Genomic DNA, 53,443 nt, shown 5'->3' on the forward strand with positions numbered 1-53,443 from the left:
CGTCGAGCGGCAGCCGCCCGATTTCAAGAACGATCCCTCCCTTGCCGCCGCATCGCTGCGGATCGGCGTCGAGAAGCCGGAAATCGAACTTCCCTACCCCGAAAAGGACATCGGACTGGAGCTATGACCATGACCTCATCACCACCGGCCTGGGACCAGGTGATCGCCACCAAGCACTGGCACGCCTGCGACCTCGACACCCATACGCTCGCGCAATGCAGCCAGCTCGCGCGGCGCGACGATGCGCTCGACTGGGGCGGCGAAACGCTCGCGATGGCTACGATATTCGGCCTGACCTACCTTGTAATGCTGCCGCTCACCCGCGCGCTGCGCACCGCGCGTGCGATCCGCGACACCGCGCGATGAGCCTCGACGATCGCCCGTACATGCGCGCGCGGCCGGGACCAGGGCGCACCGTCCGGCTCGATGCGCCGCCCGCCGGGGCGATCGATGCCGAAGCCGTCTCGCGCCCGACGCCGCACAGAGCGCCGCCAGGGCGGGCCATGCCCGACATGGGGCTCCGGTGGTCCTCGTCCCGGCAACGCCGTCTGGCGGTGCTCCTTGCGGCTCTGGCGGGGCTGTTCACCCTCGCCTGGGCGATCGGCTGTGCGCTCATCGGCGCCTCGCTCCGCACCGAAGGCGGCACCTTCACCCCTCCAGCCCACGAAAGGTCACCCCGACATGGGGATTAGCTATCCGTTCCGCTTCCGCCGCGAACCCAAACCCCCGCGTGCCGGCCTCACGCTCGCGACTCCGGATACGCTCAACCCGGCGATGCTGGATGCGGTGCGCGCCGGAAGCGGCGACCGGATCGCCGTTATCGGCGACGGCGCGGCGTTCACCGCGCTTGCCGACCAGACGCGCGATCTCCTTATCGATCCCGCGCACGGCAACTGGGACTTCTTCGCCGATCACCCGAGCGACCATGCGCGCTCGTCGGCGGTCGAGGCGTTCCTTCCCGCCGAGCCGCGCATCTGCGCAGGCTACACCGGTGCCTATCGCTACGTGCTGCTGCGCGCGATGGAACATGGCGGAAGAGAGCCCGGAGCCGGACTTGCCGCCGTCCGCGACCTGGTCCGCGCGCTGCCGCCCGAAGCCGTCGCCGAAGCGGCCGGACACGATCCAGCCAACGGCCATGCGCTGCGCTGGGGCATGACCGTGCTGGCCGGCGTCACCGCGCCGCTCCTCGTCATCGCCGATCACGACCCGCGTTTCCCGAGGGTATCGATCGCACGCTGGCTCGCCGGCCCCGCCTCGACGATCCTGTTCGTGCGACACGATCCCGATCGGCCGACCCGTGAGACCGACGCCGTCATCGCCTCGCTGCGCGATCACGCGATGCTCGGGCGGATCGAGGTCGCAACCACGATGGATCTGTCGCCCGCCCTCTCCGAAGCGGAGCGCGCCTGGTGATGACGGGAACCACGATGCGGATGGGGGGCCATGCCCCCAGCCGAACCGCTTCCACCATCCACGCGCGGCGAGGATGACATGAACGATCACGTTCTCCTGCATCGCGGCGATCTCGAGAGCGCACGGCTGTCGCGCGACCATGCCGATGCGATGCGACGCTTCGTCACCGACCTACGCCCGCTCGCCAGAGCGCTACGGTCGGCCGACGGCAGAGCCTACGACCCCTCCGGCGTGATCCCCGACGTGCGGGCAGCGGTCGAAGAGTGCATCGTCTGTCACGAACGGACGGCAAGCGATCTCGACGGTCGTGCGCTTGCCTATGAGCGCAACGCCGCGTCGCGGACTGCCTCGGCCCGAAAGATGAGTTCCGCCGAGCTGATCCTCGGTCTTGCCCACCGGATATTGCTGTGCGCGGGCGCTGCCGCACTGATGGTCCTCGCATGGCACGCTGTCGAGAAGGTTCGATCGCACCTTCTCGGCCCGACCATAACGACCCCTTCGATCGGCACTCCACGAACCCCGGAGGCTTCGTCATGAAAGTGGAGATCGAGATCGACCCGGACGAGATCGAGCTTGGCGACCTGTTCCGCGAACAGGCTGCCGGCCTTCGCGGCTCTCTCGTCGACCTTCGGCGGATGGTCGGAACGCTGGGATATTACGGACAGGCGGGTGCCGGGGCCACGATGACACTGGAGGCGATCCGGCAGTCTCTGACCGTGATCATCGAAGCGCAGGGCGACTTCGCGGACGGACTGGACGAGGCAGCCGCGCAGATCGACGAGCGGACCGAACGCATGATCGCCGAAAGCTGGCAGCCCCGGCCCGATCCGCTCCCGCCGGTCGTGATCGTCAACCCGCAGAACGAACCGACCGCCGCGGAAGGGCTGATCGGTCTCCTTCTTTGCTCAGGATGGGTCGTCGCGGCGCTGATGGGCCTTCACGACCTCAAGCAATGGCGCGCCAGCAGCGTCGTTCCGGCCACCACCGTCATGGAGAGCAATCATGGGGCTCGATGACCGCGACTATATGCGTGAGCGATATCGCCAGCGCCAGGGTCTGCCCGCGCAAGGTTTGCGGTGGAACGACCGCAAGACCCGCTGCGAACTCGACGTTCCGCTCGGCAGCGCGTCCTGGGTTTCGGGGTCGGCGAGGAAAGGCTCCTGGTTCGAGGCGAAGAACCGCGGCCACGATTACCAGCGCGGGCGCTGGCGACCGAAGCGATCGTCCGGCACGCTGCGCACCGCGATCGTCGCCGGCGTCGCTGTCGCGCTACTCGCGACCGGTATCGGCGCACGCGGCTGGATCGCGCAGCGCTACGAGGCGCTCGTCTATCCGCAGGGACGCGGCTTCCCCGCCTCCGGCACCGTCAGCGTGCCCGTCGGCCTCGACCTGAAGCGGGTCGTCGCGAAGCTGACCGCGCAGGGCGGTGCCGAGAACACGATCATCCAGATGATCGATGCGAAAACCGGCCGCAATGCCCTGTCGGTCTACATCCGCGCGCATGAACGCGTGACGGTGCCGGTGCCGATCGGGCGCTTCCGCCTGCGCCTCGTCCACGGTCGCGAATGGACGGATGCCAAAACCCTGTTCGGCAAGGGCACGATCCACGACGAGATCGAGGGCACGATGCGCTTCACCCGCAAGCTCGGCCACATCCTCGACCTCGGGCTCGGCCGCGACAGCAACCTCACCGTGCGCCGCATCGCCGCACGACCGGCGCCGCTCGCATGAAGCGGACCCGCGCTCTTCACCCCGGAGGCCGCGATGGGGCTCGCTGACCGGGACTATATGCGTGCCCGCGCTCGCAGCCGCGGCCACGCCCGCACCCAGGCATCGCGGCATGCGGCCGGTCGCGATCGCATCGTCGCGATCGCGCGCGTCGCGATCCCGGTCCTGTGCCTGCTCACATACCTCGTGCCGATGTACGGCGACATGAAGCGCGGTGGCTGGATGCCGGACTGGAAACCGGCGCTGCCGTTTCCCGAGTCCGGCAGCGTCACGGCCGCGCGCGATCTGTCACGCAAGCGCGTCAGCAGCCATCTCGCCGTCCAGACCAGCGATGCCAATGCCGTCGTCCAGCTCTTCGACCCGGACACGGGCGCGCATGCTCTCTCCATCTATGTCGCCGGCAACGACCGGGTCGAGGTCCCCGTCCCGCGAGGCATCTGGAGGGTGCGGCTCGTCGAGGGCAGCAAGTGGCACGGTCCCGCCGACTATTTCGGCCCGAACACGTCGTACGAGACGGTCGTCAACCTGATGACGTTCGACAAGGGCTGGCATCACCGCATCGATCTCAGGCGGCGTCCCGACGGCAACCTGCCGACGCGGCTCATGGTCTCCGGTCCGGAGCCGCTGAAATGACCCCGTTCAACGCGCGTCAGTCCTTTTCCCGTCGCCGGCACGCTCGCGCGTCGTCGCCCGCGACCAACGGCGCGAGGGTCGGATGAGCAACTGGAGTTTCGAGGAAATGGGCGAGTTCGGGTCGGTCGCCGACGCCAACCGCTGGGCCAAGCGGCAAGGCCTCGCCCCGCAGGACGTCCGTATCTCCGCCAAGGGGGACGGCGTGGAGCTGGAGGTCCGCAGGTCGGCCCTCGGCGATGGTGGCACCCGCCACGACGACCGGCGCGACGGACGTCGCAACGGTTTCTTCTGACAGCAAGGCAAGGAGTAACGACAATGAAGGCACGATCCATTTCATCGCTTCTGCTCGCCGGTTTCGCGTTCGCGATGCCGGCAGCAGCAAGCGCGGCGCCGGCCAGCCCGGTCCTGCTCGCGATGGCGAGCTTTGCCGGCGAGACCGCCGGAGCCGACGCCGCGCACCGCGCCGCGGAGAAGACCGCGCACTACCGCGCGCACGCCCACCACAAGGGCAAGTGCAAGGATTGCGCGGACTGCCGGGAGTGTGACGACTGCGACAAGGTGGCGAAGGCGACGCCGACCAACGAGGAACGCGCCGGCATCTGCGACCCGACCACCCATGCCAAGGGAGCGAAGGCCGGTGCGTAACGCTGCCCGTCTTTTCGCCGTGACGGCCGCACTCGCGGCCGTCACCCCTTCCACCCTCCTCGCGCAGAAACTGGGGCAGGGCGGCACCGGCGTCGACGAGACGACCGAGCTTCCGCAATGTCCCGTGCCGCTCGGCGTCGCGGCGCTGGTCGAGGAGAAGACCGCCAATCCGACCGACAGCCTCTCGCCGCAGCTGCAGGCGCTGATGCGGATGGCGGAGATGCAGAACGGCGGATCGACCGCGCGCGTCGATCCGCTGCCGCTGGTCAAGCTGATGATCGCGCGCTCGGGCTGCTTCCGGGTCGCCGATCGCGGCGATGCGTTCACCGCGCTGGAGCGCGAGCGCGCGATCCAGGGCAACACCGCACCGCGCGCCGTCACCAAGGCGGATTACCTCCTTCAGGTGCAGGTGGTCTATTCCGACAGCAAGGCGCGCGAGAGCGGAGGCGGCCTCGGCGGCATGTTCGGAGGGGCGGTCGGCCTCAAGTCCAAGACGATGGAAAGCCAGGTCCTCCTCACGCTCGTCGACGTGAACACCGGCATCCAGGAGGCGGTCGCCAGCGGTTCGGCGCGCAAGAAGGATATCGGCGTCGTGGGGGGCGGCTTGCTGCTCGGCCTCGGCGTCGGGGCACTGGGCGGCAGTTACGCCTCGACCGACATCGGCAAGATCACCACGCTGGCGACGCTCGATGCGTTCAGAAAGCTGATCGAGGACGCGCGGCCCCGGCTCGAAGCCAGGCTCGTGCCGGCCAAACCGCCCGCGATCGTCCCGCCCGCCTCCGTGCCCCTGCCGGCGCAGTCGGTGCAACCGACGCCTGGAGGAGTGCCGAAGAGATGATCCGTCGTTACTGCCGGGACAAATCCGAGGGGAAGCGGACAATGTGCGCCGGCATCTTGGAACAGGCTCTGCCCGATGGCAATGTCACGTTCCAGGCCGCTCACGACGACGAGATCGGCAACGACGCGTTGCTGCGTCTTTGCAAGGGCAGGGGGGTGTGGATTCCGGCGTCCCGGTACTGGCTATGCGCGCCGGAAATCGCCTCTACCGTCCGCGCCGCGTTGCCCGATGCGGTCAGGCTAGGCCGTCTCACATGAATATGATCAGCCTGCCCCGCCCGACCTGCCCTTATTGCGGCGAGGACATGCGACGCTGGCCGCTCGGCCAACATACCCTGACCTGTGACACCTGCCGACGGCCGATCGTACGCTACCTCAGTTCGCCGACACGACGGATCTTCCGGCTGCGACCACTCTACGCCGTGATCCATATCATCGGCTTGGCCATTCTGGTGATCGGCTTCGCGACTGTCTGGCTGGCCGGCTTCCCGCCACGCGCGATCATTCCGGTGATCGCTGTTCCAATGGTGATATTCGCCGCCTCGGGGATAGCCGATGGTTGGCTGTCGTGGCGGACCGGAATCGACCGCGCGGGACAGAAGTTGCGCAAGGGCGGGGGCGCCAAGGTCATTGGACTTGGGCGCGTCGCCTTCGGTGTCGCCGGTATCGTCGTCGCGACGATCGGGCTGCTGGCGTTTGATTCAATGAGCGGGCGGGACCCCACCGGCACCCGACCTGGTTCGGTTGGCGTGCACCGATGACGATCACACCGCCCGCGACGCCCCCATCCCCCCGACTTGCCACCATGTTCGGATCGCTGTTTACGGCGATCCCTTCGCTCGCCATCGCCGGGACGGCGTTTCTGTACTTCGCAGGCTATGTCTTCCTCGATACTTACCGGCGCTCGCTCGGACTAGCGTTCGGATCTGTCGAAACGTCGACCGCCGAAATCCTCGCGCAGGGCTATATCGTTCTCTGGTACGCCGTGATCGCGCGGTTCTGGTATATTCTCGTGACGGCGACGGTCCCTGCGCTTCTCACACTGCTGGCGATCCTCTCGGCCGGTGTGCTGCTCGTCATGGGGCGGAAGCGAGGCTGGCGTGGATGCGCGTGGACAATTGATGTCGTCCGGAAGGGTGTCTCACGGGTCGAGGCACTCCCGAACTATCTCCTTTTCGTCTCCGTGGCCGCAGTGGCGCTCGTCTCGGCGTGGCCCGCCGGAGCACTCGCTGCGCGCGTGGAATATCGCGCTTCGATCGAGAACGTGAGACGAGGCTGCTGCTTCCGCTACACCGGCAGAGACGCAATTACCGCCACCGGCTATGTCGTCGCGGCCGATCACGACCGACTGTTCGTACTGACCCGCGCCGGCACTGTCGCCGTACCGACCGAAGGTCTCACCATCGTTCCCCTCGATCGCAGACCGACCCTTGCCAGTTTAAGCAGCTGCGACAGGGACTTTGGCAGACCCGGCGCCATCCACGCTCAATCTCAACAGTCTGGCCACCAATGATTCCCTTCTGCCTGATCCTGGGTGACAGCACCGCGATCGGAACGGCGCAGGCATTGGCAGCGCAGGGCATACGCTGCGAGGTTCATGCGCGCGTGGGTGCTGGTTCGGCCGAGATCGAGCGGCGGGTGAGCGGCGCTTCGCCCGCGACCGTCGCCCTCATCGCGCTTGGATCGAACGATGCCGCCAGCCCGGCCCTCGCGACTAACCTTGTCGTCATCAGACGGAAAACCACCGCTGTTCGCGTGGCCTGGCTTGCCCCCTACGACCTACGCGCGGCATCCATCGTCACGTCGATCGCGGCACGGTTCGGCGACATGGTCATCCCGCTGCGGGCGCAACCGAGCCGGGATGGCATCCATCCGGTCAGCTATCGCCCCGTCGCCACGTCGCTGCGGTGGGGCGCGGCTGCTCCCGTCAGAGCCGCCGTAGCGCCTGCGCCGATCGCGCGCGCGACCGTGCTGATGATGAGTGGCCCACTCGCTCCGTGATCGCCGTCATCACTATGTCCGGCATATTGGTCGCCCGAACCAAACGGCTCGACTCACTCCCGCTGGAACAAATCCGGCTCATATGACAGGTTGAACGCCATGGACCATCGCATCACCCACACCTGCGGGCATGAGCAAACCCACTACATCGCCGGGTTCGCGTCGCAGCAGGAGCGCAAGGGCACCTGGCTGCGCACGACGGTCTGTGGTGCGTGCTACCGCAAGCAGCGCCAGGAAGAGAACGAGCGCGACGCCGCGGCCTCGCAACAAGCCGTTGCCCATCTGTCGCTGGTGCCGCTCAACGGCTCGGAACGACAGGTCAGCTGGGCAACCACCATTCGCGCGAAACGGATCGCCTTGCTGCGCAAGGACCAACCGCTCGATAGCGTCGAGACCGGCGCGGCGCTGCTCGGCATCGCGGACGCCAAATGGTGGATCGACAACCGCGACGCGACCGACGCGCAGTTACTCGCCTCGGTGGGAGCGGGTCAGAGGCCCGGCTGAACCGGCGTCGTCACCGCGTTCTTCAGCGGCGCGGGCTTCTTGCCGTCGGGCAGCGTCCTGCGCAGATGCTCATGGACGATCGCAGCCGAGAACGGCTTCGGGATGAACGTCGCCTTCTCCGGCATGTCACCCGGATCGGGACGGATATTGCCGCTGGCGATCACGATCTCGATCCAGGGCCGGTGCTGGGCGACATGACGCGCCAGCGCAAAGCCGTTGATCGATCCCGGCATCTCGACATCGGAGAACAGCAGGATTGTATTGTCGGCCTGCTCTTCCAGCAGCACGATCGCGGTATCCCCGTCCATCGCCTCATGGCAGCGAAAGCCGGCGTCCTCCAGGATCAGCGTCATGTCCATCAGGATGATCGGGACGTCATCGACCGCGAGCGCGAAAGGTACGGTCGACGTGTTCATCACCTCTACAACCGCCTGTATCCATAATCGCTCCCGCGACCGGCACGATGCTGCCGCCAAATCGTTGATGGCCTGACGGAAATTCGAGGGAGAACATCGAATGCGTAGCCTGGTTGCTGTGTTCACGGTCGGGATATTCGCGATCGCGACCCCTGCCGGCGCGCAGGACATGCCCGGCGCAGTCGATCTGGGCGCGCAAGCGCGCACCCAGGTTCAGTCAGCGACTGCTCGTGGCTATGCCGAACGGGGCGGGGCGGCGACCGCGCGAGGTCCGAACGGGGTGCCACTGTCCGCTCGCGCGAAAAGCTATTGCGACAGCTATTCCGCACGGTTGCGCCAGTACGGCGCGAAGGATGGGCGAGTGATGAAGCTGGCAGCGGCCTGCCGGCAGGCAGGCTATCGCTATTGATCTCACCGCGCGATCGGCACCTGATCGATCCGCGTGGTCCAGGACGGGCTCTTGAAAGCACGCTTGGTGTCGTAGCTCTTCTGGCCAAAGCCCTCGGAGGCAAGCCGCATCGTGTTGCGGCCGAACCGCCCGTTGAGCCCGTCGATCGCGGCGAGCAGGGCAGGGGATCGCGGATCGGGCACCGCGAACAGGTCGGCCTGGTGCGCGGTCATCGGCTCCAGCCCCTCGAGCATGACGCCGCACTTGGTGTAGACGCCGCCAGTTTCGTACATGACATCCGCCATGCGGCCCGCCATACCGCCGATCACGCGCGGATCATTGGTCGCCGGCGACAGCCGCGCTATGCGCGAGGCGGACGGCGCGTTGGGCTTGAACCGGCTTCCGTGGGCAAAGGCGATCAGGCGGGTGGCAGCGAGATCCTGCGCGCGGATCTTCTCGGCCGCGCGGACCGCGCGGCGCACCATCGCCTCGCGCAGCGCCGCGACCTCGCGCACCGGCTCACCGAAGCAGCGGGTCACCGCGGTCGCCTTGGACGGGGGCGGCTCCGGCTCGAAATCGGTGCATTCGACGCCGTTCAGCTCGCGCACGAGCCGCTCCAGCACCACCGTCCCCACGTCGCGCGCGACCTCCGGGGGGAGGGCGGCAAGATCGGCCGTCGTCCTGACGCCGAGCGGTCGCAGCCGCTCGGTCATCGCTCGCGCGATGCCCCAGACCTCCTCGACCGGCCATTGCGCGAACAGGCGCCGCCGCAGCTCGATGTCGTGCAGGTCGACCACGCCCTTCCAGACCTTCTCCGACGCCTTGGCGAGGGCGTTGGCAACCTTGCTCAGCGTCCGGGTCGGGCCAAGCCCGATGCGGATCGGCAGGCCCGTCGCACGCTTGACGGCCGCGATCACGCGGTGCGCGGCCGCCACGTCGCCCAGGCCGTTCGGGAGCACCGGCAGGCGAAAGAACGATTCGTCGATCGAGTACACTTCGACCGTGCAACTGTGCTCGGCGAGGACCTGATTGAAGCGACGATTCATGTCGGCATACAATTCGTAGGAACTGCTGCGGTATTGGATGCCATGCTCGCGGACGATATCACGAATCTTGAACATCGGCGCACCCATCTTGATGTGCAGCGCCTTGGCCTCCTCGGAGCGCGCGATGGCGCAGCCGTCCCCGTTACTCAGCACGATGAGCGGTTTATCGCGCAGCGACGGGTCGAATACCCTCTCCGACGAGCAATAGAAGTTGGAGACGTCAGCGATCGCCCACATGGCGGTCAGCCCTGCAGGTTGCGCACGGAGGCGCGGACGACGCCCCACACTTCGACACTCTCATCCGCGATCACCGCGTCGTAGCGCATCCGCGCGTTGCGGGCCTCGAGGACCGGCTTGCCGTCGCGCCAGACCAACTGGCGGATCACGAAGCCCCCGTCGACCACGGCGATGACGATGCGGCCGCTAACTATAGCGGCCTGCAATGATGCTCGACCAAACGCGCAATAGAGGGGAGTTTTCGGCGCAGATTAGTTGAGACGGATGGCGTTGCTCGACGCACATTGCGTGAGACGCAGCGCACGATCGGTGAGACGGACGCACAATGCTGATACGCTGACGCAGGATGCCGGTTTGGCGCCATCACAGCGGCAACCCTGCCGCCCTCATCTCGTCGGTGAGTTCACGGGTCCGCACCGGGTCGAGGCCACCATGCAGCAGCTTTCGGAGCTCGGCGAGCTTGGTGTAAACCAAATCGGGTCAACCTCCACCAAGGCCTTTTTCAGCGATCTTCAACTGCTGTGACATCAATTTGAAGCAAACGTGCTGTACACATCGCATGTTAAAGCCTGGAATTAATATCAAAGCTAATCGGAGCCTGCGGTGATGGAAAGGCGCAAGTCACCTCGGCTACTAGGCGTTTTGGCTATTGCCTTGGCGGCGCTTGGCGTTGTCAGTTCCCTGGTTCTTCGTCAATCTGGATCCTATAGCGATAAGCGCGGCGAGGTCCAGGTGGTCACCGGCTCCTCTGCATTGCCTTCCCTGACCCCCAGCGCTATCTCCTCACGCGTGGCCGATACCACAGAGGAGAAGAGTAGCGCATTCGATATTTCAGGCGATCCGGAACGGGTCCGGCGTTCCCTTCACAGCCAAAGCCGCGATCTCGCATGGGCACCGGGTACCGAAGGCAAGATCAGAGAAGTATTTGCCTCGGCTGGCGCTCCCACGCAAATTTCCGTAGATTGTCGATCAGCCGGATGCGAAATCAAGGGTGAGCTTTCGGGCCTTAGCAGCTCAAACTTGCCGCAAGTGTTAAATCGGATCGCTGGCGAACCAGTCAACAAAGCTTTGCGCGCAAGCGGCTTGACGCCAGACAAAAGTCCAACATACAGCATTATTTCAAACGACCCGGTGAGGGTATCGTTTAGCAGAGTCGTCTCGCGTGATATCGCTCAGGTGGAGCGATAAGAGATGCCGTTTCGCTTTATCATACGATCCGTGGCTCTCAAGGGATTGTTTGTATTTACCGGCTGCATTCAACTTTCTGCATGCTCAGCTGTAGCGCCGTACGTAGCGGCATCTCCACCTACCGATATCGTGATCCCGGAACATTTAAATGGCCGGCTGTCGTACCGCGGCAACTGTACCTACCTTATGGTTTCTGGATCAAAGCGGACGCTGATCTGGCCTCATGGTCATGTGTGGGACAGCACCGCGAAGGCAGTGAAGGCACCCGATGGCCGCCTCTTCAAAAGTGGAATGCAGGTTACGATCCGCGGCGGTGATGGGTCGATCGAGTTCCTGCAAGGCGATCCAGAGGCATATCAGCAGCTCCAAGCATGTGGAGGTCCGTACGTAACCAGTAGCTATGTTGAAGGAGAAGGGTGATGAAGAAGCGTGCTTTTCGGCTTGGCGCAGCCTGCGTCCTCGCCTCGGTCGCGATTTCGGCAGCGCATGCCGTATCGAACACGAAAACCATTCGACTTGCAACGTTTGACGAACCGTTCAACGATCCTGACGATGCGACTGCCAAACAGCTCTCGAAGACGGAGGGCCTTACTGTTGCAGAGGCGTCGCGACGTTTGCGGATCATGGGAGAGTTGGGGCGTCTGGCGCCCGCGCTCTCGGCACGTTTTCCCAAAGGCTTCGCTGGGGCCGAAGCGACTACGGGATCCGACTTCCGTGTTGCTATCTATGGTGTAGCTGCGGACCTCGAAGCGATCGGTAACGCCGCACGTCAGTTCGCCGGCAAAGGTGAACTCGCCAGCGTTCTCGATGTTCGCACTGCACCAGTATCAGAGTCTGAGATAGGGGCGCAGGCGCGGGGATATCTCTCATCGCTCGGCTCAAACGCTACGATCGCCACCAATGCGCGAACGGGGCAAATCAAATTATTGGTGAAAGATCCCACTTCCGCCCTCGCGGCGATTGTTGGCGGGCGATTTCGTGCGGCGCCTGGAACGCAGATAGAGCAATTCGACGGCATTGCTCTCACGGCAACGGAGGTTCCGGGCGGCCAGAACTATCGCGGCACGTTCTCTAACGGCGACATCAATGAATGTACGCGAGGCTTTAACGTCAAACAAACCAACGGCTCGCTCTATGGCGTGACGACCGCAGGCCACTGCGAGAATAATGGCAGGGATGAAACCACCGGGGTTTCACTCGCATTTCGCCAAGAATGGGTGTCAAACGGCGTGGATAGCCAGTGGCACACATTCTCCGGCGGAAACAACTATCTGGTTGTTCCGAAGTTCTATAACGGTGCTGGGGTCGTTACCGTCACTGGAGCGCAAGGTGTCGCGCAAGGGCAGTATATTTGCAAGTATGGCCGATCGACAGGTCAGACATGCGGTTACACCGACCCATACACCTATACGGATAGTTACGGTGCCTTCTATAGAATGAACAGTAACTCGACCTATCCGCGGCAGAGCCTTGAAGGCGATAGTGGTGGCCCGGTCTTCACCGGGTCGATTGCGCTCGGACAGGTTCACGGACGTGACGGGGGAAATCCGACGCCCGGCCCTGTCACTAACATGTATTTCACCCCGCTGACGGCTTGGGCACCGAACAACGTGACGGTCGGTGTTACCTGCTACTGCTGACGCTCCAAATTGAGCCGTCGTTGAAAGATTAAACAGGCGGAGACTGGCGCCGCTTTCTCGATAGGCGAGGAAGCGGCGCGCTATTAAGGCCCGCCCACGCATGAGTATATAGCGGCAGCCCCAAAACTTGCCGACGAGTTGCCGCAACCAAAATGACCTGTGAGGAGGCCGTTCCGGGAAAGGCGTCCATCAGGCTTGTGGCACGCTACAAAGTAATCAGAAAAACGACCGGTTTTCTGGCGGTTGCCGGATTGCAGCGCACAGGCGCCATCAAATAACCAGAAAACCCGTTGCGGAAACCAGCGTCACGTTGCAGGTACGTAGCTGTCTTTTCTGGCGGAGTCGGCATTGCTCATCGGCTATATCCGGGTGTCGAAGTCGGACGGGTCGCAGACGCTGGCGCCGCAGCGTGATGCGCTGCTCGCAGCTGGTATCGACCCTACCCGCATCTACGAGGATCTTGCCTCCGGGCGGCATGATGCCCGGCCCGGCCTGACCGCCTGCCTCAAGGCATTGCAGCCCGGCAATACACTCGTGATCTGGAAGCTGGACCGACTGGGGCGCGACCTGCGTCACCTGGTGTTGACCGCAGAGGCGCTCCGGGAGCGCGGTGTTGGGCTGAAGGTGCTGACAGGTGCCGGCGCGCAAATCGACACCACCTCCGCCAACGGGCGGCTCGCATTCGGCATCTTCGCCGCCTTCGCCGAGTTCGAGCGCGAGCTGATCGCCGAACGCACCCAGGCGGGACTGGCAGCCGCGCGCGCGCGTGGTCGTCTCGGCGGACGCCCCCGCAAGATGGATCGCGCGACGCTGTCGATGGCGATGGCTGCCATGTCCGACCGGGGGGCCATCGCGGTCGACGTGGCACGGCGTCTCGGGATCACGACGACCACGCTTTATGCCTATGTTAACGGCGACGGCAGCCCCAAGGCGCCAGGGCAGGCGCTGCTCGATGGCATACCGTTCCGCAAAGAACAGACGCAGGCCGCGTGATGGGCGCGGGCGTCACGATCCCCGTCGAGGCGATCGTGACGCTGCGCCGACGCCTCTCGGCGCTGCCGGCGCGGCATCCCGAGCGCGGGCCGCTGCTGGCGCAGACCGCCGACCTGTACGATGTGAGCCGCGCCACGCTCTACCGGCTACTGCGCGGCGAACGCCGCCCGAAGGATGCCCACCGTGCCGATCGCGGCACTCCGCGCATCATGCCGGCCGACGAGATCGAGTGGTGGTGCGAAGTGGTCGCGGCGATGAAGGCGCGCACCAGCAACCGCCAGGGCCGCCGCCTGTCCACCAACCGCATCCTCCAGATCGTCACCGAACATGGCGTCGAAACGCCCGACCGGGGACTGGTGAAGCTGCCGCCCGGCAGGCTTACCGCCTCGACGCTCAACCGGCATATGCGGCGGCTCGGCTACGACACGGCGCGTCTTACCCGCGAACGACCGGCGGTCCGCTACCAGGCGGAGCGGTCGAACATGCTGTGGCATTTCGACATGAGCCCTTCCGACCTGAAGCAGTTGAAGGTGCCAACGTGGCTCGATCCGGACCGGCAGGGCGCACCGACGCTGATGTTGTTCTCGGTCGTCGATGACCGCTCCGGCGTCGCGTATCAGGAATATGCACTGGTCTACGGCGAGGATGCAGAAGCGGCGCTGCGCTTCCTGTACCGTGCCATGGCGCCGAAGGAAGACAATCCGTTCGGCGGGATCCCCGACAGCATCCAGATCGACGGTGGCCCGGTCGGCAAATCGGCGGTGTTCAACCGGGTCATGGAGTGCCTCGGCGTCGAGGTGATCCGCCATATGCCGAAGGGCTCGGACCCGCAGCGCACGACGGCGCGCGCCAAGGGCAAGGTCGAGCGCCCGTTCCGCACCGTGAAGGAAGCGCACGAAACCCTCTACCACTTCCACGAGCCCGATAGTGAGGACGAGGCTAACCGCTGGCTGGCGCGCTATGTCACAACCTACAACAATGGCGGGCATCGCCACGAGCAGCGCTCTCGCATCGAGGACTGGTTGGCCCGGTTGCCCGAAGCCGGCGTCCGCGCGATGTGCACGTGGGAACGCTATTGCGCATTCGCCCGCGAACCCGAGCGACGCCGGGTCGGGATTGACTGCCGGCTGACCGTCGCAGGCGTCACCTATGAGGTGTCGCCCGAGGTAGCCGGTGAGACGGTCGTGGTATGGTGGGGCCTGTTCGACCAGGAACTCTGGGTCGAGCATGGCGAGGAACGGTACGGCCCGTTCGATCCGGTCGGCGGGCCGGTACCGCTTCACCGCTATCGCAAGCACCGCAAGAGCCGGCGCGAGGTACGCGCCGACCGGGTGGACGAACTGGCGACCCGCATCGGCATCCCGCGCTCGGTGCTGTCCGGCGAAACCGACGTCGTCGTAACGGTGCTGCCGGCGACAAACAGCGCGGCCGTGCCGTCGCGGTCGTTTGTCGATCCCGATCCCTTCGCCGAGCTGACCTTCGCGACCCCGCTCAAAGCGCGAATGGCGATCGCGGATGAGCTGCGCCTGCCGCTCGGCAGCCTTGGCGAGGAAGATCGCGGCTTCATCGACGCGCTGCTCGCGCGCACCCTGTCCCGCCCCGAGGTCATGGGCGAAATCCGCCGGCGGTTCCCGCCCGGACACAAACGGAGCGGCTGATGCAGACCGAGGTGATGCGCTACTACGGGCTGGCAAGGCCACCGGTTGATCTCGGCTTCTTCGAAACCGAGCATCACGCGCAGCTCGCCCATGATCTGAAAACCGCCATCTCGGGCGGCCGGCTGATCGCGCTCACCGCCACCATCGGCTCGGGCAAGACCGTTCTGACCCGCCGATTGCGCGAAGAGCTCGAGCGTGACGGGCGGGTCATCGTCTCGCGAGCGTTGAGTCTGGAAAAGGCGAAGATCTCGGTGCCGTTGCTGGTATCGGCGTTGTTCTACGATCTGTCCGCCGACAAGACCGTTTCCATCCCCAGCCAGTCCGAGCGCCGCGAGCGCGACCTGATCGAGTTGTTCCGCAAAGCCAAGCGGCCCGTCGCCCTGTTCGTCGACGATGCGCACGACCTGCATCCCAAGACGCTCACCGCGTTGAAGCGCCTGGTCGAGCTGGTGACCGAGGGCGGCGGGCAACTCGCCGTCATCCTCGTAGGCCACCCCAAGCTGCGCAACGACCTCAAGCGTCCACAGATGGAGGAGATCGGCGATCGTACAACGGTGTTCGAGTTCGGCGGCCTACGTAACCGCCAGCGCGATTTCATCGAATGGGCGCTGCGCGCCGCCCTGTCACCGGGGATCGAGCCGGAGGAAGCGCTAGCCGATGACGCTGCCATCCTGCTCGCCGCCAGACTGAAAACTCCGCTTCAGATCGGTCGGCACCTGGTGCGCGCGTTCGAGGCGGGCTTCGATGCCAGCGTCAAGCCGCTCGATGCCGCAACCATCGACAGCATCCTGTCGCGCCAGATCGACGACTTGGAGCCGCAGCTTACCCGGCACGGCTACGACACCCGCATGCTCGCCGAACAGTTCGACGCCAAGCCGGCCGAAATCCGGAAGCTGCTGCGCGGTGGCCTCGACCCGGTGCGGACCCGTGAACTCACCGACGAGATGAGGGCGGCAGGGTTGCCGCTGTGATGGCGCCAAACCGGCATCCTGCGTCAGCGTATCAGCATTGTGCGTCCGTCTCACCGATCGTGCGCTGCGTCTCACGCAATGTGCGTCTGGCGACGCTATCCGTCTCAGCTGATGTGCGCTGAAAACCGGCCTTTATTGTGCGTCCGAGCGAACATCATTGCAGGCCGCTATAGCTAACCGGCGTGGCGTCGCGATCGACCACCACCACGTCGTCATCATAGATTCCAGCGTCGATCATGGACTGTCCGCTGACCCGGAACACGAAGCTGGCGGCGCGGTCGAGGCGCAGCAGCGCCACGAGATCGATCGCGGTTTCCTCCCAGTCCTGGGCAGGCGAGGGGAAGCCAGCGCCGGCCGCGCTCACCACCCTCAGGCGAAACGCTGGCGGCAGATCGGCGATCGGCATCGGTTGGGACAGGGGAATCACACACGCGGACATGCGCGCATGATATGCTGGATAAGAACATGAAGGGAACGAGATTTTCCTTTTGTTCTCATTTCGCATGACTCATAGAGTCATGGATGCCGATCCGCCCCGAAAACCGCTGGCTGTACCCGATCGACTGGCCGCTGCTGTCGGACCAGATCCGGTTCGTGCGGGCAGGAGGGCGCTGCGAACGCTGCCGGCGACCGCATCTTCGGCACGTCGCGCATCTGGGCGATGGGCGCTGGTGGGATAGCGAAGCGCGATGCTGGCGATCGGGAGAGGGGCGACGGGTGAAGGTCGGCGACCTCTTCGCGCTCGACGTCGTGCGGATCACCTATGTCGTGCTGGCCTGCGCGCATCTGGATCATGATCCTGGCAATAGCGCGCCGCGCAATCTCGCCGCGCTATGCCAGCGATGTCACATGCTCCACGATGCCGAGGAGCATCGCTGGCAACGCTGGTGGAATGCGTTTCGGCTGCGCGCGCTGCAGGATCTTTACGAAGATCCGCGACACGCTCGCGCGCGAGAACGACGGCGCGGCTAACTCGCGACTGACTGGCAAGCCTTAGCTGCGAAAAAGCCACGTCAGTCTCTGCAAGAACGATGCCGGAAATCTGCTAAGCCATTGGTTTAACATAAGATATATTATCGAACAAAACCGGTGTAAGCGCTAAGTACAAATGGCACCAGCCCGCTAGATAGAAATGGCACTCTGCGGTGCTCTCAGCGGGTCGCCGGTGTCATAGCCGTTCTCGGCAACGAGGACGCGCATTGTATGACGGTGCTGGCGATGAGTTCTGCTGAGATCACCCGGTTCGACACGCTGATGCGGCTCGACCGTGGCGAGATCCGGGTCGCGGACGCGATGGAGCTGCTCGGCCTTGCGAGGCGGCAGGTGTACCGGTTGCTGGGCCGCCTGCGACAGGACGGCGCTAGCGGCCTGGTGTCGCGCAAGCGAGGACGCCCGAGCAACCGACGCTACAGCGACGCCTTCCGCGCCGAGGTGGTCACGCTGGTGCGCGAGCACTACGCCGACTTCGGACCGACGCTGGCGCGCGAGTACCTCGCCGAGCGCCACGGCATCGGCCTGTCGTGCGAGACCCTGCGGCGCATCATGCTGGAGGCCGGGCTGTGGCAGGACCGTGCAGCAAAGCGCCCTCGCCCGTACCAGCCGCGCTACCGGCGCGACTGCCGCGGCGAGCTCGTCCAAGTTGACGGCTCCAAGCACTGGTGGTTCGAGGGCCGCGGTCCACAATGCACGCTGCTGGTGTTCATCGACGACGCTACGAGCGAATTGATGCACCTCGAGATGGTCGAGAGCGAGAGCACCTTCTCGTACATGCGCGCGACGAGGACCTATCTCGAGCGGCACGGCAAGCCGGTGGCCTTCTACACCGACAAGCACAGCGCCTTTCGCAACAACACGGCCTCGGCGAAGGGTGACGGCATGACCCACCTCGGGCGTGCGCTGGACCGGCTCAACATCGAGCTGATCTGCGCAAACTCGCCGCAGGCGAAGGGACGCGTCGAGCGGGTCAACGCGACGCTGCAGGACCGTCTGGTCAAGGCGATGCGGCTACAGCGCATCTCCACCATCGACCAAGCCAACGCCTTCCTCCCCTCCTACATGGCGCAGCACAATCGACGGTTCGCCAAGGCGCCGTTCGACCCGCGCGACCTTCACCGGCCGCTTGCCATCCATGAAGACCTGGAAGCGGAGCTGGTCTGGCGCGAGCAGCGCACCGTCACCGGTGCCCTCACCTTGCACTACAACAAGGCCATGTTCATCCTCGAGCCCTCCCCTGCGTCGCAGGCGCTCGCGCGGAAGAAGGTCGACGTGTGCGAGTACCCGGATGGCCGGCTCGAGATCCAGCACGAGGGCACGGTCCTGCCCTATCGCATGTTCGACAAGATGCGCCGGGTGAACCAGGCCGCCGTGGTCGACAACAAGCATCTCGACGCGGCGCTGGCGCTCGCCCGCGTGATACAGCAAGCTCAGCCACACCATGCCAAGCGCAACAACAACGAGCCGGCGCGCACCGCGCAGCCCGTCGGACCGTTCAAGGCGCCCTCCCCGGCTTCATCCGCCCAGAAGCTCGACCGTCGTACGCTCGGCAACGGCAGGCTCAAGCGTGGGCCGCGTCTCTCCAACGAGGACCTGGTTGCGCGGGGCCTTAGTGAGTACGCTCGCTAGCGTCCGGAACCGCCCAAATTTAGACGCTCAGGCAGGCAACCTGTTTTCCCGAAATCCGCCATTGGTTCAGCCCGACCATTCCCGTTTCCCCATCCTCGAATGCCAATTTCGGGAAAGAGCAATTGGGAACATATTTCGGGAAAGCCGATGCCTCTGACGCCTCTCGGCATGGTGAGAAAGGCTACTTTCCCGCTACGGGTTCGTTTGTGGGAAGTGACGTGCTCCACGGTTCAGTCGAACTGGAGCCGCGTTGCACAGATTCGCTGTCTCTAGTTTGAGCCAGTCCTCATGCACCGTCAGAGGGGTTGTCGAAGCGAGCCCGTGCGGCTTCCACCTCGGATAGATGGTCGATGGTCCACGTATACAGCGCCATGAACGGCGGTGGCAGAGTGCGGCCGAGCGGCAAGATCTCGTATTCCACCGCGATCGGGCTGACCGGTATCGCCCGGTCGTCTTGGCTGCGGTAGGTCGTCGCCGACCTTCTGTCCGGCGCGGAAAGATTTCATTCATTTCGCGTCCAGTGCCCCACGAGACAGCTCAAAAGGTTGAAGAAGGCCGGTCACTCGATCAGCTATCGACGAACTCGCTACGGTAGACCGGCCCGAGGCGACGCGCCTTCTCGGCGAATGCGTTCATCATATCCGGATCTGGCTCCGATGCCGGTTCCGTCCGCGATCCGGCAGGTGTGCCCATCTCGCGGAAGAACTCCTCCTGCCCCGCTGGCGCGCACAGGCACAGCATCCGCGCGGGCTTGTCGGAGGCATTGACGAAGGCGTGCGGAGCGTTGGCGGGGACGTTGACCGTCTCGCCGGACCGCACGGTCTTCGTCTCACCGCGGAACGTCAGCTCCAGCTCGCCGTCCAGCATGTAGAAGAGTTCGTCGAACTGATGCCGGTGCGGTTTCGGGCCACCGCCCGCGGGCACGTGCATGTCGATCAGACAGAAGCGCCCGTCGCTTTGCGCGCCGGTGACGAGGAAGGTGTAGGTGTCGCCGGCCAGGTGTAGTCGCTCGAGGCCGTCATCGTCGGCATGGACGTGGACGAGCGCGCGCGCGGGATCGTCCGGCGGTAGCGGCAGATCGCAGGGGAAGGCGCCGATCTTCGAACTGGTCATTTATCATCCTCCAGAAAGAACGTTGCGAGCGCGGCAGCCGTCGCGACGGGGTTCTCTTCGCCCAGCCAGTGTCCCGCCTCCGGGATGACGGCGGTCGAGAGGTCGGCCGCGACCGACGACCAGAGCGCCTTCAGCATCGGACCGGCATGGGATTCGCCGCCGACCGCCAGCACCGGCATCGCCAGCGGACGCGACCTGAGCGGGGCGTTGTCCTCTCCGTCACGGAAGATCGCGGCGTAGTATTGCGCGCCCGCACGGAGTGCGCCGGGCCGGGAAAGCGAGCGGACATACGCTTCGAAATCCTCAGGTGGTACGGCGTTGACCCCGCGGTGCGACTCGTGCCCGAAAAACCAGGAGAGCACCTCGCGCTCTCGGCCGTGGAACAGCCATGCGGCGACGTCGGGAGCGGCGAACACTGAGAAATGCCAGTTGGAGTCCACGTTCCAGCCGGCCTTCGGCGCCATCGCCGCCTCCAGACCGAACCCGGCGGCGACGAACTCCATCACCGCCAGCCGTCGCACCCGATTGGGGAAGTCCCGCGCAAAGGCGACGGCAACGCCCGCGCCCAGATCATAGCCAGCGACATGCACCTGCTCGATCTCCAGCGCGTCGAGCACCCCGGCGAGATCGCGCGCCATGTCGGTCTTCGTGAACGAGCCTGCCGGCAGGGTCGAGGCACCCATACCGCGCTGGTCCGGTACGATGACGGTGAAGCGATCCGTCAGCGCAGGGGCAATGCGGCGAAAGGCGAGCGAGTGCTGCGGAAAACCGTGCAGCAGCACCAGCGGCGGCCCGTCACCGCCCACCCTGACGGAGATGTCGATTTCGCCGATCGTGATCCGGCGCACTGCAAAGGCATCCCACGCCGTCATGCGCCGGTCGCCTCCCGCGTCGGATAATCGATGTAGCCCTTCGGGCCGACGCCGTAGAAGGTGGCCGGTTCGGGCTTGTTCAGCGCACCGTCGTCCGCGGCGAAGCGGGCGACCAGATCGGGGTTGGCGAGGAACAGCGTGCCGTAGGCGATGGCATCCGCCTTGCCCGCCGCGACCGTCGCCATCCCCTTCGCGCGGTCGAAGCCGGTGTTGGCGATCAACGGCACCGACGTCATCGGCCTGAAGGTGCCGGCGACGTCCTCGATCGCGACGCCCTTTTCCAGATCCTTCGCGTTCGGCTCCAGCATGGTGAGATAGCCGACACGCCGTCTGTCCAGTTCGCGGACCACGTGCGCGAACGTCGCCAGCGGATCGCTGTCACCCATGCCGTAGAGCGAGATCGAGGGCGCGAGGCGGATGCCGACGCGCTTAATCGACCAGGCGTCGGCCATCGCCTCGATCGTCTCCAGGATCAGCCGCGCGCGTTTCTCGATCGTGCCGCCCCAGTCGTCGGTGCGATGGTTGCTGACGTCTTGCAGAAACTGGTCATGGAGATAACCGTTGGCGGCGTGAAGCTCGACGCCGTCGAATCCGGCCTCGCGGGCGTTGCGCGTCGCCTGCGCGAAGTCGGCGATGATGCCGGGTATCTCGTTGGCATCGAGGGCACGCGGCACGGTGAAGTCGACCTCGCGATCGGGAAAGCGGAACTTGCCCACGGCCGGCAACGGCGACGGCGCGACCGGGGCGCCGCCGTCGTGAAGGTCGGGATGCGAGACGCGGCCCGCGTGCCAGAGCTGGCAATAGATGCGCCCGCCGGCGGCATGCACCGCATCGGTGACGATCCGCCACCCGGCGATCTGATCGTCGCGCCAGATGCCCGGGCCGTTGATGACGCCCGCGCCCTGCGGGGACACGGCGGTGCAATCGGTCACGATCAGCCCGGCCCCGGCGCGCTGCGTGAAATACTCGCCCATCAGCGGGGTGGGGACGTGGTCGGACGTGGCGCGGGTTCGTGTCATCGCCGACATCCAGATACGGTTGGGAAGGTCGAGGCCGTGGAGGTCCATCGGCGTGAACAGGTCGGTCATGTCGGTCTCCCGGATCAGGTCATGTGCAGTCCACCGTCCACGACGAGCGTCTGGCCGGTGATGAAATCAGCGTCGGGCGAGGCGAAGAAGAAGGCGGCACCCACGAGGTCCGCAGGCGTCTCCTCGCGCTGGATCGCACGCTTGGCGATCTGCGCCTCCTGAATTTGCTTGGGCAGCGCCTTGGCGGCGTTGGGCGTGATGGTGACCCCCGGGGCGATCAGATTGACGGTGATGCCCTCGCCGCCGAACTCGCGGGCCAGGCTGCGCGTCAGGCCGATCACGCCCGCCTTCGCCGACACGTAGTGCGTCTGCCCGGCGACGCCCTCGTTTACCGAGGCCGATCCGATGTTGACGATCCTGCCCCAACCGCGCCCGGTCATCAGCGGCAGCATCGCCCGGCACATCAGCGCGGTGCCGGTCAGGTTGATGTCGACGATCTTGCGCCAGTCCTCGGCGCTCATGTCCAGAAACCCCTGTACCGGGAAGAAGCCAGCGACGTTTAGCAGCACGTCGACCTGCCCCCGCATTTCGTTCGCCAGCGCGGCGAGTGCGGAACCGTCCGCCTCGCTGGTGATGTCGGCGGTCTGCACGAACAGCCGGTCACTGGGGATCGCTTCGGTTAGCGCCGCGAGCGCGTCGTCGCTTGTGTCGGTGGCGATGACGGTATCGCCGTTGGCGATGAAACGCTCAACGAAGGGACGGCCCATGCCGCCGGCAGCGCCGGTGATAATTACGGTTCGATCTGTTCGCATCACGCCTCCATGCACTGAAAACTGTGCCGCTCGTGGCACATTGCGTCCGCCGGCAGCTTGGAGGAAAACGAGCGTGGGCCGAAACGGACCTTTGCACGATTGGGACACATCGTTCACGGAACGGAACAATGAAGATCGACCTCAACGATCTGCGCGTCTTCGAGCGCGTCGCGTCGCTCGGTGGCTTCTCCGCTGCCGCGACTGCGCTGGCCTTGCCGAAATCAAGCGTCAGCCGCGCTGTATCGCGCTTAGAACAGGCGCTGGGTGTCCGCCTGCTGCAACGAACCACGCGCGACGTCAGCATGACCGCCGCCGGGCTCGCGCTTCGCGACCGTTGCGGCGACCTGCTGTCGGGGATCGACAACGCGATGGCCGACGTCGCCGGTTTCGCGGAGACGCCGCGCGGTCACCTGATCATTAGTGCCGGCATCGGTTTCGGCATCAACGTGCTAGGCCGCGAGCTGCCCGGATTTGTTGAACTCTATCCCGACGTGACGGTCGCACTCGATCTCACCAGTCGCAACGCCGAACTCGTGGCGGAGAAGGTCGACATCGCGATCCGCATGGGATCGCTCGGGGACTCCACGCTCGTTGCGACGCGGCTCGGCGAGATGACGCAGTATCTCTGTGCCACCCCGGACTATCTGGACGCGCACGGCCGGCCGCAGGCACCGGATGAACTGCGCCGGCACCGTGTCATCGATATGCCGGGCGTGGGCGGTCGACCACGCTCGTGGCGTTTGACGCGCGGTGGCGTGGAAGCAATCGTTGAGCCTCGCTCCCGCATAACCGTTAACGACGCACTGACCATCTGTGCGCTGGTCGGCCGCGGTGCCGGGATCGGTCCTGTGTCAGCATATCTGTGTGGTGGAAGCCTACTGGACGGCAAGCTCGAGCGCATTCTCCCCCGCTGGGCCTTGCCGACGGTCCCGGTCAGCCTCGTCTTCCCGAGCAGACGCGAACTATCGCCTGTCGTCAGGAGTTTTGTGGATTACATGCGGCGCTCGGTGAACGAGAATCCAAATTGGCTTGCCGACCCTTACTCGCCTCGTGATGACGGGTGCAGCTAAATACGTCACCTTCCCGATATTCATTTCCTATGAAGATTGCTCCGGCTGTCTTGCTGCTGCCGATACCCCTCCCCCGGTAGGACACCAAGCGGCGTTACCGAATGCCGCTTGGAAAGCACGAAGACGGCTCGGAGGTTCTACCAGTCGTTCGGCTATGTCGCTTGTGATGGCGCGGGAGAGGGCGACGGGAAGATGACCAAGCCGCTCGATCGCTGATCCCGGGAGCGGCCGTCCGCGGCTTTCCCATTTCACCATCCCAACGGGAACGACTTGGCCGTCACGCCGGTCGTTCCTTCTGCGACGACCGCGATGGCCGAAAGCCCGGTCGCTTGCAGATATTCCGCACCGCTGACTATCATTGCCTATGATCGTCTGGCTCATCGTCACCGTCGTGCTGCTGATTTGGAACGCGGTGTACTGCGGCATCAAGATCGTTGCGGACTTCAGAGGGCCGAAACCCGCAAGTGGCGTTTGGGGTCTGTTCGCGCTCGCTGGCGTACTTTCAATGCTAGCTATGGCGCTCGTCGGTGCAGGTGTTGCTGTCTCAGGGATTTAACAGAAGCTGCGGACGTCATCCGGCTACCAGAATTGGGCCTTCCCATTTCACCATCCTAGTGGGAAAGCCCGAGCCGTCTCGTTGGCCGTTCCTGATTGGGAAGGCTTAGCCAGCGCTCACGCGATCGGATCGACGGATGTAGGTGCTGGGAAAGGTAGGTCCGCCATCAGCGACACGATCGTGGCAGCGTACTTGCCATCAGGATCAAGGTCCGGGTCGAATACCGTCACGGTCATGCCCCGGCACCGTTCATCGGCGACCAGCGGATGCAGGATCGCAACTAAGTCTTTCGGCGGTATGCCGGGACTGCCGGGGCAATCGACCGCAGGCATGATGGCGTCGTCCAATACGTCCACGTCGAGATGAATCCAGAAACCTTGATCCGGCTTAGCCGCAAGCATGGTGGCGATACGGGCAGCAACGCCTTCCACTCCGATAGCGGTCGCCTCGAACACGTCGATCGTATCGATTGCCGTATGCTGCACATCAGGCCACGCGAAGTCCGGGTCGCGGCTTTCGCGCTCGCCAAGCTGGATCACGTCCGCATCCGCGACGAGCGGCCCTCCGATATCCAGCCATTGGGTTCCCAGCGGCTCACCACGCCCTGTCACCAAGGCAAGGTCCATACCTGCCGCCGCACCCAGACTTTGGTCGAAGTCGTAGTTCCCCGGATGCCGAAAATCGCTGTGGCCGTCGATGTGGATCAAAGCGACTTGCCCCTCTTCGCGTGCGCCGGCGAGTGCGCCCATCAGGATCGAGCAATCGCCACCGATAACGAGGGCGAATTCGCCTTTGCGTCGTACGTCGCGGACGGCATCAGCCAGCATGAGATTGAAGTCTCGCATGGTTTGACCATTGCGTATGCGTGTTCCGGCTTGCGGCTCCGTCGAGTAAATCGGACGCGGCAAACTTGTGACGAGCGGCGCGCCGAGCGCGTCCAACAGCCCCGCCTCAAGGAGCGCCGCAGGCGCACGCCACGTGCCGGGCTCATGGTTGAGACGCAGTGGCCGAAGCCCGAGGTTCGATGGGGCGGTGATGACGTGCATGGCGCGAAGCTAGGTTGAACCAGATCAGTCATCAATATCAGCAGAAACTGACGGATTCTTGAAATACCATCCCAATCGGGACGGTGTCGGAGCCGTCCGGTTGTGACGCAACCTCTTCGACGTCGGCCTTCCGCGGGTCTCGAGGTGTCACAAACCCGCGTCATGATGGCTGCTGGCGGCGGTTCATCCACAGCAGCAGCCAAAAGCCACGACCCACCTTTTCAGAAACGAACGGCCAGCGAGACCCTGGGCAGAAAACCAACTGGGCCTCGCGCCCGATGCTGTCGCAGCGGGTCCAAGGGCGAGAGCCGCCATGTCATCGCATCAGCGGGGGCAGCGCTGCGCTGCTTGGGGGGCTCCACGCTGCCCCCGCTGCCACGAGCGAGTGTCGTTTCTATCTAGCGGAGAATGTGTCTTTTCTAACTGGCAGCAACAACCGGAACGTGGCTTGTGCCGGGTCGGCAACAGCGGCTTAACCAGCGGACGAACTCTTAACTTGACTTAATAGTCGAGGTTGCGTTTTTCCATCTGTGCGGCCGCGAGGTCCGCGACCGGACCAGCGCCTTCGGCCAGCTCGTAGATCGCTATCACAGCCCTGTCGTCGAGACGCTCGACCATTGCCTGGACCGCTGACCAGTTAGCCACGTCGAGCGCGACCGTCGTGCTTTCCTTACCGGACACGGCGATCGGCCACATCAGCCATCTTCGACCAGCGATCGGCCGAATGCAGCATACGGTTCCGAGCATGGGGGAGAACGAGCTGCTGCGCCTCGGCAAGATCGGCCGCTGCCCTCGCGCGGTAGTCGGCTGCGGTATCGGCCATGAAGTCCCCTCAGTTTAGGCCAGCCTTCTCAAACGCTGGCCCCTTTATCATTTTCCGTTCATCCGATCGCGGACCGCCTTGGCGGGCACGAACGTCAGCTTTCGCGACGCCGCGATCGTGATCGCCTCGCCTGTCGACGGGTTGCGCCCCTGGCGCTCTGGGGTGTCCTTCAGCTTGAACTTGCCGAACCCGTTGAGACTGACTTCCTCGCCAGTCGCGACAGCCGCGGTGATGTTCGCAAGGATCGCATCGATGACCTTCCTGGCGTCCGCCTTTGCGAGGCCATGGGTATTGGAGATTTGTTCGGCCAGATCGGATGTCGTCGTCATGAACACGTCCCGGTGGTGAATGATTGGACCGGCCTTAGCCCGGTTCACGTCGCGCCGCCATCGGGAGTTGCCTCCTGCGCGCTCATCTCGCCCTCGTAGGTGCGGACGAGCTTCAGGGCGTCTTCATAGCTGCCGTCGAGCCATGCCGTGAAATCGCGAGGGTGAAGGATCGCCGGCATGGCCTTGGGATGCCAGGGATCGACGGTGGCGTTGGGAGAGGTGGTGCAGAAGGCATAGGCATCGCCGCGCTCGGTCGGCCGCCACAGACCGGCGAAGAAGGCGATGGGCTGGTCAGGCAGCGAGAACCACATCTGGCGGGGTTTGCCGTCATCGCCCTTCCCGCCCTCGGGATGTGGTTCGGCGAAATGCGTGAACGGGACCAGGCAGCGGCGATCGGGACTGGCGATCGACGGCTTCCACATCGACGATGAGAGATTCCGCGCATTGGTGACGAACTTGTCCAGCTTGACCGCCGGGTCGCGCTTGCTCGCTCCCTTGGTCGGGAAGCCCCATTCCATCGCGATCGGCTCAAGCGGGCGGTTACGCTCCCCTGCCCGCCTGACGACCAAGCCATAGCGCGCGGTCTTCTTGCCGGTCGGGAAGATCTCGCGCGGCACCGGGTAGGTCTCGTCCTCGGGATACGGCGGCTCGAACCCGACCGACCGCATCACCGCGGCCTGTTTGGCGCTCAGGCGATATCGGTTGCAGATCGGTCCACTCCTTTAATCTGTTTGGCTCAGAAGAACTCCCGGCCACCACGATACTCGCGCCAGGCATTATCCCATTTCGTGCCGACGTCGCCACTCACCGGCCGCGCCCCGAGGTCGTACCCGGCCATCACGTCGTCGATATGCGGTGCCGGCGTCGGGGTGTTGAAAGGCGCGATCCTACGCGCCTTCAGGTGCCAAACATAGGCGAGCTCGTGATCGGTTACCGGCGGGGCCTTGCCCCACGCCACGTCCTGAAACTGGCGCTGCGCCGCGCTCCTCGGCCGGCGCTCGCGCAGACGCAGCGCATCGTAGAACAGCAGATGATCGCGCAGCAGCGCCTCGTAGCGTTCGACCGTGCGCGGGTTCGCGCCGCTCTGCTCCGTCATGCTTCACTCCGTCAGTGCGGGTGAAAATCCTCGTCAGACTCAATCCGATATGCTAGGCTTTGCAAGCCTAATTCTGACCAGCTCGGTCAGCTACGGATTAAGGAAGGAGCGGCCATGTTGAACCACGAAACTGGCCAAATGGACTGGGATCGGTATCCGATCGGTGGGTCCCCTCCCTCGCCTTCGTCCTATTACATCAATCCGCAGAACATGTATGATATGTCCACTCCTTACGGCCGAGAGCTGATGGATGAGGCTTATCCGTCAAACTCGGCTGTGGTTGAGGGTCACGGGAATTCGAAGTGGACCGCGATGGCAATTATTGCCGTAATCCTCATCGTTTTCTTTTTTCCTTTCCATTAGTTTCTCAACTGCCACCGCCTCGGATCGACCGGAGCGCCATCCCTCCATAATTCATAATGAAGGTGCGACCCGGTCGATTTCCCTGTGCTGCCAACGCGGCCAATCACAGCCCCGGCCTCGACCGTACTTCCTACCTGGAAGCCAGACCGGTCCTGCATATGGAAGTATTTGCTCTGTGAGCCGTCGCCGTGTTGCAGGACCACATAATTCCCGGCACCGTTGGCTTGGAAGTCGTTCCGAATGACCTGACCCGATGCAGGCGCGCGGATCTCCGTCCCGGCTGGCGCTGCAATATCCACCCCTCGGTGATGCCGTCCAGGCTCGCCCGTGACCGGATCGATCCGACCACCCATTCCCGAACTCAGCCGCCCCGAAATCGGCAGCATCGTTCGCTCACCGCGAGGGACTTCGTAAACATGGCTGGTGCCAGCACCTATGCCCAGATTGTCACGGACCCAGTTGCGCGCGCCCTCAACACCCGGAAGTGTCGTCGTGATCCACGCGTCATTGCGCTCTTGGACATGGTCAACTAGCTGACCCGCCGTCCCTCTCGCCTCGTCGACACCATTGCCGACCTCGAATGCGCCACGCGTGATGCGCGCTGACGCGTTCGGAATCGCGTCAGCGACGTTGCCGGCCAGGTCAAGGTCGCGCGAACTCTCGCGGATCGAAACATCTGGCCCTTGCGCCCTGACACCCGCTGCCCGCTGATTGCCCCATTGTTGTACCGCACCCGGCGTCGCCGATGCAGGGCCATGCAATTGCCCGGAAAGGCGCTCAGGCACGCTTACACCCAGTTCGTCGCGAACCAAAGCGACGCGGCGCTCCATGAACTCGCCCAGCAGGATATCGCGCACCTGTTCCTGTTGCGGCGTGCGCGGCATGACCATGCCCGGCGTCCACCCGAACTGCGACAGCGTGTCGTCGCCGAGAAGCCGCTCCTGGGCATACACGACAAACTCCTGGCTCTCGTTCCGGTTGAGGGACCAGCCCCGCGCCGAGGACTCCCTCACATCATTGCTGACCCGCTGGAACGTCTCTTCGGCTCGAGTTGCTTCCAACGACGCCGACCGCGACTCCCCGACGCTGACGCCGAGCTTCTGCGACAGCGACCGAACCTCGCTATCTCCGCTCGTGCTCGATTCACGCATGAATTCGTCGCGTGCTGCCCGGGCCTGCGTCGAATTCGTCTCCTTAGTAAGATAATCCGAGAGCTCAGAATACGCCTGTTCGCCCGAAATGCGTCTGTCCGTATTCTCGCTGGCGATTGATGCGATCTTGGCTGCCAAGCCTGCTTTTGTATCGACCTTCCACAACTTCGCCGCAATCGAAAGGCCTGCATCCGCACTTCCCGTCATTTGGGTCGCTCGTGCTATACTCTGACTGTCGGACTCACTAAGCCCAAAGCGACTGGTCAGCCCGGTGGAAAGGCTCCGAGATGCCTCCGTCATTCTGGTGATGCTGTTATTGAACCCCGACCCCGTCTCGGTCGAACTCCCCCGCCGATGCTCAGCGGCCGTCAACAGATCCGTCGCCGTCGTCGCCGTAGCGTTCCAGGATTGCGATGCCGCCCTGCGGAGCGACTGGGTGTGCGTCTGCCCGTCCGAGAGCGCGCGGCTCATGCTGCTGTCGAACCCGGCGGTCCGCGTCGGCGTGAACGCGAGGTTCGAGATGCCCTGGCGCGTATCGAACGCGTTGGTCCCGTCCGCGAAGCCGTATGTCACCCCGCCATCGGCGTTCGTGAACGTGCCGACCGAATAGCCCGAATTGAACTTGGGCTGATCGTCGAACTTGTTCGCCTGGGTCATGCCCGACGTCAGGTTCTGGAACGAGGTGTTGCCGTACGAATAGTTGCCGGTCGTGCGCTCGGTCGCCGCCTGCTCGGCCGCGCTGTGCGCCGGTTGCAGCATCGAGGTCGCATGGCCCGCGATCGCCATCGCGCCGCGCGCCATCCCGCCCGCGATGAACGGCACGCTCATCATCAGGAAGCCGGCGAGCGTCGAGATCGATTCATTGACGCTCGCCATGCCGTCGGAGACCAGCAGCGTCGGCCCGATCGGCGATGCCGCATGGTAAAGGCTCGCCGCCCTGCTCATCACGAACATGTGCAGGATGACGTAGAGCGGCCCCCAGGAGGCGAGATAGAAGAACCCGGTCGCATAGCCCTTGAGCGTCTGCAGGCCGGTCCTGGGGAACAGGAACAGCGGGAAAAGCACCGGGAACATCGCGTAGAACACGACCGTCAGGACGATGCCGAGGAGCGGCACCCAGGTCATCGCCTGCGTCGCGATCGAGGTGTAGGTGTTCTTGGCCTGGGCATCCGCGCGCTGCGAGGCGTAGGCGTCCCACCCGGCGTCGGAGAAGCTCTCCCGCGCGGCCAGGAACGCGTCGATCATCGAGATCTGCTTGAGGTACGAATAGGCATCGGTCGAACTGCCGTGCATCTGCGCCGCGACGATCGGCAGGTCATCGCGGATGCGCTGGGCCGCGACCGTGTCGGCGATGCCGGGATAGGCGCTCTTCGCGAACGGCAGCAGATCCTTGTCGTAGGCAGCCCGCCACTGCGCATCCATGCGAGAATATGCCTCGTTGCACGGAATGATGGAATTCTCGGTCGTGCCGGGGCCGGTGGAAGTAATCCAGCGCTGGCTGCGCGCCGGCGACCCCGGCCCGATCGACGCCCACAGGTCATTGGTCTTGGTCAGGTCGTCCATCGCCTTGAAGCCGAGCAGTACGTCATAGAAGGTGCATTGCTTCAGGTGCTCGTCGAGGTTGGCGCGGAAAACGCTGTCGGTGATCTGGAAGGTGCGCGCCTTGTCCATCAGCCGCGCGCCGTAGATCATGCCGTTGTTGGTCAGCGCGAGCGCGTTGGGCATGACGAACACGGTCTCGGCCGACCGCGTCATCCAGTCGCCGACCTGGCTGGTGAACGAGGCCATCACCCCAAGCCCCAGCGGCACATTGTCGACCACGGCCGGCGCGAGCGCGGGGTTGATCCGGTCGGTCACCTTCACCGTGACGGTTGGGACCATCAGCATCATGTAGATAAGCGTCGACTGGAGGAACCAGTTGAACCACGCCCGCCAGTCGAGCGAGAAGGCGACGACGAACAGCGAGTAGATGAAGCCCATCACCATCACGACCTGGAGCATCGAGCGATAGCCCCCGCCCCCGGTCCATGCCGCGACCGCATTGAAGACGTTGACGATGTATTCGCCCCCGCCGATCGTGAAGACTTCGAGCCCGCCCATCGCCGTCGCTCCCTTCCTGACGTTTACCGCAAGCCCTGCGCGCTCAGCCCGCGTCCGAACCGGAGCGATGCCGACAGCTGCGGGCTCATCGTGTTCTTGAGGGTGGATTCCATGAACTGGGTGTATTGGATCACCCGGTAGGTATTGGAGATCTGCCCGGCCATCTTCTCGCTGCGCCGCGACAGCTCGGTCTTCACGCTGTCGACCTGGGCGCGCCACGCCTTGAACTCGTCGGTCGAGACGAACTTCGCGCCCGCCTGCGCCTGCGAGATCGTGTCCAGCATCCGGTCGAGCATCGACATCAGCATGTCGATCGCCACCATCTCGGCGAGCGTCGCGCGATCGCCGCCCGACAGGCCCATGTGCGCGGCCTCGTTGACGACGAGGATCTTGTAGAGCGGGATCGAGGTCATCCCGAGCAGCGCGATCTCGTCGCCCGACAGCGCGGCGTTCGAGCGGATCTTGCCCGACATGCTGTCCATCGCCTTGAGGACGCGCGTTCGCAGCGCCTCGTTGGTCGAGATGCTCAGTTTGGTCGGGGTTGGCCTCAGACACCCCTTGTCGTCGGTCGTGTCGCACTGCCACACGTCGGTTGGTGCCGAGGCGGTGCCGTCGAGCAGCGCCTGATAGGTGTCCCAGCTTGCCGGCGCGATGAACTGGAACGCGCCCATGCTGCTTTCCGACTTGGTGGCGTCGTAGATGATCGTGCCGACCATCGTCATGAGGAACTCGGCATATTCCCGGGACGGCTTGGTCGCGCTTTTCGCATTGAGCGCATACCAGGTGTAATTTTTCGACTGGACCAGCTCGGCATCGTCACCACTCTTGGCGATCGTCGATTCCCGCTCGCCCTTGTTGGTGCAGCCGTGTCGCGCCGCGGCCGCGTCGGAGAAGAAGCCCTTCGCCCCGCCGACCTGCTGGCAGATCGTCGAAGACGCCCCGTCCATCGCCGGCCACAGCGAACCGATCGCCTGCTGCGCCGCTTCACACGAAGACATGTTGAACGCGTTCAGCTGCTGCACGCGCTGGCTCATGTCCTTCATCACCCCGCCGATCTGTGCGGAGATGCTGTCGATCGCGAGCTGGAAGGCGAAGCCGATCGCGTTGTTGGCGGTCGCCTTGAGCATTGCCACGATCTCGTCGGCGTTGATGAACGAGAATGACCCCGCGAACAGGTCGATGCCACCGCAGCCGCCGCGCGCGCTGGGGAGCGCGACGCTGACCGGGTTGATCGACTTCTGCGGAAAGCGGCTCCACAGCGAACCACCCGAGTAATAGCCCGCCGACTGCCCCTGGAAGGCGGTCGGGCCGGTCACGTTCGCGGCCGCGCCCGACTTGTTGAAATAGCTGTTCATCTCGCCCTGGACGTCGGCCATCGCCGGCGTCGCGACGAGACCGCCAAGCGCGAGGATCATGCTGGCCTGCGCGAGAACCGCGGCGCAGAAGCGGACGATCGAGCGGACCATCAGAAGTCACTCCCGGGCTTGACGCTGGTCAGTGTGAAGATGCGGTTCATCACCTCGTCGGCCGCCATCACGCCGTAGCCGATCGGCATCGGCTGCTTGGTGACGGTGTCGAACAGGACGAGCGCGGGCACCTGCTGGCCGCGCATGCCCATCGCCTTGTATTGCCCGGTGTCGACCGTGTAGTTCGGGAAGGCACGGGTCGGCCCGCCATCGAGCGAGATCGCCATGACGGTCAGGCCGAAGCGATCCGAGACGCTGCGCATGATCGGCCCGAAGGTCTCGCACGCGGCGCAGGCCGACGAGTAGAAATAGAACACGCCGTACCGCTGGGAGATCTGCGACAACACGCGCTCGCGATCGGCGTTGCGCGTGTCGAGCCAGGTTCGCTTGCCCAGCTGGCTGACGGGGCGCTGGAGCGTGTAGTCGAGGTCGGGGTTCTGCCACACCGTGCGCTGCCACATGTCGGCGAACGACGAGGCGCGATCGAGCTGCTCGCGCTGGAAGGCGATATAGTGGCTGATGTTCTCGGGCGTCGGCTCGAGGATCGCCCGCGCCTTCAACTCCTCCAGCTGTTTCGAGATCGCCGCAAGCTGCTCGGCCGACGACCGCGCGGGCTGCGCCGACCGCTGCTCGGCGGGCTTGGCTTTGGGCTTGTCGCAGTAGAACCAGGTGCCGAGCCGCCGTTCGCGGCAGTAGAAGTCGTCGCCGGTCTGCGCCGCGACGCGGTCGGCCGATCCGAGATCGTCCGCGCTGCCATAGCTATCCTGACCGCCATCGCGGCCGTCGTCACCGGCATCGCGGGTGGACGACACCGAATCCGGCAGCGGCGTCAGCTCCTGCGCCGTCGCCGGCGTCAGCACGGGCGATGCGACCGAGAGGATGAGAGCGAGGGTCAGGGCCTTGCGCATGTCAGTCGTCCTTCTTCTTCTGCTTTTCGCGATCTTCCTGTTCGCGGCGGGTGAGGTAGGATTTGAGCGTTCCGAGGAGCGACGGCTCCTTGAGCGACACGAGCTGCGCCATGTCGTCGGCGAGGATGCGGAACAGGTTGCCGTACACCCCGATGATGAGGTTGCGGGCGTGCCGGCGCGGGTAGAGCGTCTCGCCCCGGCGCAGGATGAGGTTGGCGCGGATCAGCCGCGCGATCGTCGGTTCGAGATCGGCCACGCACAGCTTCGTATCGAACCAGCTGTCGAGCGTCGGGATAAGGAACCCGGCCGGGTGCGGTCCGGCGCGCAGGAGCGCGATCAGGACCGCAAATTCCGCGACCGACAGGTCGGGAAAGGGACGATGGTCCGACAGTTGCGTCACGCCGGTCATTTGCTCTTCTTCGCGTCGTAATAGGCCTTGATCCGCTCCTGGATCTGGCGCGAGGTTTCGATCTCGTCGGGCAGCTTCGCGGCGTCGACGAACTCGGCATAGACCTCGGTGAAATCCATCACCGACAGGTCGAGCCGCGAGAATTCGTCGAGCGTGAACCCCTTGCAGGTTTCCTTCTTGGCGCTGCCCCACGGCTTGTTGATCTGCGGGCGTCCCTGTTCCTGCAGGATGCGCGACAGCTTGCTTTCGAAGCAGCAATAGGCCGTCGATTTCGATGTGCAGATGCCCAGCACCTTGTCCGAGCAATAGTCGCCCAGCTTGTGGCACATCCCCATGCGGTCCTGCACGTCGAGAAGCTTCTCGTCGTTCGAGCACATAAACATGGTGAGGAATGGCGTCGCGAGCGCGGCGATCGCCACCGGCCCGCCCGCGATCGCGGCCGCGCCGGCAGCCGTGGTGATGAGGCCCGACGCCTTGCCAGCGCAGCAGTTGACCAGCCCGAACACCGGCTTGTGGCAGGTCTGCCGCTTGCCCGAAAACAGCGTCAGCGTATCAGGGTCGAATTCGGCATTGGCCTGGCCCAGCGCGTGCAGCCCGACCACGGCGTCCTTGAACTCGGTCGATGCCTCGCGCTCGACCGGCTCACACTCACCGTCGATGCAGTAGACGTCGTCACCACAGATATATTGCTTTGGATCGTTCGTCGGAGGCGACGGAACCGGACATTTGTAGACCTTCGTGGTTACCTGGCACGCACCAACCTGCGGATCGTCGAGGCACTCGTCACGCAGGAACGTGCATTTTCCGCCGTTCTCCAGATCGCTGCAATCGGACGCCTGGGTGATGCGCTGGCAGGTGAACGGGCGCGACCACGCCCAGCACGATGCCGTGACCGACACACCGTCAATGATCCGCGTCTCAGGCCCCTCGGTGCAGACCTCCGGTCCCGTCGCGGTGCAGGCGGTGTCGGCCACCAGCGCCGGACAGCTTCCCTCGTTGCGCTTTAGCGTGATCTCGCGCGTACCTTCCTTCCTGAGATACACTGTGCCGGTCGCGTAATTCTGGTGCGCCGGGATCTCCGCCTGGGGGATTTCGGCCGAGCACGAATAAAGCTGCGCGGTGGTGCGCATTGAGGACAGGCTCTTGCACCAGCGACGATAGTCTTCGACGTTGCCGCCGCCCGCCCCCAATTCGATCTGCGCATCGCAGATATGCGGCGTCCCCGCCTCGACCCGGCAAATGCCGGCACTGACCTTGGCCTGCATCACGCTGTTGCGGGCGAACCCGTTACCTTCGTTCTGGTCACGTACGCCGTAGTAGAAGTACCGCAACGTATCGACGATCACCGGGTCCATCCTGCCGGTGCAGGTCGCCGGCGTATCCTCGACCTTCGAGCCCTTGTTGCAGGTCGCCTCATAATAATCGGTGGTGCCATTGGGTGGCAGTGGCTTGCAGCTGCTTTCCGTGCCGCCCACCGACTGACCGGCCAGATAGCTGTTTGGGTCGTTCTCCACGTCCTGCGCGCGCGTGAGGTCGCCGGCGGGCACGGTCACGACCTTGCGGCCCGGATCGGTGACGAGCTGCCATGCCTCGTTCGCGCCAGCGGCAGACCCACCCGCCGCGATCAGCGCGTCGGGATCGTCGGCATAGGCTTCTCCGGGCTGGGTGCCGCTGCTGAAGCCCGGGATCGTCGAGGGAAGGTCGGTCGAGGAGATGATGCCGCCCGATGCCTGTCGCGCTGAGGTCGCCAGGGCCTTCGCCTCGGCGCGCGCGCCCGCCATATCCCCCTTGGGATAGGTATAGGTCGAACTGCTCGACTGCGCGCTCGGCTCGGCCGCGACCGCATTGCTCGATGCCGCGGGCTGCACCGTGCGGGCGGTGCTGGCGGTGGTCCGCGCGGGAGCCGCGCTCGGCTCGGCGACACTGGTCACCGTCGTCTTTGCAACCGGCGCGGATGAGGGTGTGGGGGTCGGGGTAGGCTTGGGGGTCGTGTCGCTGAAGTAGGTGTAATCGCCCAGGCCGTAGAAGTCGCCGGTGCCCTGCTGGCCCTGCTGGCCCTGCTGGGTGGACTGGGCCTGGGCGAGCGCCTGCGCTGCCAGGACCGGCGCCAGGAGACCGATGAGGAGGCGCCCCCCTCGCATGGCTCAGGGATTCCGGCCGAGGTTGGCGAGCGCGGTCCGCGCGACCAGCGCGCCGGGGCCGTTCTCGCCCGCGAACGTCTCCAGCGCGTAGCGCACGGTGACATTGCCCTCGATGCGATCGAACGGAGGCGGCGTCGTCTTGCAGGTGAGCCCGTCGCACGGCGTGAAGTCGCTCGACGAGACCACCATCGTCGGGACCGCGGTGACGTCGAACGCTCGGAACAGGCGCGGGTCGATCCCGATCGAGGCGAACTGCTGGTCCTTCTCGACCACCTTGGAGAGCGCGGCGATGAACGCCTTCCCCGAATTGCCGGGGAAGCCCCGGAACACCACGACGCCGCCAGCGGCCGAGGTATCGGCGATGATCCGCTTCAGCGCCTGTTCGGGCATCGAGGTGGACACGAACACCATGAACTGCGGCGCGGTGCCTTGGGCCTCCTTGAGGTTGGCCGAGGCGGCCTGGATCATCTCGTCGAAGTCGACCGCGCCCGCCGGCCCCCTGGGCAGGTTCGCCTTGTCGATCGTGCGCATCTGTTCCAGCGCGACCGCCTGCACGGTCTGCGCATCCTTGCGGAACGCGTCGCCGCGGCGCTCGACCTCATTCACGAGCGCGGTCGCGTCCTGTTCGGACTTGGCCGATCGCGCGCGGATCGCGTCGAGATCGAGCCCCTCGACGGTCTGGGCGAGAACGGCGCAGCCGGTGCCGATCGAGGCGATGGCGAGCGCGGAAAGGAGGAACTTCTTCATGTCAGATCCTCACAGCATGCAGCAGTTGCGCTTGCGCCAGAGCAGGTAGCCGAAGTCCTCGCCCTTGACGGGGAAGGCCCGGCCCGCGTCGGGCGGGAGCGTCGTCGCGCCGATCGGCGAGCAGGCATATTTGCCGCTCACCGTGGGCGTCGGATTGGTCATCTGGATGCGGTATTGCGACTTCTTCAGGATCGGCATGACGTACTTGTTGCAGAGCGCCTTCGATCCCGCGGTGCCCCACGCCAGCCCCTGCCGGTGCATCTTGAACAGGAGCCGCTCGGCCGCGAGACGCGACGACTGGACCGGCGAATTGTGCGCCGCGATGTTGCCGTTCATCGGGAACATCGAGCCGTTGCAGCCCGAGCACCAGAACATCGGGTCGATCGGCAGCTTCGCGCTCGCCGCGACGCAGTCGGCCGCGCAGGCGGCGACCGCGATCGGATTGTTGAACAGTGCGACCTCGGGGTTGATGAGCGTGGTCAGCACGTCGTCGTTCCACAAGGGATCGATCTCGGTCATGTAGGCGACGTCGAACGACGCCTGTTCGAAACACAGGAAGTCGGTCAGGATCTCCATCCAGTAGAGCAAGGGATAGACGTAATAATGCGCCTGCCAGTTGGCGCTGGCCTGGGTCGCGCCGCCCTTGATGAGCGGGCCGGTATACTGCCCCTGCCCGATATCGAGCCCCGGATTGAGGCGAAGTCCGCCGAGATTCGGGAAGCACCACGGCTTGGTGGTCACATCGACGAGCCGCGCCGGTTCCCAGAAGCCGATCGAGATGCCGATGCGCGGGATCGGCGAACCGCACGCACAGACCGGCAGGCTTGGGTTCTTGGTATCGGGTCGGCTCCCCGGCCAGATGTGCGCGCCGCCCACCGACAGCGGGAACAGGCACGACCAGCAGACGTCGGTGATCGGGTTGACGAACTTGCCGGTGCAGTTGGCCGGGAGCGCGCTCGCCGGCGCCGGCAGCAGCGCGAACGCGGCGATCATGCCGAGCAGGGTGAGCAGGCGGCGGATCATGCGCCGGGCTCCTCGGAGAAAGCGATGACCAGGGGCACCATCCGGGCGCGGTCGCGTCCATCGAAGCTTATCGACTGATCGGCCAGCGCGCGCACCAGCGCACGGCGTTTGCCAACCGATATCGTCCGCCCGCTTTCGGCAAGGACGACATCGATTTCGTTTCCGATCGACGCGGCGGTCACCGGATCGGCACGGCCCCCGAGAAGCCTTCGTACGAGGGACTCGATCTCGCAATGCACGCGGGACAGGAACAGCAGCGCAGGGACGCTCGAGAGCAACGCCACGGTCGCGATCGATACGACCATCGACAAGGCGACGACGGGAAAGAACATCCAGGCCGGGAACAGCGCGAATATGGCGAGAACATATGTCCACCCGAAGCCGACTGCCGCGACACACAGAAGCGCGTAGCGCGCGATCAGGCTGATGCGCTCAGTCGTCATGCCCTGCCCTCCCCGTCCGGCTGCGCCGCGAGGCTTGCGTCAAGGAAAGCGTTATCGGCCCGGTTCTTGGCGATCACATACACCGGCACCAGCACGACCAGCGCCAGCACCAGTCCGGCAAGCGCGCCCCCTGCCCCGGCGCCGAGCACCGCGCGCAGCGGCTGCAAAGCGCAGATGGCGATCGCCAGCCCGATCGCCGACCACAGGATCGCGAGCCGCATCGCCTTGAGGGCCGGCGTCTCGGGCGCGGCCATCGGCGTCCTGAGGATATCGAGCCACATCATGCGCCCGCTCCCGACATCTCGATCTCGCTGATCTTGAGCACCTGGCCCGCCGGTTCGACCACGGCGGGGACGCGCGCGATCCCGAAATGGCTGGTGAGCTTGCCCTGCTGGTCGAAGAAGAAGCGGCGCTTCTTCTCGCCCATGCGGTTGAACGGCGAGCCGGCGACGAAGATGATCTTGGCATTCTGCGCGGTCCACCGCTTCAGCGCCCAGTCGACCTGCGCATCGTCGCGGCCGTCGATAAACACGAGGTCGGTCTTCATCGCGACAAACGACAGCGGATTGACCCGCTGCCCGGCGCGCGCGACGAGCCGGCCCTTCTGGTCCTGGATGTCCTGATCGAGCACGATCGTCGGGTCGAACGTCCAGCTGCGGCTCTCGCGCACCGCGCCGATGCCGGCGACGGGGATCGGGTTGCGGACACGTTCCTCGGTTTTTTCACGCAGCGCCGTCTGCATGCGCTCGATGCCGCCATTGGCCTGCAGCGTCTTCAGCCGGGTATCGATCGTCGCCAGCAGATCCGGCTCGGCGATCGCCCAGGTCTGGCCCATCACGCCGTGATCCTTTGCGAGCGCGCCCTGCACGATCGGCCAGGACGACGAGGCGACCAGCGCCACGCCCAGGGTTCCGCCGAAAAGGCCCGCGCGCCGGATCACAGGATCGGCGTCCCGGTGCCGATAATCTGCTTCGCGCAGGCAAAGCCGATCTCGCCGTAGCGGCTGTCGAACCCGTCGGGGTGTGCGGTGCCGACATAATAGCAGCCCTCGGGAACGCGCCCGACCGGTCCCGGCGTCAGCACCTCGCCGAAGCGCGAGCGCGGCTTCATGTGCGCGACGCGGACGCCGTCGACATAGACCCATTTCCCGCGATGCTCGACCAGCGCCCCGGCCTCGCCGATCACGCGCTTGCCGAACGGTCCCGAATCCGGTCCGAAGTGGCGGCGCACCAGCTCGCCCTCGGGCGGCGCGAAGAACACATAGTCGCCCTTGGCGGGCACGCGGCCGCGCTGGATGAAGAACGCCCAGTTGGGGAGACTCTCGCTCGCGTTTATCATGAAGGCGTGCGTCTCGCGCCACGCGGCGATCGAGTTGTAGCCGCCCCACACGATCCCGAGCAGCGCGACCGCGCTCCACTGGCGGACCCGCTTGACGATCAGCGCCTTGCGGGCCGCGCGGTCCCCGGCGACGTCAACCGCCGTGGGAGCCGCATGACCGACCCGCGCCAGCGCCTCAGTTGCCGCTGCCATCGACCCCTCCCGGCGCGGACTGGGTGACCGTCGCCTCGACCGGCGAGACCGGCGCAGGCCCGAACGGCGAAGCGGTCGGGACCGCCGCCCCTGGCGCGGCCGGCGCGACGTTCCCGGAGACTTGGGGAAGCATCGCACCGACCGCGGGACCGGCCGGGGTGTTCGGCGCGGCCGCGGGGAGCGGCACGCGCGCGAAGACCGCGCGGCGGATCTGGTCGGTGATATCGGGGACGTTCTTCGAGAGGACCGCCTCGCCGACGAGGACGGTGGTGCCGCTCGCGCCGACCTTCTTCATCTCGTCGTCGAGCGCGGACATGAAGGCCTGGGTCTGCGCGGCCACCTGTTGGGGCTGGCCGTTACTGTGGCTCTGCGCCTGGACATATTCCGAGACGATGCCTTCGAGCCGGACGCTCGCCATCGGCACGGTCGCGGGCGGGGCAAGGAGATGCTTGGTCACCCACGCCCCCCAGAGCAGTACCGCGACCGCCAGCGCGACCGCGACATAGGCGATGACGGGCAGGCCCTGCGGCTTGCGGCGATCCACCTTGTCCGCGACCGGACGGCGCGGTGCCGCACCGGCAGCGTCATCACGGGGTGCCGGGGCCGGAGCGGACGGTTGCACCGCCGCGGACGCGACCTCGGGACGATCGAGAACATCAACCATGACGGGGGCCTTTCGTGGAAGTGATGATCGCGCCGAGCAGGCGCACGCGGGTCACGGCGACGATGCCGAACGCGACCAGCCACACGACGAACAGCTGGTCGCCGAACGCCGCGCGGCGTGCCTGGTCGGCCGCGACGAAGCGCGTGCCGAGGTTGGCGACCTGCGAGAAGAAGCCGAGCGCGGTGAAGTCGCCTAGCATCAGGAAGAACAGGATCGCGACGCCGAAGGTCGCGAGCAGCGTCATCGCCATCCAGCCCGACACCCGCAACAGGATGTAGCAGGCGTCGCCGATCGCGCGCGTGCCCGTGCGTTTCCAGTCGGTCGCGGTCGGCGTACGCCAGTCGCGCTCGTGCGTGAAGGCGTTCATTCCGCCGCCTCCACCCAGGGCCCGCCCGGAGGATTGTCGCGATATTCCTCGGGGAAGGCGACGCGTTCGATCGCCTCGTCCATCGAACAGCCGAGGTCGATCAGATGCTCGATATCGGCGAAGGTCTGCGGGCTGGAGGAATAGAGCGTCGCCGAATATTTATCGAGGACGAGCCGCCCGACCGCCATCGATTCCGGCCCCTTGATGAGGATGTCGGAATATTCCGCGCCGTTGCGCTTCAGCGAACGCAGCAGGCTTTCGGTGTAGGGGTCCATGTCGAAGCGGCCGTGCTTCTGGAAGTCCGAGATCGTGTCGGGCTTCTGCATCAGGATGACCGACCAGTCGGAGTTCTCCAGCGCCGCGAGGCTCCCTTCCGACTTGTAATAGTCGTTGAGGCTCTGCGTCGCGGTGATGAGCGAGGCGCCATATTTGCGGCAGGTTCGGCTGTAGGTCTCGACGAAATCGGCCATCGACCCGCCGCGCAGCATCTGCCACGCCTCGTCGATCAGCAGCGCCTTGGGGATCTGGCGGTCCATCCGGCGCATCGTCTGCGACGACATGAACATGATCGCGGTCAGCACGACCGAGCGCAGTTCCTCGCGGCTCGACAGGTCCGAGAGTTCGAACACCGTCAGCGCGTTCGACATGTCCACCGACGCCTCACCGGTGAAGAAGCTGCCGTAGGTGCCCTTTCCCGAGAACGGGAACATCGCGATCGCGAGATCCGTCCCCTGCACAGAGCCGTCGGAGCCGAGCGCCTCGATCACGTCGTCGACGCACCCTCCCCTGCCCTTGGCCTCCCACACCTGGTTGACCGCACGATCGATCAGACCGCGCTCGGTGTCGTTGAGCTTGTCGATGTGACGGCCCATCTGCCCGATGATCGACTTGAGCATCGCCAGCGCGTCGACGAGATAATCCTCGTCCTGCGCCACCAGCGTCTCGTCGATCATCGAGAACGGATTGAGGCTGAACCCGTCGCGCAGGCGAAACTCGACGAAGTTGCCGCCCAGGCTCTTGGCCATATGCTCGAACGAGCGGCCGTCATCGATCACGATGATCTTGGCGCCCACGCCGGCGAACGCCGCGCACAGCTCCTGCAGCGCGACCGACTTGCCCGAGCCGGACTTGCCGAACACCGCGACATTGTGGTTGCCGGCCTTGTTCTCGAAGGGCGACCAGAAGAAAGGCTGACCCCGACGCCCGACGAACATCAGGTGCGGCAGCGAGCCACCCAGATACTCGCCCTGGATCGGCAGCATGTTCGCCGCGGTCGAGGTCAGCATCGTGCGCAGCCGCTTCATGCGCTTGAGGTCGCTGTCGAGCCCGTTGCCCAGCGTCATCGGCAGGCACGACATGAACGCCATGATCTGCAGGAACCGCTCGTCGAGCAGGTCCCACCCGGCCGCCTTGTACATCGACTTGACGGTGCGCTCGTTGGCGTCCCCCTGCCCCTTAGGGCTGATGATGCCGACCGCATAATAGGCCTGCACCAGCTTCTTGCCGAGGCGCAGCTCCTGGGTGACATGCTCCCATTCGCGGCTCTGGTCCTTCAGCTGCGGGAGCAGCCGCGCCGACTTCGAATCGGCGAGGCTCGACGTGCGCATGAACTTGTAGCCCGCCTTCGACGAAGCGGCCTGTTCGTCCTGGTAGCACAGGCATAGCGACGTGAGAGTCGGGCACCCCGGGCGCAGCTTGTCGGAGAACATGTCGCCGATCAGCTTCTGCACGTCCCACGGCGCCCAGCGGTTCGGCAGGTTCCTGACCGAGAAGAAGCGATAGTCGAACGTGTCGGGCCGGATCTCCTGATACTGCGTCTCGCCCGACAGGTTCGTCACCGCGCGCAGCGGCTCGACCGATACCAGCAGGCGGTCGGCCTGGACGACGGTCTGGACGTCGCGCCGCACGCATTGGTCGGCGATCGGATCGAGTTCTGAATATTCCGAGACGTGGTCGGAGACGTCGAACGCCGGCGCGGTGATGTCGTCGATCAGCGCGATCAGATCGACCGGCTTCAGCCGGGTTGCCGGCATGTCGATCGACTGCAGCGTCGAGACGATGCTGTCGCGGACGCCGGTCAGCTCCTCCGGTGTCGCCTTCCCGCTACGGATCGAGACCGACAGGAAGATGCGATGGTTGCGGACGTGGAACGGTCCGTCCTTCGACATCGATACCCATGCGCCGTGACGCAGGAACGCCGACCGCCGCTCGGCGATCTTGCGATGGATGCCGCCCGCCTTGTAGCGCGGCAGCGCATATTGCGCGATCAGCGCGCCCACACGCGGGCTCTGGAATGCGAGCAGCTGGACCCGCGCGCTGGGCGGGACGCTCTCGGACAGCATCTGCGCGATGATCTCCCCGGTGCGCTCGTCCGCACCCATGAGCGGCGCGAGTTCCAGCGCGAACGCGATGCTGTCGGTCTGGTAGAACAGGTCGTGCCGCGCGTCGTAGCTGCGATACGGCAGCCACTGCGACAGCATCGGCGCGCCATGCGAGGGTGTTCCCTGGTCGGGTGCGCGCGTATCGCCGAGCAGGCGGGCTATGAAGCCGGTCTTCGCCATGACGATCAGTCCTCCACGCGCGGCGAGAAGGTCGCTGGGCGGTTACCCGGCGTGCTCGACGCGAGTTCGGGCGAAGCCGGCTTCTGCGTCGCGGCGATCGGCACACCCTTGCCAGCAGCCGCGTCGCGCGCCCTGGCCCGCGCGGCCGCGACCGCTGCCGCACTTGGTGCGCCGACCGCGCTCGCCGCACCTGCGGCCGCTGCCGGGGCGGCGACCTGCGCGACCTCGGCGGGCACCGGGGGAAGCGCGGCGATCGGCGCGCCGAGCTGCGAGAGGATCTCGGGGCTGACGTTGAGCGTCTGCGTCGCGGCAAGCGCCGAACCGTGGCCGTCGGTCGCCGCCAGCCACTGGCCGTTGTCGACCACCGCCTGCACGACCGCGGTCTCGTGGAAGCGCCCAGCCGCGTCGACATGCGAGGGGAACACGATCCGCAACACCTTCTGCGGCCCGACCCCCGCCGCCTGCGCCGGCACCGGCGTCGAGGCATAGGCGATCCGCTGCGTTCCCCCGCTGTTGCGCGCGGGTGCCTGGTACGGGCCTGCCGGATGATAGCCGCTGTCGCCGGTGATCTCGGCCAGCGCCTTGTCATCGATGACGGTCGCCGGCGAGCAGCTGCCGCCCTCGGGCGCGCCGCACGCGAACTTGCCCGAGATGTTGGTCCCCAGCGTGGTGCAGCTGGCGAGCAGTCCCAGGCTCGCGGTCGTCGCCAGCGCCGCAATACGCTTCGCGCGGGCGTGCGGGCGATAGTCGGAAACCGGGCAGGCCGGCAGGCGGATCACGGATCGGGTCACGACTTGGCTCCCTTCAACCATTCGACGAGCTGGGCCTTGGGCTTGAAGCCCTCGATCACCGCCCCGTCGGAGCGGACGATGACGGGCGTTCCGTTGATGCCGTGCGCCCTGGCGAACGCCTCGTTCTCATCGAGACCGCTGGTGTCGCACTTCGCGCCTGCCGGGACCGGGTTCTGCGCATAGGCCGCGCGGACCGCCGCATGACGATCGCGGGCGCACAGCACCTGGTCGGCGATCTCGCGGCTTCCCAGCACCGAGATCGGTCGCTCGATCACGCGCACGTTCATCGTCTCGAGCGCCTGACTGAGCGCGCGGCAGTAGCCGCAGTGGAAGTCCGAGAAGACGGTGACCGTCTGCGTACCCGATCCCCAGGTGATCGCGCCCTTGCTCGACAGCCGCGACACATCGAGCGTGCGGGCGACAGCGGGCTGGGTCGTGACGCGCGCACCCGCCCTCGCCGCGCCGGCCTCGGGCGCATCGGCCGTGGCATTGGCCTTTGCCGCGCCGCCCACCAGCATATCGGGATTGAGCGCGAGCAGCTTGGCGGCGGTCAGATCCTGCCGCGTCTCCATGTCATAGACGCGGCCGATGACGAGATAGCGCGCCGACTTGTCGACGTAGAACAGGTTCGCACCCGCCACGACCTCGCACAGCCCGTCGACCTTGGAGCAGTCGATCGCATCGACCTTGGTCTTGGGAAGCCGCTTCTGCAGCGCGACCTGGACCTGCGCGCCGATCGGCGCTTCGGCCGAGCCGGTCAGCAGCATCGCCGCCCCCGCCATCGCGCCGATCATGATAGTATTTGCCATGTGACCGCCTCCTTCCGGGCTCAGTTCTGGATGAAGACGCCTTCGAGGAAGACGATCTCGACATCGATGCCGGTCGGCATCTCGATGATGGGCTGGTACTGTTCGGCGCGCTCGATCAGGTATTTGGAAACTGTTCGACCGCTCTCGTCGGCGCCGCCGCCCAAAGCGCGCAAACCGACGTTGCCGATGCTCGGGGTGCGATTGATCCCTCCTTTGCCGTCTGTCTCGAAGGTTGCGAGTGGCTGGTTGAAGGCAGTGTTCAGCGCATTGCCTGCACCACCTACAAGCCCGGCAAAGAAAGCTTGCATCGCCAAGGAGCCCTCGCGACTGACGACACGGCCGCGCACGCCGGTCTTGCCGGCGAAGCTGATGAAGCCCTTCACGTCCGACACCGCGAACCGGCCATTGGCCTGCGGACAGGTCATCCGCTGCAGCTTCACATAGACCTTCTCGGAAGAGAGATCGCCGCGCGCCGCGCCGTTGATGACGCAGCCTTCGATCCGCGTCGTGAGCAGCTTGCCGTTCTGGTAGACCGAGCGCGCCGGGCCGGTGATGCGCAGGATCACCGGCAGCGGATCGGTCTGCGACTGCACCCCCGCCGAGGCGTCGACGCCGACGATGACCTTCGCCTTCGCGATCGAGTTGGGCGGCAGGTAATTGGGGCTGTCGGTGTAGCTGGTCGTGCCACCCGAGATCCGAGTCGCGGTGCCCGAGGGGCCGCCCTCGAACGACACCAGCTTGATCGAGCGCGACTGCGACACCGCAGCCGCTGCCGCCTCGCCCGCCGTCATCGGCGCGCCGGGAGTGCGGTAATTGGGCTGGCCGGGGCCATACATCTGCGTCGGAGCCGGCGCGGCCGGCGCGGCGTTACGCTGCGCGATCTGCTGGCGAAGCTGGTCGTTCTCCTGCTGATAGGCGCTCATGACCCGCTGGCCATCGCTCGCCATCGACTGCTTCTCGCCCTGGAGCGCGGCGATCTGCGCCTGCAACTGCTCCATCTGCGCGCGCTGGCCGTCGACGCCCTTCAGCTGATTGTTGATCGACTGCATCTGCGCTTCGGATGCGGCCTGCCATTCACGCTGCGACATGTTCCGGTTGACCATGTCGTCGGTGGTGATCTTCACCTCCTTCCCGTCGGTGCCGACCGGCTTCAGCTTGGCATCGTCGCCCATGACGTACCAGGAGCCCAGCACCAGCGCGACGGCGCCACCACAGCCGAGGTAGAGCAGCTGCTTCTTGCGGACGGCATCGTTGCCGGCCATCAGCTCGCTGTCCCCGCCCTCCTCCGGCTCGGTATCGAGCTGCTTGGCACGGTTACGCTGGAAGATGTCCTTGAGGCTCATGGCCGCACTCCGTTGGCGAGGCCCGAAGGCGTGACGATATAGGCGGTGGTGGCTTCACCGGGCTTGAGGTTGGGGTTGGCGACCGAGACCGCGATCGCGTTCGACGGTGCGATCGTTCCCTCGCCCAGCGCGACCGGAACCTTGCCCCGGTTCTCGATCCTGAGCGTGCGGCCTGCGAGGCTGGCGCCGCGATACTCGGCGACCATCTGGACCTTGAGCGAGCCAATCATCACCGGGTCGGTGACCGCGGGCCTGACCTCGAACCCTTCGAGCGGCGCGGACTGGAACATCGCCTGGACCAGCGTGGCGGACGCCTCCTGCGGCGATGCCGCGACGGCCGCGACCTGCGTTTCCGCGGCGCCACCGATATCCTTGTTCTCGACGAACACCTGCTGCGCGTCGTCGCCGGCGAGCCGGCACGAGAATTTGTACACATAACCCTTCGACGTCGTGCCGAAGAACGACACGTTCGGCCGCGAATAGGCTTCCGGGACCGACACATAGATGTCGCCCCGGGTCGGTTCATTGACCACGGTGAAATCGTCGGTATCGACCCCGGTGGTCAGCTTCGAGACGCTGGCGAAGCGATCGTCCTTGAGGCTGACGCGGGTCAGCCCCGACTTCGACATCGTGCAGGCGACCTCGCTGTTGTCCTTTGCCAGCACATGCTCGTCGGCGAAGGCCGGCGCGGCGAGGACCACGCCGCCCGCCACGATCATCCCCGCCCCGATCAGGCGCGATAGCGAACACAGGCGCGATGCGAAGGCGGTCCCGCCCCCGATCAGCCCGACTGCGACCCAGGCGGTCATGCGTCGTCTCCGATGGTTGCCGCGGCGTCCTTGTCGGCCTTGGTGACCATCCCGAAGCCCTTGAGCTGGAGGGTCAGGCCGCGATACGCCCAATAGAAGCGGAAGGTCTTCGGCTCGGCGGTGACCGACTTCGAGCCGACGACGGTGTGCAGCGTGCCGGTCACTTCCGAGGTCAGTTTCTCGGGATCGACCTTCATGCCGGCGAGCGTGAAATACTGGCTGATGCTCGATCCGCGCTGCTCGTTGAGGATCTTCATCAGGTCGCGCTTGAGCGAACCATGTGCTTCCGGCGTGGCGATCGCCAGGATCGAGTCCATCCAGTATTCGAGATTTTCGGGCGAGCGGTTGAGCGTCATCAGCGCGGTGTCGCGCGTGACCATCTCCAGATACTGCTCGCTGACCCCGCTCGACGAGAGCGTCAACGGGGAGCGGACGATCGGCTGCAGGACGATCTCCCGGTCACGGGTCGCGCCGACCAGGAACAGCAGCACCACGAGGCCCGCGAGGACCAGCGCGACGATGCCGAGCATGTTGCGCTGCTTGAGGACGCGCTGCGACTGCGCGAGACCGACAGAATAATCCATTTAGCCCACCATCACGCGAAGGTGGGAGGGCGGCGTCGCCTTCAGCCCGGTAAAACTCGACGGCAGGTGCCAGTAGGCCATGTGGAGAATCCACGACGTGGCCTTGCCGGCTTTGAGTTTCCGAAATCCCCACCATCCGAGCAACGAGACCATCAATCCGATCACGACGTGCTGCGACAGGATCCCCCAGATGAAGGGGATCGCCATCGCGAGGAACTCGTCCAGCGTCCAGAAGCCGATCAGCTCCGGGTCGTCGAGATGCGAAGGGATGGTGTACCGGTCCATAAGCTAAGCCGCCCTCCCAGCGGTTGATCCAGCCGACGCCTCAGATCGTCGCGGTGACGGTCGAGGTGACGATCGGGATACCCGTGCCCGCGCCGACACCGACGGCGACGGGAACGGCCACCTGGCCGAGGCTGAAGCGGCCCGACGCCAGCGCGACGATGCCGCCGGCCAGGCTCATGACGGTGATGATCTTGCCGCCCGAGCCCTCGAGGAAGTCCGTGAACTTCGTCAGCGCGGTATTGAACGTCGTATCGGCGCCGGCGAACGCCGCCGACGCGCCCAGGACCATCACCATCGCGATGATCGCCAGGCCGAGAAGGACGCCATTGATCTGGCCACCCTTCGGCATTGAAAGTGCAGACATGCTCTTTCCCCTTGAAAGACGAAGCGGATTGCTGCGTCACCCTTAAAAGGGAGGAAGAAACTGACTCCCGCAAGATGGAAAAAAATTACACTATTTGTCTCGCGCCAAGTACATCTTGGTCGCCCGGAACAACGCCCCGCCTACTGCGGATTCTAAGGCGGTATGACTTGGATCAGTGTAAGAAAATTACACTATTTGTTGATGCGCCTTGCCGGAGGAGATCCGGTTACGCATCGTATCGCATCTGGTCGGCTTTATGCGGCCGATGGCGACACCCGCCACTTTGTCGTATGGTCCGATATGCCCCAGGCGCTTTATACCTTCAAAGTGGATCACTCGCTGTTCCGCCTCGCCGTGGATGCGATGCGCATTCATTCATTGGCCACATGCGGATTTGAGACTGTTTCCGCTACCTCTATGAAAGGGTTGGAGAACTTCGTCGTTTGCCGTGATCCTGCCCCCTTTGTTCACGAGGCGCGAGATGCCGACATCCCCGGTCCGATTCGGGTCACGTTACGCATTCAGATGCACCAGAATGACCTGTTTCAGCGCGCGCGTGCCCATGCTGGCGACGCATCCGGATCGCTTGCGCCAATTCGGCTCACCTTCATTATCGGGCTACTCGCCGCATTTCATGGAACATTTACGGAGAGTTCATGAATCGCGCTGCGTGGCGGTGGTTGACAACGTGAACGGATAGATGCGTATTAGACCCCTAACGGGGGTCGCAGTATGTACCACCAGTCTACAAAGGCTTCAGTCTGCGAAGATCGGCAACAACGTCTTCACGCGTTGTTCATGGCTGAGTGGCGTCTGAAGAAAGTGACAAATGCCGAAATGGCTCGCCGCCTCGGCAAGAGCCTTAGCCTCGTCAACAAAATCCGAGCCGGCCAAACGCCCTTCACAGGGCGACTGATCGACCAGTTTGTTGATATCCTGCAGATCGACCCTGTCCGCGCCTATATCGCCGTCGACATCCTTCACGAGCCGATGGTGTACTACAGCCCGAGGTTCGCGACCGCAGTTACCGAAAGCCTCGAGTATTTCTCGGCAATCCTTTCCGATCCCGACATCCCCGAGATAGTGACTGGCTCCGAACGCGGCATCGGTCGAACTGGGCTGACCGGCTGAAGTCGGTCGTCGACACTACCAGTCTCGAAATGTACCGCCCCGTCTTACCGTCACATCACCTTGCGCTAAGCGTCCGAGTGGCAGAATGACGCTTGCTTATGCCCAGCGACCCATCCGAGATCAAAAAAAGCACGCGGTCCATGCGCCTGAAAAAGGAGCGGGAAGACAATGCGGGGTACCGGCGGTCGACCGTGGCGCTGTCGCCCGTAGCATTAGCGATCGCAGAGCGACTTCAGGATCGTCTGGGCCTCGGCTCCAGGGAAGCTGTCATCAACGCGGTTTTCGAGCGCATCGACTCCGATCGATATCTCAAATACGAATTTCTAGGGCCAGAGGGCTTCCGTTCGCCACCATCGCTGGCCGAACCCGAGGCTTCAAACCACGAGACAGCGGACCACGGACATGCGGCAAAGGCCACCAGCTGACGAGTCGGGTCATGCCATTGTCGATTTTCTCGACGAGCATCGACTGCCGCACAGCCCCGAGAATTACGGCTTCGCTCACACCTATTTCGAAGGTGCTGACGAGGCCCATTTCATGGCCGTCGCCAATCTGATCGACGGCGGTTATCGCCTCCGACAGGAAGACGTGCGAGCGATTTCGGCACCAGCGGATCTCCATGGCACCGCGACGACGATCGGCGAGCTCTCAACAGAGGTCATGCACATCATCGGTGCAACTACCCAGGAGGCAAATGCCTTCGTGAAGACCCTGACGCTGACCGCGGCCGAACTGGTCTCCGCCGACGGAAGCATCCATAGCGCGGTCGCGCGCATGACCGCCCAGGCAGAGCGCGCCGAAGAGCGGTTGAAGCAGATGAGCCTTCAGACGGCCCTAGTCCGCGAGCGCCTACGCTCGCTGGGCGTCGATACTGACATCGATCCTGCTACCTCGCTCCTCAACCGCATCGCGATCGAGTCGGTGCTCACCGCTGCACTCGGGCGGGAAGGCCCTACCCTTCTTGCGCTGGTTGCGCTCGATCAAGTCACCTCGATCGGGGCGACTCATGGGATCGGCGTCGTCGAGCGGGTCCTGCGCGCGCTGGGCCAGACATTGCGGGATCATTGCATGCCGCACCGGGTCGGCCGCTGGAGGCAAAGCGGATCGCCATCGTGTTCGACAACTGCGACCACGAAGCCGCCCGCGATATGCTGAACGCAGCCCGCAAGGCATTCTCGAGGCGAAAGCTGCAACGCGTCGAGAATGAGACGCCGATCGGCGAGGTGACATGCTCGGCGGGGCTCGTACTCGCCCCCAACGCTGTCTCAGAGGATCTGATCGCAGACGCTGCCGATGCGCTGGCCCGAGCTTCGAATGCCTCGGGCAACCGGGTTATTCTTGAGCAGCCAGCTGCGCGCCCATTCCCGTGAAATCTGATGCTCGCCGGCACCGCAACCTATCGCGCGGGGAAATGCCTGTAAAACGTCGAGATCGAGACGCCGATCGCGCGCGCGATCTCGCGGGACGACATCTCGGTTTTGAGCAGCTTTGTCGCCGCGTTCCGGCGTTCTTCGGTCATCATCGTCTTTCGCCCCCCGAAGCGGCCCTTGCGCCGTGCAACGGCCAAGGCAGCAGTGGTCCGCTCACGGACCAGCTCGCGTTCCATCTGTGCCATTGCCGCCAAAATGTTGAAGACGAGCCGTCCCGCCGTTCCCGAAGTGTCGATCCCATCAGTGATCGAGCGCAGCCCGATCCCCTTCTCGTCGAGGTCGGCCGACAGATCGACCAGCCCCTTCATGGTGCGGCCGAGGCGGTCCAGCTTCCATACGACCAGCACGTCCCCCGATCGCGCATAGACGATCGCTTCGGCCAGGCCAGGCCGGTTCACTTTTGCCCCGCTGGCCTTGTCGGAATAGAGCCGCTCGCAGCCGGCTTGCTTCAATGCCTCGATCTGGGGCGTCAGATCCTGGTCGGCCGTCGACACCCGCGCATAACCGATCAACATGCAATTTTCCCGAAACTCATCGACAACGGCCCTGTCGCTGAGTTACTAACGGAAATGGGTTTTGAGAAGTGCGCATTTTTGCCAACTCCCAACGGGATCGGCCGATCGCGTTCACGGACGGCGGTATTCCCATGAGGGCGTCGCAAATCAGATCATTTGCGAGGTGGTCGGTGATACCTCCGATCTCCGAGCCGAGCGAAGCGAGGGGATTGATCCGCGAAAGCACGAGTCCTTGGCGAAATGACCTACGCGTCGGGGACCCGACTTCGTCATACATCCCTCACTTCGTGCTTTCGCGGATCAATGCGAAGGGCGGAGTTCGTGCTTTTGCGGATAATTGCAAAGCGGGGCTACGGTGACGCACGCCACGCGAGTTGCCAAGGGGTCCGGGCAGATGCCGATAAATCAGGGCGACCTTTTCTCACTCGACAGCCCGCTCATGAGCGAGGTGCGCGGCGAGCGGTCATTGATGGCATTTCCATTTTTCGCACTCAGCAAGGGCAAATGGACCAAAACTCTCGCCTATAAAACCGACAAGGTTTCGATCGAGATCGTCCCTACCGCCAAGGGCGTTGCCACGATATACGATAAAGAAATCGTTTTATATATCGCTAGCTTGATGGTTGCGAAACTCGAAGCGGGCGAGCAGGTCTCACAGGATTTCTACTTTACGGCCCACGACCTGTTTTGCGTTACCGGCAACAACACATCGGCGCGATCGTACGCGCGCCTTTCGCAGGCATTGGAGCGGCTCCAAGGCACTCAGATCAAAACCAATATCGAGGCTGGAGGCGAAGGCGAGGAGGGTTATTTCTCGTGGCTCTCGGAGGCGAAGCTGTATTACACCAAAACCGGCACGAGCGATGGTGACAAGCGCCTCAAAGCAGTTAGGGTACGTCTATGCGACTGGCTTTTCCGAGCCATTCTTCACGATCGGCAGGTTCTGGACTACGCACCAGCCTATTTCCAACTCGGCCCTGTCGAAAGGCGGCTTTACGAAATAGCTAGATCCAGTTGCATCAGTGGCCCTTACGAACTGACCCTCGACAATCTACGTCTCCAACTCGGTTACCAGAACTCACTCGCTCATTTTCGACATGCCTTGAAGGCAATACTCGAGACAAACTCCATCCCAGATTACCGCGTGACGCTATTTGATGCTCCGCAGGCTGAACCAAACGCTACGCCTCGACCTGGTCGGAAGACCGGACATTGTCAGGTATTGATCGAGCCAAAGGTAACCCTGCCACTAATCGCCACCACGGTTGCATGATTCGACTCATGCGATGCTTTCTGCGGCATTCATCCGCGAAAGCACGAAGCCATCACACCGATTGATCCGCGAAAGCACGAATCCTGCCCTAATTGATCCGTGATAGCACGAGCGATTTATCTGTTTGATCCGCAATAGCACGAACTGCCGGCGCTTCCGCCCGTCCACGAAATTTTGCAGAGTTCGCCAGCCGGCACACCGCCGGATAGGAAGCGGCCGTGATCACATAAACGAATGCCCGGCACGAATGCCGGGCACCCTGGAACGAAATGAGCGATGCTTGCCGGCATCGACCAGGCTTCAGACGCCCCTCTCATACTCGTTCTCGAACTACGGTTCAAGGGAGCGCGCTTCGCGCCACGCTCTAGTTTTGCCTTGGTCCCGGCCCCACGAAGGGGACGGAAGATGGGAGTTGTTACCCTCGCGAAAGCGAGCTTCATGGCGCTCGACCGCATCGAGCGGACGCAGCCGAGAGCACGATCGGGCGCGGCAAACCCGACTCGAGCGCATGTTCACCCAAACAGCCGAAAGGCCGGCACATTTGAGGATGACTTCTTTTACAGCTACGCGA

Annotated in this window: 68 protein-coding genes and 1 pseudogene (1 of these 69 cut by a window edge); 33 read left to right on the plus strand and 36 right to left on the minus strand. The window is 64.7% G+C overall.

Annotation, left to right across the window (positions count from 1 at the left end; genetic code table 11):
• Nucleotides 1-129 precede the first annotated feature (129 nt).
• The 14 genes from MF610_RS17150 to MF610_RS17215 all read left to right on the plus strand — a co-directional run bounded on the left by MF610_RS17150 (nt 130) and on the right by MF610_RS17215 (nt 7,761).
• Nucleotides 130-366, plus strand: coding sequence for a hypothetical protein (locus MF610_RS17150; protein ID WP_125962579.1), 237 nt, complete (start codon nt 130-132; stop codon nt 364-366).
• Between the two features lie 315 nt (nt 367-681).
• Nucleotides 682-1,413, plus strand: a complete 732-nt coding sequence (locus tag MF610_RS17155) for a type IV secretion system DNA-binding domain-containing protein (RefSeq protein WP_125962581.1) — start codon at nt 682-684, stop codon at nt 1,411-1,413.
• Between the two features lie 78 nt (nt 1,414-1,491).
• A complete protein-coding gene (locus MF610_RS17160; RefSeq protein WP_125962582.1) occupies nt 1,492-1,950 on the plus strand; it encodes a hypothetical protein in 459 nt (152 codons plus the stop codon).
• Between the two features lie 2 nt (nt 1,951-1,952).
• On the plus strand, nt 1,953-2,429 hold the full coding sequence (locus MF610_RS17165) for a hypothetical protein (RefSeq protein ID WP_242201539.1): 477 nt from the start codon (nt 1,953-1,955) through the stop codon (nt 2,427-2,429).
• Nucleotides 2,416-3,144, plus strand: coding sequence for a hypothetical protein (locus MF610_RS17170; RefSeq protein WP_125962584.1), 729 nt, complete (start codon nt 2,416-2,418; stop codon nt 3,142-3,144). The genes MF610_RS17165 and MF610_RS17170 overlap by 14 nt, the downstream gene beginning before the upstream one ends.
• 33 nt (nt 3,145-3,177) lie before the next feature.
• Nucleotides 3,178-3,774: a hypothetical protein gene (locus MF610_RS17175; protein ID WP_125962585.1), complete on the plus strand. Its 597-nt coding sequence runs from the start codon at nt 3,178-3,180 to the stop codon at nt 3,772-3,774.
• An 82-nt stretch (nt 3,775-3,856) separates the two neighbouring features.
• Nucleotides 3,857-4,066 (plus strand): hypothetical protein, encoded by a 210-nt coding sequence (locus tag MF610_RS17180; protein ID WP_242201540.1) that lies wholly within the window; start codon nt 3,857-3,859, stop codon nt 4,064-4,066.
• A gap of 23 nt (nt 4,067-4,089) precedes the next feature.
• The gene (locus tag MF610_RS17185) at nt 4,090-4,419 is read left to right on the plus strand and encodes a hypothetical protein (RefSeq protein ID WP_125962587.1); all 330 of its coding nucleotides are present in this window, start codon (nt 4,090-4,092) and stop codon (nt 4,417-4,419) included.
• Nucleotides 4,412-5,257 (plus strand): CsgG/HfaB family protein, encoded by an 846-nt coding sequence (locus tag MF610_RS17190; RefSeq protein ID WP_241213895.1) that lies wholly within the window; start codon nt 4,412-4,414, stop codon nt 5,255-5,257. The genes MF610_RS17185 and MF610_RS17190 overlap by 8 nt, the downstream gene beginning before the upstream one ends.
• Nucleotides 5,254-5,514 (plus strand): hypothetical protein, encoded by a 261-nt coding sequence (locus tag MF610_RS17195; RefSeq protein WP_125962589.1) that lies wholly within the window; start codon nt 5,254-5,256, stop codon nt 5,512-5,514. The genes MF610_RS17190 and MF610_RS17195 overlap by 4 nt, the downstream gene beginning before the upstream one ends.
• Nucleotides 5,511-6,017: a hypothetical protein gene (locus MF610_RS17200; RefSeq protein WP_242201541.1), complete on the plus strand. Its 507-nt coding sequence runs from the start codon at nt 5,511-5,513 to the stop codon at nt 6,015-6,017. The genes MF610_RS17195 and MF610_RS17200 overlap by 4 nt, the downstream gene beginning before the upstream one ends.
• A 44-nt stretch (nt 6,018-6,061) precedes the next feature.
• Entirely contained in the window at nt 6,062-6,769 is a 708-nt protein-coding gene (locus tag MF610_RS17205) for a hypothetical protein (RefSeq protein ID WP_242201542.1), read from the plus strand.
• Nucleotides 6,766-7,257, plus strand: a complete 492-nt coding sequence (locus MF610_RS17210) for a hypothetical protein (protein WP_125962591.1) — start codon at nt 6,766-6,768, stop codon at nt 7,255-7,257. Before MF610_RS17205 ends, MF610_RS17210 begins: the two co-directional genes overlap by 4 nt.
• Before the next feature lie 99 nt (nt 7,258-7,356).
• Complete coding sequence (locus MF610_RS17215; protein WP_125962592.1) at nt 7,357-7,761, plus strand: hypothetical protein; 405 nt, start codon at nt 7,357-7,359, stop codon at nt 7,759-7,761.
• Here the strand turns inward: MF610_RS17215 and MF610_RS17220 are convergent.
• On the minus strand, nt 7,746-8,177 hold the full coding sequence (locus MF610_RS17220) for a response regulator (protein ID WP_125962593.1): 432 nt from the start codon (nt 8,175-8,177) through the stop codon (nt 7,746-7,748). The two genes, MF610_RS17215 and MF610_RS17220, sit on opposite strands and share 16 nt — an antisense overlap.
• Before the next feature lie 100 nt (nt 8,178-8,277).
• Between MF610_RS17220 and MF610_RS17225 the strand changes: the two genes are divergently transcribed.
• Nucleotides 8,278-8,586, plus strand: coding sequence for a hypothetical protein (locus MF610_RS17225; protein WP_010409222.1), 309 nt, complete (start codon nt 8,278-8,280; stop codon nt 8,584-8,586).
• A 2-nt stretch (nt 8,587-8,588) separates the two neighbouring features.
• Here MF610_RS17225 and MF610_RS17230 read toward each other — a convergent pair whose 3' ends face one another.
• Nucleotides 8,589-9,848, minus strand: coding sequence for a Y-family DNA polymerase (locus tag MF610_RS17230; RefSeq protein ID WP_007406368.1), 1,260 nt, complete (start codon nt 9,846-9,848; stop codon nt 8,589-8,591).
• A 5-nt stretch (nt 9,849-9,853) separates the two neighbouring features.
• Nucleotides 9,854-10,054 (minus strand): LexA family protein, encoded by a 201-nt coding sequence (locus tag MF610_RS17235; RefSeq protein WP_339328548.1) that lies wholly within the window; start codon nt 10,052-10,054, stop codon nt 9,854-9,856.
• Between the two features lie 58 nt (nt 10,055-10,112).
• On the opposite strand from MF610_RS17235, the gene MF610_RS17240 reads away from it, so the two are divergent.
• From MF610_RS17240 to MF610_RS17270, 7 genes are all read left to right on the plus strand, one after another.
• A complete protein-coding gene (locus tag MF610_RS17240; RefSeq protein WP_164522010.1) occupies nt 10,113-10,373 on the plus strand; it encodes a hypothetical protein in 261 nt (86 codons plus the stop codon).
• 264 nt (nt 10,374-10,637) lie between these two features.
• Nucleotides 10,638-11,036 (plus strand): hypothetical protein, encoded by a 399-nt coding sequence (locus MF610_RS17245; protein WP_125985081.1) that lies wholly within the window; start codon nt 10,638-10,640, stop codon nt 11,034-11,036.
• 30 nt (nt 11,037-11,066) lie between these two features.
• Complete coding sequence (locus MF610_RS17250; RefSeq protein ID WP_231472252.1) at nt 11,067-11,456, plus strand: hypothetical protein; 390 nt, start codon at nt 11,067-11,069, stop codon at nt 11,454-11,456.
• Complete coding sequence (locus MF610_RS17255; RefSeq protein ID WP_137787966.1) at nt 11,456-12,676, plus strand: S1 family peptidase; 1,221 nt, start codon at nt 11,456-11,458, stop codon at nt 12,674-12,676. Before MF610_RS17250 ends, MF610_RS17255 begins: the two co-directional genes overlap by 1 nt.
• Before the next feature lie 348 nt (nt 12,677-13,024).
• A complete protein-coding gene (locus tag MF610_RS17260) occupies nt 13,025-13,669 on the plus strand; it encodes a recombinase family protein (RefSeq protein ID WP_242201543.1) in 645 nt (214 codons plus the stop codon).
• Nucleotides 13,670-13,686: 17 nt separating this feature from the next.
• A complete protein-coding gene (locus MF610_RS17265) occupies nt 13,687-15,327 on the plus strand; it encodes an IS481 family transposase (RefSeq protein WP_242201568.1) in 1,641 nt (546 codons plus the stop codon).
• The gene (locus MF610_RS17270) at nt 15,327-16,298 is read left to right on the plus strand and encodes an ExeA family protein (RefSeq protein ID WP_242201544.1); all 972 of its coding nucleotides are present in this window, start codon (nt 15,327-15,329) and stop codon (nt 16,296-16,298) included. Before MF610_RS17265 ends, MF610_RS17270 begins: the two co-directional genes overlap by 1 nt.
• A 172-nt stretch (nt 16,299-16,470) precedes the next feature.
• On the opposite strand, the pseudogene MF610_RS17275 reads toward MF610_RS17270, so the two are convergent.
• A pseudogene (locus tag MF610_RS17275) lies at nt 16,471-16,737 on the minus strand (LexA family protein); the annotation flags it as partial.
• A gap of 83 nt (nt 16,738-16,820) precedes the next feature.
• Between MF610_RS17275 and MF610_RS17280 the strand changes: the two are divergent.
• Nucleotides 16,821-17,270 (plus strand): hypothetical protein, encoded by a 450-nt coding sequence (locus MF610_RS17280; RefSeq protein ID WP_007406364.1) that lies wholly within the window; start codon nt 16,821-16,823, stop codon nt 17,268-17,270.
• 231 nt (nt 17,271-17,501) lie between these two features.
• Nucleotides 17,502-18,920 carry an ISNCY family transposase gene (locus MF610_RS17285; RefSeq protein ID WP_188659480.1) on the plus strand — a complete coding sequence of 473 codons (1,419 nt, stop codon included), beginning with the start codon at nt 17,502-17,504 and terminating at the stop codon, nt 18,918-18,920.
• 567 nt (nt 18,921-19,487) lie between these two features.
• Here the strand turns inward: MF610_RS17285 and MF610_RS17290 are convergent.
• The 4 genes from MF610_RS17290 to MF610_RS17305 are packed head-to-tail and all read right to left on the minus strand — an operon-like array spanning nt 19,488 to nt 22,745.
• Complete coding sequence (locus tag MF610_RS17290; RefSeq protein ID WP_242201545.1) at nt 19,488-20,033, minus strand: cupin domain-containing protein; 546 nt, start codon at nt 20,031-20,033, stop codon at nt 19,488-19,490.
• Complete coding sequence (locus MF610_RS17295; RefSeq protein ID WP_242201546.1) at nt 20,030-20,905, minus strand: alpha/beta fold hydrolase; 876 nt, start codon at nt 20,903-20,905, stop codon at nt 20,030-20,032. Before MF610_RS17295 ends, MF610_RS17290 begins: the two co-directional genes overlap by 4 nt.
• Entirely contained in the window at nt 20,902-21,993 is a 1,092-nt protein-coding gene (locus tag MF610_RS17300; RefSeq protein ID WP_242201547.1) for an alkene reductase, read from the minus strand. Before MF610_RS17300 ends, MF610_RS17295 begins: the two co-directional genes overlap by 4 nt.
• A 14-nt stretch (nt 21,994-22,007) precedes the next feature.
• Nucleotides 22,008-22,745, minus strand: a complete 738-nt coding sequence (locus MF610_RS17305; protein WP_242201548.1) for an SDR family NAD(P)-dependent oxidoreductase — start codon at nt 22,743-22,745, stop codon at nt 22,008-22,010.
• A 128-nt stretch (nt 22,746-22,873) separates the two neighbouring features.
• Between MF610_RS17305 and MF610_RS17310 the strand changes: the two genes are divergently transcribed.
• Together MF610_RS17310 and MF610_RS17315 are read left to right on the plus strand one after the other, a co-directional pair.
• The gene (locus tag MF610_RS17310; RefSeq protein WP_242201549.1) at nt 22,874-23,815 is read left to right on the plus strand and encodes a LysR family transcriptional regulator; all 942 of its coding nucleotides are present in this window, start codon (nt 22,874-22,876) and stop codon (nt 23,813-23,815) included.
• A gap of 364 nt (nt 23,816-24,179) precedes the next feature.
• Nucleotides 24,180-24,371 (plus strand): hypothetical protein, encoded by a 192-nt coding sequence (locus MF610_RS17315; RefSeq protein WP_242201550.1) that lies wholly within the window; start codon nt 24,180-24,182, stop codon nt 24,369-24,371.
• Nucleotides 24,372-24,487: 116 nt separating this feature from the next.
• On the opposite strand, the gene MF610_RS17320 is transcribed toward MF610_RS17315, so the two are convergent.
• The 6 genes from MF610_RS17320 to MF610_RS17345 all read right to left on the minus strand — a co-directional run bounded on the left by MF610_RS17320 (nt 24,488) and on the right by MF610_RS17345 (nt 27,665).
• Nucleotides 24,488-25,417, minus strand: a complete 930-nt coding sequence (locus MF610_RS17320; RefSeq protein WP_242201551.1) for an arginase family protein — start codon at nt 25,415-25,417, stop codon at nt 24,488-24,490.
• A gap of 501 nt (nt 25,418-25,918) precedes the next feature.
• The gene (locus MF610_RS17325) at nt 25,919-26,113 is read right to left on the minus strand and encodes a hypothetical protein (RefSeq protein ID WP_242201552.1); all 195 of its coding nucleotides are present in this window, start codon (nt 26,111-26,113) and stop codon (nt 25,919-25,921) included.
• On the minus strand, nt 26,088-26,240 hold the full coding sequence (locus MF610_RS17330) for a hypothetical protein (RefSeq protein ID WP_242201553.1): 153 nt from the start codon (nt 26,238-26,240) through the stop codon (nt 26,088-26,090). Before MF610_RS17330 ends, MF610_RS17325 begins: the two co-directional genes overlap by 26 nt.
• A gap of 47 nt (nt 26,241-26,287) precedes the next feature.
• Nucleotides 26,288-26,569, minus strand: a complete 282-nt coding sequence (locus MF610_RS17335) for an HU family DNA-binding protein (protein WP_242201554.1) — start codon at nt 26,567-26,569, stop codon at nt 26,288-26,290.
• Between the two features lie 44 nt (nt 26,570-26,613).
• Complete coding sequence (locus MF610_RS17340; protein ID WP_339328551.1) at nt 26,614-27,279, minus strand: SOS response-associated peptidase family protein; 666 nt, start codon at nt 27,277-27,279, stop codon at nt 26,614-26,616.
• 26 nt (nt 27,280-27,305) lie between these two features.
• Nucleotides 27,306-27,665 carry a hypothetical protein gene (locus MF610_RS17345; protein ID WP_024310610.1) on the minus strand — a complete coding sequence of 120 codons (360 nt, stop codon included), beginning with the start codon at nt 27,663-27,665 and terminating at the stop codon, nt 27,306-27,308.
• A gap of 114 nt (nt 27,666-27,779) precedes the next feature.
• Between MF610_RS17345 and MF610_RS17350 the strand changes: the two genes are divergently transcribed.
• Nucleotides 27,780-28,028, plus strand: a complete 249-nt coding sequence (locus tag MF610_RS17350) for a hypothetical protein (protein ID WP_024310611.1) — start codon at nt 27,780-27,782, stop codon at nt 28,026-28,028.
• Here MF610_RS17350 and MF610_RS17355 read toward each other — a convergent pair.
• Genes MF610_RS17355 through MF610_RS17455 form a run of 21 tightly spaced genes read right to left on the minus strand, consistent with a single transcriptional unit; the run spans nt 28,025 to nt 48,454 of the window.
• Nucleotides 28,025-31,279: a conjugal transfer protein TraG N-terminal domain-containing protein gene (locus MF610_RS17355; RefSeq protein ID WP_062126597.1), complete on the minus strand. Its 3,255-nt coding sequence runs from the start codon at nt 31,277-31,279 to the stop codon at nt 28,025-28,027. The two genes, MF610_RS17350 and MF610_RS17355, sit on opposite strands and share 4 nt — an antisense overlap.
• 23 nt (nt 31,280-31,302) lie before the next feature.
• Nucleotides 31,303-32,745: a conjugal transfer protein TraH gene (locus tag MF610_RS17360; RefSeq protein ID WP_242201555.1), complete on the minus strand. Its 1,443-nt coding sequence runs from the start codon at nt 32,743-32,745 to the stop codon at nt 31,303-31,305.
• Complete coding sequence (gene traF / locus MF610_RS17365; RefSeq protein ID WP_024310614.1) at nt 32,745-33,653, minus strand: conjugal transfer protein TraF; 909 nt, start codon at nt 33,651-33,653, stop codon at nt 32,745-32,747. Before traF ends, MF610_RS17360 begins: the two co-directional genes overlap by 1 nt.
• A 1-nt stretch (nt 33,654) precedes the next feature.
• Complete coding sequence (locus MF610_RS17370) at nt 33,655-34,062, minus strand: hypothetical protein (RefSeq protein ID WP_037447140.1); 408 nt, start codon at nt 34,060-34,062, stop codon at nt 33,655-33,657.
• Entirely contained in the window at nt 34,059-36,203 is a 2,145-nt protein-coding gene (locus tag MF610_RS17375; RefSeq protein WP_242201556.1) for a conjugal transfer protein TraN, read from the minus strand. The genes MF610_RS17370 and MF610_RS17375 overlap by 4 nt, the downstream gene beginning before the upstream one ends.
• A 3-nt stretch (nt 36,204-36,206) precedes the next feature.
• A complete protein-coding gene (gene trbC / locus MF610_RS17380) occupies nt 36,207-36,950 on the minus strand; it encodes a type-F conjugative transfer system pilin assembly protein TrbC (RefSeq protein WP_024310617.1) in 744 nt (247 codons plus the stop codon).
• Nucleotides 36,951-36,959: 9 nt separating this feature from the next.
• Nucleotides 36,960-37,973: a conjugal transfer pilus assembly protein TraU gene (traU, locus tag MF610_RS17385; RefSeq protein WP_024310618.1), complete on the minus strand. Its 1,014-nt coding sequence runs from the start codon at nt 37,971-37,973 to the stop codon at nt 36,960-36,962.
• Nucleotides 37,970-38,416 carry a hypothetical protein gene (locus MF610_RS17390; RefSeq protein WP_007406338.1) on the minus strand — a complete coding sequence of 149 codons (447 nt, stop codon included), beginning with the start codon at nt 38,414-38,416 and terminating at the stop codon, nt 37,970-37,972. The genes traU and MF610_RS17390 overlap by 4 nt, the downstream gene beginning before the upstream one ends.
• Nucleotides 38,413-38,700, minus strand: coding sequence for a hypothetical protein (locus tag MF610_RS17395; RefSeq protein ID WP_007406328.1), 288 nt, complete (start codon nt 38,698-38,700; stop codon nt 38,413-38,415). Before MF610_RS17395 ends, MF610_RS17390 begins: the two co-directional genes overlap by 4 nt.
• On the minus strand, nt 38,697-39,356 hold the full coding sequence (gene traW, locus MF610_RS17400; protein ID WP_024310619.1) for a type-F conjugative transfer system protein TraW: 660 nt from the start codon (nt 39,354-39,356) through the stop codon (nt 38,697-38,699). The genes MF610_RS17395 and traW overlap by 4 nt, the downstream gene beginning before the upstream one ends.
• Nucleotides 39,353-39,946 carry a S26 family signal peptidase gene (locus MF610_RS17405; protein WP_024310620.1) on the minus strand — a complete coding sequence of 198 codons (594 nt, stop codon included), beginning with the start codon at nt 39,944-39,946 and terminating at the stop codon, nt 39,353-39,355. The genes traW and MF610_RS17405 overlap by 4 nt, the downstream gene beginning before the upstream one ends.
• Nucleotides 39,930-40,610 (minus strand): TrbI F-type domain-containing protein, encoded by a 681-nt coding sequence (locus tag MF610_RS17410; RefSeq protein WP_063686908.1) that lies wholly within the window; start codon nt 40,608-40,610, stop codon nt 39,930-39,932. Before MF610_RS17410 ends, MF610_RS17405 begins: the two co-directional genes overlap by 17 nt.
• Entirely contained in the window at nt 40,603-40,977 is a 375-nt protein-coding gene (locus tag MF610_RS17415; protein ID WP_024310622.1) for a hypothetical protein, read from the minus strand. Before MF610_RS17415 ends, MF610_RS17410 begins: the two co-directional genes overlap by 8 nt.
• Nucleotides 40,974-43,538 carry a type IV secretion system protein TraC gene (gene traC / locus MF610_RS17420; protein ID WP_242201557.1) on the minus strand — a complete coding sequence of 855 codons (2,565 nt, stop codon included), beginning with the start codon at nt 43,536-43,538 and terminating at the stop codon, nt 40,974-40,976. Before traC ends, MF610_RS17415 begins: the two co-directional genes overlap by 4 nt.
• A gap of 5 nt (nt 43,539-43,543) precedes the next feature.
• Nucleotides 43,544-44,329, minus strand: coding sequence for a conjugation transfer protein (locus MF610_RS17425; RefSeq protein WP_010409254.1), 786 nt, complete (start codon nt 44,327-44,329; stop codon nt 43,544-43,546).
• A complete protein-coding gene (locus MF610_RS17430) occupies nt 44,326-45,138 on the minus strand; it encodes a DsbC family protein (protein WP_125962562.1) in 813 nt (270 codons plus the stop codon). Before MF610_RS17430 ends, MF610_RS17425 begins: the two co-directional genes overlap by 4 nt.
• Nucleotides 45,139-45,158: 20 nt before the next feature.
• Entirely contained in the window at nt 45,159-46,481 is a 1,323-nt protein-coding gene (locus MF610_RS17435; protein ID WP_007406327.1) for a TraB/VirB10 family protein, read from the minus strand.
• A complete protein-coding gene (locus MF610_RS17440) occupies nt 46,478-47,290 on the minus strand; it encodes a type-F conjugative transfer system secretin TraK (RefSeq protein WP_007406304.1) in 813 nt (270 codons plus the stop codon). The genes MF610_RS17435 and MF610_RS17440 overlap by 4 nt, the downstream gene beginning before the upstream one ends.
• On the minus strand, nt 47,287-47,874 hold the full coding sequence (locus MF610_RS17445; RefSeq protein WP_007406332.1) for a type IV conjugative transfer system protein TraE: 588 nt from the start codon (nt 47,872-47,874) through the stop codon (nt 47,287-47,289). Before MF610_RS17445 ends, MF610_RS17440 begins: the two co-directional genes overlap by 4 nt.
• Entirely contained in the window at nt 47,875-48,159 is a 285-nt protein-coding gene (gene traL / locus MF610_RS17450) for a type IV conjugative transfer system protein TraL (RefSeq protein ID WP_007406330.1), read from the minus strand. It lies immediately after the preceding gene.
• Nucleotides 48,160-48,199: 40 nt separating this feature from the next.
• A complete protein-coding gene (locus MF610_RS17455) occupies nt 48,200-48,454 on the minus strand; it encodes a hypothetical protein (protein WP_371262956.1) in 255 nt (84 codons plus the stop codon).
• Nucleotides 48,455-48,685: 231 nt separating this feature from the next.
• Here MF610_RS17455 and MF610_RS17460 point away from each other — a divergent pair, with 231 nt between their 5' ends.
• The 4 genes from MF610_RS17460 to MF610_RS17475 all read left to right on the plus strand — a co-directional run bounded on the left by MF610_RS17460 (nt 48,686) and on the right by MF610_RS17475 (nt 50,809).
• Nucleotides 48,686-49,183 carry a hypothetical protein gene (locus MF610_RS17460; protein ID WP_242201558.1) on the plus strand — a complete coding sequence of 166 codons (498 nt, stop codon included), beginning with the start codon at nt 48,686-48,688 and terminating at the stop codon, nt 49,181-49,183.
• Between the two features lie 138 nt (nt 49,184-49,321).
• Entirely contained in the window at nt 49,322-49,654 is a 333-nt protein-coding gene (locus tag MF610_RS17465) for a helix-turn-helix domain-containing protein (RefSeq protein ID WP_066782291.1), read from the plus strand.
• A 140-nt stretch (nt 49,655-49,794) separates the two neighbouring features.
• Nucleotides 49,795-50,079 (plus strand): hypothetical protein, encoded by a 285-nt coding sequence (locus MF610_RS17470; protein WP_066782290.1) that lies wholly within the window; start codon nt 49,795-49,797, stop codon nt 50,077-50,079.
• Nucleotides 50,057-50,809, plus strand: a complete 753-nt coding sequence (locus MF610_RS17475) for a GGDEF domain-containing protein (protein ID WP_242201559.1) — start codon at nt 50,057-50,059, stop codon at nt 50,807-50,809. The genes MF610_RS17470 and MF610_RS17475 overlap by 23 nt, the downstream gene beginning before the upstream one ends.
• Before the next feature lie 241 nt (nt 50,810-51,050).
• Here the strand turns inward: MF610_RS17475 and MF610_RS17480 are convergent, their stop codons facing one another.
• Nucleotides 51,051-51,599: a recombinase family protein gene (locus MF610_RS17480; protein ID WP_242201560.1), complete on the minus strand. Its 549-nt coding sequence runs from the start codon at nt 51,597-51,599 to the stop codon at nt 51,051-51,053.
• Nucleotides 51,600-52,038: 439 nt separating this feature from the next.
• On the opposite strand from MF610_RS17480, the gene MF610_RS17485 reads away from it, so the two are divergent.
• Both MF610_RS17485 and MF610_RS17490 read left to right on the plus strand, forming a co-directional pair.
• Nucleotides 52,039-52,872: a replication initiator protein A gene (locus tag MF610_RS17485; RefSeq protein ID WP_242201561.1), complete on the plus strand. Its 834-nt coding sequence runs from the start codon at nt 52,039-52,041 to the stop codon at nt 52,870-52,872.
• A 438-nt stretch (nt 52,873-53,310) separates the two neighbouring features.
• On the plus strand, nt 53,311-53,443 hold the start of the coding sequence (locus tag MF610_RS17490) for an RNA replicase (protein ID WP_242201562.1). It continues 671 nt past the right edge of the window; the window shows 133 of its 804 coding nt (coding positions 1-133); the start codon lies at nt 53,311-53,313; its stop codon lies beyond the right edge, outside the window.

Origin of the sequence: Sphingomonas hankookensis (genome assembly GCF_022664465.1) — a bacterium.
GTDB classification, from domain to species: Bacteria; Pseudomonadota; Alphaproteobacteria; order Sphingomonadales; family Sphingomonadaceae; genus Sphingomonas; species Sphingomonas hankookensis.

What these genes read in the sequence shown, in the direction of transcription:
- MF610_RS17460 (WP_242201558.1), top strand. Translation starts at nt 48,686, where the DNA reads ATGACTTGGATCAGTGTAAGAAAATTACACTATTTGTTGATGCGCCTT.
- MF610_RS17335 (WP_242201554.1), bottom strand. Translation starts at nt 26,569, where the DNA reads ATGACGACGACATCCGATCTGGCCGAACAAATCTCCAATACCCATGGC.
- MF610_RS17480 (WP_242201560.1), bottom strand. Translation starts at nt 51,599, where the DNA reads ATGTTGATCGGTTATGCGCGGGTGTCGACGGCCGACCAGGATCTGACG.
- MF610_RS17345 (WP_024310610.1), bottom strand. Translation starts at nt 27,665, where the DNA reads ATGACGGAGCAGAGCGGCGCGAACCCGCGCACGGTCGAACGCTACGAG.
- MF610_RS17240 (WP_164522010.1), top strand. Translation starts at nt 10,113, where the DNA reads ATGGCGTTGCTCGACGCACATTGCGTGAGACGCAGCGCACGATCGGTG.
- MF610_RS17170 (WP_125962584.1), top strand. Translation starts at nt 2,416, where the DNA reads ATGGGGCTCGATGACCGCGACTATATGCGTGAGCGATATCGCCAGCGC.
- MF610_RS17475 (WP_242201559.1), top strand. Translation starts at nt 50,057, where the DNA reads ATGCGGCAAAGGCCACCAGCTGACGAGTCGGGTCATGCCATTGTCGAT.
- MF610_RS17175 (WP_125962585.1), top strand. Translation starts at nt 3,178, where the DNA reads ATGGGGCTCGCTGACCGGGACTATATGCGTGCCCGCGCTCGCAGCCGC.
- MF610_RS17395 (WP_007406328.1), bottom strand. Translation starts at nt 38,700, where the DNA reads ATGATGTGGCTCGATATCCTCAGGACGCCGATGGCCGCGCCCGAGACG.
- MF610_RS17430 (WP_125962562.1), bottom strand. Translation starts at nt 45,138, where the DNA reads ATGGCAAATACTATCATGATCGGCGCGATGGCGGGGGCGGCGATGCTG.
- MF610_RS17310 (WP_242201549.1), top strand. Translation starts at nt 22,874, where the DNA reads ATGAAGATCGACCTCAACGATCTGCGCGTCTTCGAGCGCGTCGCGTCG.
- MF610_RS17375 (WP_242201556.1), bottom strand. Translation starts at nt 36,203, where the DNA reads ATGCGAGGGGGGCGCCTCCTCATCGGTCTCCTGGCGCCGGTCCTGGCA.
- MF610_RS17455 (WP_371262956.1), bottom strand. Translation starts at nt 48,454, where the DNA reads ATGGTGATGGTCCTGGGCGCGTCGGCGGCGTTCGCCGGCGCCGATACG.
- MF610_RS17280 (WP_007406364.1), top strand. Translation starts at nt 16,821, where the DNA reads ATGCCGATCCGCCCCGAAAACCGCTGGCTGTACCCGATCGACTGGCCG.
- MF610_RS17200 (WP_242201541.1), top strand. Translation starts at nt 5,511, where the DNA reads ATGAATATGATCAGCCTGCCCCGCCCGACCTGCCCTTATTGCGGCGAG.
- MF610_RS17300 (WP_242201547.1), bottom strand. Translation starts at nt 21,993, where the DNA reads ATGACCGACCTGTTCACGCCGATGGACCTCCACGGCCTCGACCTTCCC.
- trbC (WP_024310617.1), bottom strand. Translation starts at nt 36,950, where the DNA reads ATGAAGAAGTTCCTCCTTTCCGCGCTCGCCATCGCCTCGATCGGCACC.
- MF610_RS17160 (WP_125962582.1), top strand. Translation starts at nt 1,492, where the DNA reads ATGAACGATCACGTTCTCCTGCATCGCGGCGATCTCGAGAGCGCACGG.
- MF610_RS17295 (WP_242201546.1), bottom strand. Translation starts at nt 20,905, where the DNA reads ATGACGGCGTGGGATGCCTTTGCAGTGCGCCGGATCACGATCGGCGAA.
- MF610_RS17180 (WP_242201540.1), top strand. Translation starts at nt 3,857, where the DNA reads ATGAGCAACTGGAGTTTCGAGGAAATGGGCGAGTTCGGGTCGGTCGCC.
- MF610_RS17325 (WP_242201552.1), bottom strand. Translation starts at nt 26,113, where the DNA reads ATGTGGCCGATCGCCGTGTCCGGTAAGGAAAGCACGACGGTCGCGCTC.
- MF610_RS17330 (WP_242201553.1), bottom strand. Translation starts at nt 26,240, where the DNA reads ATGGCCGATACCGCAGCCGACTACCGCGCGAGGGCAGCGGCCGATCTT.
- MF610_RS17155 (WP_125962581.1), top strand. Translation starts at nt 682, where the DNA reads ATGGGGATTAGCTATCCGTTCCGCTTCCGCCGCGAACCCAAACCCCCG.
- MF610_RS17225 (WP_010409222.1), top strand. Translation starts at nt 8,278, where the DNA reads ATGCGTAGCCTGGTTGCTGTGTTCACGGTCGGGATATTCGCGATCGCG.
- MF610_RS17445 (WP_007406332.1), bottom strand. Translation starts at nt 47,874, where the DNA reads ATGGATTATTCTGTCGGTCTCGCGCAGTCGCAGCGCGTCCTCAAGCAG.
- MF610_RS17315 (WP_242201550.1), top strand. Translation starts at nt 24,180, where the DNA reads ATGATCGTCTGGCTCATCGTCACCGTCGTGCTGCTGATTTGGAACGCG.
- MF610_RS17205 (WP_242201542.1), top strand. Translation starts at nt 6,062, where the DNA reads ATGTTCGGATCGCTGTTTACGGCGATCCCTTCGCTCGCCATCGCCGGG.
- MF610_RS17435 (WP_007406327.1), bottom strand. Translation starts at nt 46,481, where the DNA reads ATGAGCCTCAAGGACATCTTCCAGCGTAACCGTGCCAAGCAGCTCGAT.
- MF610_RS17270 (WP_242201544.1), top strand. Translation starts at nt 15,327, where the DNA reads ATGCAGACCGAGGTGATGCGCTACTACGGGCTGGCAAGGCCACCGGTT.
- MF610_RS17290 (WP_242201545.1), bottom strand. Translation starts at nt 20,033, where the DNA reads ATGACCAGTTCGAAGATCGGCGCCTTCCCCTGCGATCTGCCGCTACCG.
- MF610_RS17195 (WP_125962589.1), top strand. Translation starts at nt 5,254, where the DNA reads ATGATCCGTCGTTACTGCCGGGACAAATCCGAGGGGAAGCGGACAATG.
- MF610_RS17305 (WP_242201548.1), bottom strand. Translation starts at nt 22,745, where the DNA reads ATGCGAACAGATCGAACCGTAATTATCACCGGCGCTGCCGGCGGCATG.
- MF610_RS17355 (WP_062126597.1), bottom strand. Translation starts at nt 31,279, where the DNA reads ATGGGCGGGCTCGAAGTCTTCACGATCGGCGGGGGCGAATACATCGTC.
- MF610_RS17410 (WP_063686908.1), bottom strand. Translation starts at nt 40,610, where the DNA reads ATGGTTGATGTTCTCGATCGTCCCGAGGTCGCGTCCGCGGCGGTGCAA.
- MF610_RS17470 (WP_066782290.1), top strand. Translation starts at nt 49,795, where the DNA reads ATGCGCCTGAAAAAGGAGCGGGAAGACAATGCGGGGTACCGGCGGTCG.
- traL (WP_007406330.1), bottom strand. Translation starts at nt 48,159, where the DNA reads ATGGACCGGTACACCATCCCTTCGCATCTCGACGACCCGGAGCTGATC.
- MF610_RS17230 (WP_007406368.1), bottom strand. Translation starts at nt 9,848, where the DNA reads ATGTGGGCGATCGCTGACGTCTCCAACTTCTATTGCTCGTCGGAGAGG.
- MF610_RS17350 (WP_024310611.1), top strand. Translation starts at nt 27,780, where the DNA reads ATGTTGAACCACGAAACTGGCCAAATGGACTGGGATCGGTATCCGATC.
- traC (WP_242201557.1), bottom strand. Translation starts at nt 43,538, where the DNA reads ATGGCGAAGACCGGCTTCATAGCCCGCCTGCTCGGCGATACGCGCGCA.
- MF610_RS17215 (WP_125962592.1), top strand. Translation starts at nt 7,357, where the DNA reads ATGGACCATCGCATCACCCACACCTGCGGGCATGAGCAAACCCACTAC.
- MF610_RS17370 (WP_037447140.1), bottom strand. Translation starts at nt 34,062, where the DNA reads ATGACCGGCGTGACGCAACTGTCGGACCATCGTCCCTTTCCCGACCTG.
- MF610_RS17405 (WP_024310620.1), bottom strand. Translation starts at nt 39,946, where the DNA reads ATGGCAGCGGCAACTGAGGCGCTGGCGCGGGTCGGTCATGCGGCTCCC.
- MF610_RS17285 (WP_188659480.1), top strand. Translation starts at nt 17,502, where the DNA reads ATGACGGTGCTGGCGATGAGTTCTGCTGAGATCACCCGGTTCGACACG.
- MF610_RS17440 (WP_007406304.1), bottom strand. Translation starts at nt 47,290, where the DNA reads ATGACCGCCTGGGTCGCAGTCGGGCTGATCGGGGGCGGGACCGCCTTC.
- MF610_RS17485 (WP_242201561.1), top strand. Translation starts at nt 52,039, where the DNA reads ATGAGCGAGGTGCGCGGCGAGCGGTCATTGATGGCATTTCCATTTTTC.
- MF610_RS17210 (WP_125962591.1), top strand. Translation starts at nt 6,766, where the DNA reads ATGATTCCCTTCTGCCTGATCCTGGGTGACAGCACCGCGATCGGAACG.
- MF610_RS17185 (WP_125962587.1), top strand. Translation starts at nt 4,090, where the DNA reads ATGAAGGCACGATCCATTTCATCGCTTCTGCTCGCCGGTTTCGCGTTC.
- MF610_RS17150 (WP_125962579.1), top strand. Translation starts at nt 130, where the DNA reads ATGACCTCATCACCACCGGCCTGGGACCAGGTGATCGCCACCAAGCAC.
- MF610_RS17465 (WP_066782291.1), top strand. Translation starts at nt 49,322, where the DNA reads ATGGCTGAGTGGCGTCTGAAGAAAGTGACAAATGCCGAAATGGCTCGC.
- MF610_RS17320 (WP_242201551.1), bottom strand. Translation starts at nt 25,417, where the DNA reads ATGCACGTCATCACCGCCCCATCGAACCTCGGGCTTCGGCCACTGCGT.
- traU (WP_024310618.1), bottom strand. Translation starts at nt 37,973, where the DNA reads ATGATCCGCCGCCTGCTCACCCTGCTCGGCATGATCGCCGCGTTCGCG.
- MF610_RS17390 (WP_007406338.1), bottom strand. Translation starts at nt 38,416, where the DNA reads ATGACGACTGAGCGCATCAGCCTGATCGCGCGCTACGCGCTTCTGTGT.
- MF610_RS17415 (WP_024310622.1), bottom strand. Translation starts at nt 40,977, where the DNA reads ATGAACGCCTTCACGCACGAGCGCGACTGGCGTACGCCGACCGCGACC.
- MF610_RS17255 (WP_137787966.1), top strand. Translation starts at nt 11,456, where the DNA reads ATGAAGAAGCGTGCTTTTCGGCTTGGCGCAGCCTGCGTCCTCGCCTCG.
- MF610_RS17220 (WP_125962593.1), bottom strand. Translation starts at nt 8,177, where the DNA reads ATGAACACGTCGACCGTACCTTTCGCGCTCGCGGTCGATGACGTCCCG.
- MF610_RS17360 (WP_242201555.1), bottom strand. Translation starts at nt 32,745, where the DNA reads ATGGTCCGCTCGATCGTCCGCTTCTGCGCCGCGGTTCTCGCGCAGGCC.
- traF (WP_024310614.1), bottom strand. Translation starts at nt 33,653, where the DNA reads ATGCGCAAGGCCCTGACCCTCGCTCTCATCCTCTCGGTCGCATCGCCC.